The sequence below is a fragment of the Synechococcus sp. O70.1 genome (assembly GCF_047462215.1).
Lineage (GTDB): Bacteria > Cyanobacteriota > Cyanobacteriia > Thermostichales > Thermostichaceae > Thermostichus.
Genome location: NZ_JANSIT010000004.1, coordinates 1 through 55573 on the forward strand (window position 1 = coordinate 1; position 55573 = coordinate 55573).

Sequence of the window (55573 nt, forward strand, 5' to 3'; positions counted from 1 at the left end):
CAGGGCGCTCTGGGGGCGCGGGGTTGTGCTGTTATTCTCGTGTGCTTGGATGACATGGTCAAAAATAGGGCCGGGGCGAAACTCAAACTCCACTTTTTCCTTGTTGAAAAGAGTGAGGCCAAGAATGTCAGTCGGCAAGAGGTCGCTGGTAAATTGAATTCGCTGAAACTTGGCCCCCAAACTGCGGGCTATGGCCCGCGCCAACGTGGTCTTGCCCACTCCCGGCACATCCTCTAGCAGGACATGACCTTCTGCCACCAAGGCTGTCACCACCGCCTGCACCACCTGCGACTTGCCCTGGAATACCGATTCGACGTTGGCCATCAGCCTGCCGATCTGCTGCTGCAAAGTTTGCAGTCGCTCCGCCGGCATCCGGGTGCCCGCACCCACCATAGATCGATCCAAAGAGGCCTATTCCACCATACAAGCCCAATCCCAGCCCAGAGCAGGATCCCACAAAACCCCGGCGGAAAACCGGAATATCATAGATCTCATCCCTACAGCTAAGGATGGGTATTTTGGAGCTGTCCTGCAAAAGCGAGTACGCGCTCCTGGCGCTGCTGGAATTGGCCCAGCACTACAACGACGGCCGGGTGCTGCAGATTAGGGAGATTGCAGCCCATCAGTCCATTCCCGACCGCTACCTGGAGCAACTGTTGGCCACCTTGCGCCGGCAAGGGCTGGTGCGTAGCCAGCGGGGGGCCAAAGGGGGTTATTTTCTGGCTCGACCGCCCTGGCAGATTTCCCTATTAGACGTCATTCAGGCCATCGAGGGCGAGGAGCTGAGCCGCTCCCGCACCTTGCCCAGCAGCGATCTCACTCCAGAGCGCCAGGTGCTTCTGCAGGCTTGGCAAGAGGCCCAAGCAGCGGCAGTGGACATTCTCCAAAAGACAACCTTGCAAGATCTCTGTGACCGGCAGGCCCAAGGGCAACAGGCCAGGCTGATGTACTACATCTAAGCTGCAGCAAAAGTCAAGGCAGACAGGAAGGGCTGGGATCCTGACTTCGTTTTGGGTTATCCTGGAGCGCACTGCTTCACATCGCTACCCTGGCCATGAGCTTGCACTCCCCTCGCCCGCCCGCTGCCGAGATCTTTTCCGCAGAAGACTTTGCCCAGGCTCTAGCGGCCCAAAGCCTTGACTTCCGACCGGGCCAGGTAGTGCGAGGTCGCATCTTCCAGCACCAGAGCGACGGCGTTTTGGTGGATATTGGCGCCAAGTCGCCAGCCTTTTTGCCTCTCAAGGAAGCTGGGGTTGGCTCAGAGGAAGACTTAAGCCAGGTGTTTCCCCTCAAAAGCGAAGCCGAGTTTCTCATCTTGCGAGAAGACGCAGAAGGGCAGATCCTGCTCTCGGTGCGGCGGCTGCGGCTGAAGCGGCTCTGGGAAGAGCTGGCCGAAAAGCAAGCCAGAGGCGAGGTGGTCACAGCGCCAGTGATTGGCATCAACAAGGGCGGGGTGGTGGTGGATGTGCAGGGCCTGCGCGGCTTCATTCCGCGCTCCCATCTCATCCAGCGGGAAGCTCTGGAGGAGCTAGTGGGCCAATTCCTCACTGCCAGTTTGCTGGAGGTCAACCCCGCAGCCAACAAGCTGGTGCTCTCCCAGCGAGTGGCCCGACAAGTGGAGAGCTTGGGGAGCTATACCACTGGCCAAGTGGTGCGGGGCAAGGTCAGCGCCCTCAAGCCCTTTGGCGTCTTTGTAGAGCTGGAGGAAGGGGCCAGCGGGCTGTTGCCCATCAAGCAGGTCAGCCAACGCTTTGTCGCCTCCCTCTCCGACTTGTTCCAGCCAGGGCAGCCCATCAAAGCCGTGGTCATCGATGTGGATGAGGCCAAGGGGCGGGTCGCCCTCTCCTTGAGAGTGTTGGAGAAGTACCCTGGCGAGGTGTTGGAGCAACTGCCTCTTGTTCTTGAGGAAGCTGAAAAACGAGCCGGCAAACTCAAGGGGAGAATCACGTCCGAGGGCGAGGTCATTTAACCCATGCCGCCTGCCGAGGCGCTCCAAGCCGAGCTTTTTGGATCCCTCAATCTCGCCCCATTGCTACAGAAGCAGTGCTGGGGGCTGCGGCAATGTCACGCCGCCAGAGGTAGGGGTGTTGAACACCTCAGCCAGGATCTCCCGCTAGCGGCGCGGAGCTCTAGATTGCAGCAAGGTGTAGGCGATACAGCTTGTCAGTGAAGCTGGGATCCCCAACTCCCTCTGGGAGAGAGGCTGGTAGGGCGCTATCTTCGCAGCCAATCCAACAAGGTCGTTCCCCCCAGCCCCAAGCCTACCAAAATGGAAGTGGTCAGCAGCCCCGCTGCCACACAGATCAGGGATCCCAAGCTGCAGAGGATCCCATCTTCTTCCAGGAGGCCAAAGGCGGTGACGAAGACCCCCATCGCTGGCAGGGTGTTGGTGCCGGGCACGGGAATGATCATGGAAATGCCCATCAAACCCATCCAGGTGCCTAGCCAGACCTGGCCCAGGCGACTGGTGCAGACGAGGTTCCAGCGGGGGCGGGCAACTTGTTCAAGGCGCAGCAGCCAAGGGATCCCGGCCTGCACCCATTTTTGAAATTGCTTCCGTTCAATGGATGTCTGCAGCACCCATGGCGGCAGCCAGGGAGTGGCTCGCCCTGCCAGCATTTGTAGGGCTAGCAGCAGAATAACCACGCCAAAGGGAGTGGAATAGCCAGGAGCGGGCAGAGGCAAAGCCGAGGGAAAAGACAGCACTGCCAAAAACAAGCCAAAGCTGCGCTCGCGCGCCAGTTTGAGAATCTCTTCGAGGCGGATCGCCTCTGGTGGGGATCCCTCGGGCTGCTCCGAGCTGTTGGCAAGGCCGGCTAAGCGGGCTAGCTCATGGGATAGACGTGCCATAGCGGGAAAGGTTGACCAAGGCCTAGCCTACTGCAAATTCTGAGTCTGTTGGATATCCTGAGGCTTGAGGAAGAAGGTGGTCTTGGAGGGGTGAAATGAGCGGCCAGGGGCTTGGTAGGTGGTTGGACAGGGAGGTGGTCAGCCGTAGCCTTGCCCAGAGACCAAGGCGTTGGCCAGCACAGGGGATGGCTGGGCTGGTGTTGCTGCTGGGATCCCTACTGCTGGGGAGGATTGGCGCAACCTTTGCCGAAACCCCACTGTCAGTGGGCACCTCCACTACCTTGCCTCCCCGAGCAGAGCCGACCTTACCCCCTCCGCCCCAGGGAGTTCGGCAAATCTCTGAAAAAACCAATCCAGAGGAGACTGCTGACATGCCCCTTTCCCTGCTGGCAGAGCAGGTGCTGGAGGCAGTGTGCGAAGCACAAATTGATGCCGAACGAGCCTTGGCCCTCATGCCTGACCTGAGCAAGTCCCATATCCGCGCCGCCTGTCCAAATCGGCTGATCCCCAAAAGCTGAAAAGGAAAATCGCTGGTCTTCGACTCCTTCACCTCTTGCTGGATGCTGCTGGGGGCGCTTAGGGAGCTTTGTTTTGGAGTTGCGCTCCCTCCGAGCGATCTAGTTGCTTTGCAAGTCAAGCTGCACTAACTGGGCTGGCTAATTGACCCGTGTCTATCGTCCTAGCCAGCCATTACAAGTCCTGGAGCGCCCAGCTTACCTGCAGGGGGATCCTCTCCTCCCTGGCTTTGTCCTGGATCTCAGTCTAATTTGGGCATAAAAAAGCAAACTCCGCTCTCAAAATGAGCAAAACTCTGTATTGCGGAAAACGGTCAAGTATCACGCCAGCAAGCAATAATGAGGGCAAAGCCTGGGGATCCCGACGGAGGTAAGCCTATGGGGATGAGGTGTGTGGAGCAGACCCCCAGCAAGCGTGTTTATCTAAGGGGGCTTGGAGTTTTGTCGGTTAGTGCTATCTTTGCTCTCTTTTTGGTGCTGTGTCTTTGTTCCCTGACTTGGCGTTTTCTGGTAGATCGCAGCTTCACTTGCTATCGCCTTGATCAGGATATGGTCAACTGCGAAGTGGTCTTCCAGCCACTACTCTTACCAAAATGGGTCAGGTCTTAATTATAACGTAAGAGGGGCCAGAACCAAAACTGAAGTTCAAATAGACTTTGAGGGAGACAAGAGAACCTATTACTACGTCACTCTCATAACTTCTGCAGGAGAAAAGGAAGCCTGGTCAACTGCCAGCGAGAGCAAAGCCCGACAATTGGCAACAAAGATCCAATCGTTTCAGGTGAGTGCAGAGAGTCAGCTATTGGTGGACGGCAATACTCTCGACTTAGGAAGTTTGTCTGTACTTCTGATTGTGCTTTTTCTCCTAGGAATGTTATTTCTGTTAGGTCTATTGCGAACAGTTGCGCTACCGAGATGCCGGCTGACCTTTGACCGCTCCCTAGACCAGATCTTGGAGGAGTACCTCACTCCCTTTGGGATAAGGAGGAGGAGGAAAACTTACTCCTTCAGAGACGTGCAGCAAGTTGTGGTTCAGAGCACAACAGACTCTGATGGCGATACCTTTTTTCGGTGGAGGTGCAGTTGCAATCAGGAGAACCTTTGTTGTACCTGAGTTTTGGTCCTGATGATAGCAAGGCAAGGGCGGAAGCAGAACAATTGGGCCAGCTTTTGAGGTGTCCAGTAAGGCTGCCGGAGACAACGCCTTAGGCCTAGACTAGACCCCCCTTGGTTTTTGGGGAAGGTGGGGGAGGCAAGATTTGCCAAAGCTGAGATAATGGCATCTGCCCACGCGCTCAAAGCGATCCCCTGTGCTGCCGCGGGCTGTTCTGTGGATTCTGGGGTTGAGCCTGCTTTTGCGCTGTCTGGTCGCAGCTCTGTTGCCGCCAGGCTTTGACGAAGCCTACTACTACCTCTATACCCGCCATCCGGACTGGAGCTATTTTGACCATCCGCCCCTGGTGGCCTGGACGACGGGTTTGGGGCCTGTTTTGACAGGTCAGGTGTCGGCTTTTTCCATCCGACTGGGATCCCTATTGGCCTACACCGGCTCTTCACTGTTGCTTTACCTCACCGGAGCACGGCTCTTTTCAGTGCAGGCGGGGCTGATTAGCCTGGCAACCGTTAGCATCGCACCCATTTTCTGGATTGGGTTTGGGGTGCTAACCCTGCCGGACAGCCCGCTGACGTTGTTTACGGCGGCAACGCTGTGGGTGGCTGCCCAGGAGTTTTTTCCGGCTCCCAAACCGGGGGTCTACGGGTCGGCTCGCTACCGACCGGGACCGCGCCTGGCGCTGATTGGGCTGTTGGTGGGGCTGGCCTCTCTGGGCAAATACCACGGCCTGGCGTTGGGGTTTGGCCTGGTGCTCTTTTGCCTGCTCAGCCCGGCCCACCGCTGTGCCTTTAGATCCGGCTGGGCGCTCTTGGCGGCGCTGGGGTTCTTGGCAGCCTTTAGCCCAGTGTTGCTCTGGAACGCCCAGCAGGATTGGATCTCCTTTCGCTTCCAAGGGGGGCGAGCGGTGCCGGAGACAGGCTACCGCCTGCAGGATCTGGCTCTGACGGTGCTGCAGGAAGTTTTTTATCTTTTCCCAACCTTGGGGATCCCTTTGCTGGGGCTGAGCTTGGCAGAGGGCGGGCGGCTGGGGCTAGCTCTCTTCCAGAGAAGACGCCTCGCGGATCAGGAGCTGAGGCATCTTTTAATCCTGACCTGTGGGCTGCCGCTAGTGCTGGCTTTTACCTTGATGGGGGGCTACCGGCCCATCCTCCCCACCTGGCCGATGCCGGGGTTTTGGGTGCTGAGCTTGCTCTTGGGATCCCACTGGGAAGGATGGCCAGGAGCAAAGCGGCTCTTGGCGGGGACGGCGGTGGCGGTGGGTCTGTTGGTGGGGGTGGGGCTAGCCCATGTGCGCTACGGGTTGCTGCAGGCGCCCGGCGGCTTGGGCCTGTGGCCAGTGGAACGGGATCCCTCCACCCAGCTCATTGAAATTGAGCAGTTGCGCCGCCAGTTTCAGACGGATCCCCGCCTGACTCAGGCCCTGGAGGCAGTAGACTTCATCTTCACCAATACCTACTTCCTGAGCGGGCAGATCGGCATGGCCTTGGCACCGCTGACGGAGAAGCCCCTCACCTGCCTAGATGAAGATCTGCGGGGCTTTGCCTTTTGGTCTCAGCCGGAAGACTGGCTGGGAAAAGACGGGCTGCTAGTCACCTCCAAGCTGTTCCAGCCAAAAGCAGGGATCCCAGCCACCTACGGCAACTATTTTGAACACATTGAACCGGTGGCCGAGATCCCTCTGCGGCGAGCGGGTGCAGTGGCGCAGACCTTTCAGGTGTACCTGGCTCGGCAAATGCGCCAGCCCTATCCCCGTCCCTACTCCCGCCGGCGCTGAGAGCCATAGCTTTGGGCTTCGCTACCCTATAAGTCCGCCGGTTCAAATTTGCGGGGAACCCATGCAGACCATCATCATGACCGTGGGCACCTCTTTGCTCACCAACCCGGACAAAAACCTACAGCCGCCGCGGCCGTGGCTAGGGCAAAAAACCATTGGGGATCCAGAGCGGGCCTTAGCCTGGATGAGAAAGACAGACCTGGAGCTGATCAGCGCCGAAACCAACACCTACTACCGGCTGGACCCCACCCCCCAGGATGCCTTGATTTTGCTTTACTCAGAAACTCCCGAAGGCCAAGAGTGCGCCCAGATTTTGAAGCTCTTTTTTTTTGAGGAAGCCCTGGGCCAACAAGGGGTTTCCCTGGTGCCCCTCCCCGGCATCAACTACGAGCTGGAGGAATCCTCCTTGGAACGGATGGCCGAGCTGCTGAAACAGTTGGCGGAGAGCGCTAAAGGGCTCGTCACCTTCGCCGCCACTGGGGGGTTCAAAGCCCAGGCCATGGTTATGGCCGTGGTGGGCAGCCAACTGGGGATCCCGGTCTGCTACATCCACGAGCAATACAAGTCTTTGGTGTATCTGCCCTATCTGCAACCGCAAGTCCAGCCTCGGATCCCGCGGGCGAGCTTGCCAGATTCTGGCCGCAATCGCGCCGAGGTCATCCAATTGCGAAGCGAGAGTAGCCACCACCGTCCTCGCAGTTGGGTCAAGGTGGAAAAGCTCCTGCGCGACCTTCCCTGGGTGGATCTGGTTCGCTACGACCCAAACGCCTACGCTGCCCCCAAAAACGGCGTCAAAGCCGCCAACCGCAAAACTGAAGATGGCCGCCACATTCTGTGGATCCATCTGCACGAGAGCCAGGACACCCATCTTGCCGTTCGGGTAGAGACCACCGGCTATACTCCCGAGCATCTAGAGCAGGCCGCTGCCGAGCTGCGGGAGCGCCTCGGTCGCCTCATTTAGCTTTTGCTCAACTGCTGGGCCACGAGTTGCACGATGGCCTGGGCCGCACCCGGTCTGCCCCCCAGCTGTTGCAATTCCCTCTGCATCTGCTGGCGTCGTTCGGGATCGGCCAACAGGGCCCGCACCTGTTCGGCTACCTGGGCTGGTCGCAAATGGCCTCGCAGCTCCGGCACCACCTCCCGTCCTGCCCAGATGTTTGGCCAAGCCAGGTAACCCAGCCACCGCAGGGCAATTGTGTTGATGAGGCGGGCTATCCAAGTGCCCAGGCCAGGCAAGCGGGCCAACAGGCCAGGGATCCCGTCCCAGGCGCGCATCGCCTCCAGCTTGTTGGTGGGGATCGCCACCACCATGGGCACCCCCAGGTAGGCCAGCTCAGCGGTGTTGGCTCCAACTGTAGTCAGGCAGAGGTCGCAATTGGCTAGCACAGAATAGGCGGGGAAACGAGTCCACAGTTGTACCGTGGTGCCAAAGGGAGTGACGAAGTGGGATCCCAGGTTGGTTTGCTCCAGGGTGGCGGAGGTGCCGTAGATCACGGCCATATCGGGGTTGAGCTTGGGATGGGCGTAAGCCGCCAGCGACTGAGGGGTCTGGCCAGGAGCCACTGGGATCACGAAGCGGACGTTGGGCAACAACTGGCGCAACTCATCGGCCACCGCCAGCACCAGCGGCACTCCCAGGGAGAGCTTGGCCGGCTTGGAGCCGGGGAGCAGCCCCACCTGGTAGTGGGTGCGGTTGCGGTCGCCAAGACGTTGCCAGCCACGCGGCAGCAAGGCTTCGTCGGCAGAGGGGGGTTCCACCCTTTCCGGTGCCGTTTGCCCCGATTCCGGCTCCTCGATGGGATCGGGGAGGGGCTGGAGGAGGGTGGAAAAGCCTGCCGTCGCTTCAGGAGCAGCGCTAGAAGCCGGCGGGGGGAGAAAGCGGCTGCTGAGCCAGCCGGGAAGAGGGATCCCCGGCAAGGAGACAGCACTGGCCACTCCATCGGCCATCAGATCCCCGACCACCTGCATCTTGGCAGCCCAGCGGTGGCCCAAGAGGCGTCCCCCGTCGTAGCGGCGTTTGATCTCCTCCGTCCGCACCGCAAAGACGTCTACCCAGGGTCGCCAGCGAGGCCGACGCTCCGCATACACCACCAGACGGTAGCGCAGACGGCGGGCAATCCAGAGCGCAAAAAACTGATCCCCTCCTAGAAACAGCACCACCCCCCGCTTGGCCCAATCCCAGGCTTCTTCGGTCTGACCCGTGAGCAAAAAAGCTAGAAAAAAATCGGGATCCTGAACCCGATCGACCTGGATAAATTCCTCTGCTATCTTCACCTCTTGCCCAGAAGCGTGCGGACAAGGAGAGAGCACCAGGGAAAGACGCGCCTGGGGCAGTTGCTGACGCAACTCTAGGACAACTGGCCGCACCCAGGTGAGCAGCTCGCCGGGGCCGTTGGAGAGGATGAGGATGTCGTAGGGAGGCTGGCCGCCGTTCACTGAGAGCCTCAGGGGGCAAAAACTTTGCCGCTATTGTAGGGGATCCCAACAGCTCCCAGCCCTTGCCCAGGGTTCAACTCCAAGGAGGGCCACCGTTTTTGTCCAACTGACTTTGCAACCACTCCTGGATATCCCGCAAACTTTCTGGGGAAACCTCGTGGCCCATTTCGTACTCCCGATAGGTCAAGCGCAGGGGCAGCAAGGCAAAGTAGTCGCGGATCTGGCGGCCGAAAGCCACAGGCAAAACGGTATCGGCGGTGCCGTGAACCACGAGGACACTCAGGTGTTGCATCCGGGCTGGCTCCACCGCCTCGGCTAGGATCTCCGGTGAAAGGCGACCGCTTATGGCCACTACGCCAGCCAGCTTCTCCGGCCGGGTTAGAGCCAGATATAGGCTCATGATCGCCCCCTGGCTAAACCCCAGCAAATAGACCTGGGCTGGATCCAGAGAAATGTCGGCCATCCCCTGGGGCAGAACCTGCTCCAGAAAGTGGCTGACAAGCTCCCGGCTGCGGCGGGCTTGCTCGGGATCCCCCACCAGCCCTTCCGGCGTCCAGGCCATTTCAAACCAGGCAAAGCCACCCGCTCCCCAGGGAAGCGGCGCCCTTAGGCTAATCACCGCTAGGCGGGGATCCAAGTAAGGGGCCAACTGGAGGAGATCCCCCTCATGGCTGCCGATCCCGTGCAGCATCACCAACACAGGAGCAGATCCCGGCCCGGCCTGGCGGGGCGGTTGAAAGCGGTAGACCAGGGGCAGAGGGGAAGACAACGCGATCCTCAAAAATTGAGACCAGTACCGCCTAGGCCCAATCCCGAGGCTGGCGCAGCACTTCGTAGAGCTGGGCTTCCCAGCTATCGGGCGGCGGCTCGTAGCCGTATTCCCAGCGCACCAATGGCGGCAACGACATCAGGATCGACTCGGCACGACCTTGGGTCTGGAGACCAAAGACCGTGCCCCGGTCGTAGACGAGGTTAAACTCCACATAGCGCCCGCGCCGGTAGAGTTGAAACTGTCGCTCCCGTTCCCCCCATTCCATCCCCTGCCGCCGCTCCACAATCGGCACATAGGCAGGCAAGAACGCCTCGGCACAGGCTTGCACCAGCTCAAAGAGATGCTCCCAACTGCGGGATCCCACCCGCGCCTGGAGTGGCAGCGGCTCAGCCACAAGCTGTTCGGGATCCGCCTCTGCCTCACCCTCAGGGCGGTAGAGCAGCCCGGGCCGGTCGTCTTGATAGTCAAAGAAAATGCCGCCAACGCCGCGGGCCTCGCCCCGATGGGGCAAGAAGAAGTAGCGGTCGCACCAGATCTTGAAAGTTGGGTAGTAGACCGGATCCAGACGGTCGCAGGCCGCTTTGGCGGTGCGGTGAAAATGAGCCGCATCCTCCTCAAACAAGTAGTAGGGGGTGAGATCCATGCCGCCGCCAAACCACCAAACCGGCCCCGCCTCGAAATAGCGGTAGTTGAGGTGAACCGTCGGCACATAGGGGTTGCGGGGATGCAACACCATGGAGGTGCCGGTGGCGTAAAAGGGATGCCCCGCTGCCTCGGGGCGATGTTTCAAAATCGAAGGGGGCAGCTGGGAGCCAAATACCTCGGAAAAATTGACCCCTCCTTGCTCGAACACGCCTCCTTGCTGGATGACCCGCGAGCGACCGCCTCCCCCTCCAGGGCGTTCCCAGCTGTCTTCCCGAAACTTGGCTTTGCCGTCCAGCGCTTCCAGACGAGCACAGATCTCGTCCTGGAGATGCCGCATAAACTGGCCTACCCGTTGACGAGCATCCGTTGGTGGTGCTGTCGGGCTTGCGGTTAGCATCGTAGTCTTCCCAATCTCTCGAAATAAACGAACTAAGGCTTTTGCCTGCAGCAGACCTAAGTCTCAAGCCCCCAGGCGCGGAGAACCCTTTTGGCATCTAGGCCATCTCTAGATTTTAAGTGGGAACGACCTCGTGGGGGCGGAGCCTTGCCCACTTGTTCCGCTCCTCACGAAAGCTCTGGCAGGCCACCACATCCCACTCCATCTCAGTGCCGCCGTTGCGGATGTTGACGTTGATCTGGGGCCCTTGCGGCTCAAAATCTGGCGTCAGGGTGAGGTGGGGCTGTTGGTGCTGCGCTTCCACGGCGTGATAGGTGGTGCAGCGATCCACGTAGTAGCAGTGAATACAAATACACATGGCTGCTGCCTACCAGAAAGAGTCTGCGATCTCGACAATAGCATCCTGTCTTCGGGAAGACGAAGGATCCGGCTTGCTCAGCCGATTCTTGAGACATTTCTTAGGAAAGAGAGGCGTCTCCCCTTCTCTCGTCTAAAATCTCAAGATACTCATATCCACCCGTGAGGCTAAGGCTTGGTTCCCGCTCAGGATCAAGCCAGCCAGGCTATCCCGAGGAATTGCCATGAACACCCACACCCGCTACCGCTTTATCTGTACCCTCTCCTTTGGGGATATCTACGGCCAGATCATTGTTTGGCTAATCGTGATTTTTGCTGGCCTGGGCGCCGCCCTCTCTCTGATGAATAGCCCTCTCTACGCCTTCCTCACCATCGCGTTGATCTTGGTCATCTCCCTGCCTTTTCTGCTCTTTGCCTTCGTGACAACATTGCTCAACCACATCGAGTTTGTGGCTGTTCCTCCTGAGGAAGAAGAGGAAGAGCGCGCTGTGGCAGCCAAGTCGCCAGTGGCTGTCAGGTAACAGCCAGTTGGATCCTCTCCTGCTGGCCCACGGATGCTAGGGGTTGGCAAGCCGCCTTGCTGGCCGGCGGGTCTTGGTTCTCAATGCTTGTTTAATTTTTGCTACAGTTTGTTGCAGCCAGCCCTCCAAGCCCTGGCCCCCAAGGTCTGTCTCGGTGCCGATGGGTGGGCCGACCAAAAGAAAAGGCGAGCCGGCGGGGTTTAGGTCGAGAGAGGGCTGCCAGCCAGTTTGGGAAAGCAGGTGTTTGGTGGTGATGAAGGCGATGGAAAATAACCTGGCTCAGCTCGACTACCGGCTGTGCCGGCTGGCGCGGCTGCTCCTGCCTGCTGCACTGGATTCTGGCGTCAGCGACTGGGATCCCCTAGGCTAGGTAACTTGTCTCCCGTTGCCTCCCCTATGCGGATCCCTTACTGGTGGCCACAGCTCGGTTTTCAGGTCTGGCTGATCTTTATCGGTCGGCTGATTTCCCAAACCGGAACCGGTTTTACTCTGTTCTACACTACCCTCTTTTTCGTCAATCAGGTAGGGCTGACGGCCACTCAGGTAGGTTTGGGTCTGGGCATGATGGCCTTTGCTGGCGTGCTTGGCCGCCTTCTCGGGGGATCCATGGCAGACGGAGCTTGGGGCCGCCGCTCCACTTTGATCCTCTCGCTGGCCATTTCCGCTCTGGGCTCCTTTGGCTTTGCCCTTTCCCATGGCTTCTGGAGCTTTGCCCTGGCCAACCTGGCGGCAGGGTTCGGGCAGGGCCTCTATTGGCCGCCGGTGGAGGCAGTGGTAGCGGATCTAACCACGCGCGAGCAGCGCAACGAAGCCTATGCCCTAAACCGCCTGGGGGATAACTTGGGCCTGAGCCTTGGCGCCGCCATGGCCAGCGTCCTGGTAGCTCTGACGAAGAACTACCGCCTCCTGTTTGTTATCGACGGCCTCACGTACTTGGCCTTTCTAGCCCTACTCTGGCTTTGCGTTCAGGAAACTCGAGTAGCTCAGCCGGCGGCAGAGCCTCTGTTGGCAGGCTGGAAAGTTGCCCTGCGGGATCGCCCCCTATGGGTGTTTGCCCTGGCCAACATTTTCTTCACCACCTACATTGCCCAACTCAGCAGCAGCTTGCCCCTTTACTTGCGCAAGGGAGCTGGGATCCCTGAGGTGCAGATTGGGCCGTTGTTTGCCCTGCACGGGGCCATCGTTGCCCTGCTGCAGATACCGGTGGCCCGCTGGCTGAACCGCCTCACCCGCATCCAAGGTTTACAGGGATCCGCCCTGATGTGGGGCCTGGGATTTGGGTTGGTTTGGCTCAGCGGCCCAGCAGCACAGTTGGGAGCGATGCCGGCTATAGGGATGGCGGCCTTGGCCTTGGCGGTGCTCTCCTTGGCCTTGGCGAGCTACAACCCCTCAGCTTCGGCGCTGGTGGCAGATTTGGCCCCAGAGCATCTGCGGGGGGTTTATCTATCGATCAACTCCCTCTGCTGGGCAGCAGGCTTTGCCGTTGGGCCGCTCATTGGGGGAGTGGCTCTGGATCTGCCACCTCCTTGGGCGGGTGGGCTGTGGCTCTTTTGGGTGGCCAGCATCAGCCTGGTTTGGGGAATCCTTGGCTTTTTGGACAGCATCCTACCCCGCAGAGTCAATGCGGCAACGGTCTTTCCGCCAAAAGCGGCTGTTCCCCTGCACAACGCAGAGCCCTGAGGCTGGATCCCGGTCGGTTTGTTAAGCTAATGTTACCTTCAACCCTCAAAGCATGCGTCGCATTTGCATCCTTGGGGGCGGCTTTGGCGGGCTGTATACAGCCCTGGAGCTCATCCGCCGGCCTTGGCCGGAGCCGCCGCAGATTACCCTGGTGGATCGTCAGGAGCGCTTTGTTTTTGCTCCTTTGCTCTACGAGTTGCTCACCGGCGAGATGGAGGAGTGGGAGGTGGCCCCCCGTTTCCAGGATTTGCTGCCGGAAGGGGTAGCGTTTCGCCGCGGCGCGGTGCAGTCGGTTGACCTCCAAGAGCACCGCGTCTTCCTGGCAGAGGGGCAGACCTTGGAGTACGACGCCCTGGTGCTGGCGCTGGGAGGGGAAACTCCCCTGCAGGGCGTGCCGGGAGCAGCGGAGTTTGCCTTTCCCTTCCGCACCCTAGCCGATGCCCAACGGCTGCGGGCCCACTTGCAGGCCCTAGAAGCGCGGGATCCGGCTCAGGCCATTTACCTGGCTATTGTGGGGGCAGGGGCCAGCGGCGTAGAGCTAGCCTGCAAATTGGCTGACCGGCTGGGATCGCGCGGCCAGATCCGTCTTATTGAGGTGGGATCCCAGATTTTGCCGGGGTTTGCTCCCTCAAGCCGGAAGGCAGCCCAGGCGGCGCTGGCCCAACGGCGGGTGCAGGTGGAGCTGCAGACCAAGGTACTTGGGATCGAGGCTACGGGAGGCGCTCCTCCCTTTCGTCTGCAGCGGCAGCGCCTGGCAACTCAGGAGATGGCTGTTGACTTGGTCGATGCTGTGCTTTGGACAGTCGGCACCCAACCAGCGGCGGCCATTGCTAACTTGGATTTGCCCAAAAACGAGCGGGGCCGCCTGCAGGTTCTGCCCACTCTCCAAACGCCCACCTTTCCCGAAGTATTTGCCCTGGGCGACGGAGCAGCGGTGGTGGATGCCACAGGACAGCCCGTACCTGCAACTGCCCAGGCAGCTTTCCAAGAAGCGGGCTACTGCGCTTGGAACCTGTGGGCTCTGCTCACCCAGGAGCGGCCGCTGCTGCCGTTTCGCTACTTTTCGCTGGGGGAGATGCTCAGCCTAGGGGCGGATACGGCAGTAGTCTCGGCCTTGGGCGGCCTTACCCTAACCGGCCCCCTGGGCTACCTAGCGCGGCGAGTTGCCTACCTCTTCCGCCTGCCCACTCTAGAGCACCAGCTCAGGGTGGGGTGGAGCTGGATGACCCGCCCGCTGTGGCAGGCGCTAGGATCCCTGGAGCTGACGGGAGCGCTCGTAGGCCGCCCGCACCGCCTGCATTAGGGCCCCTCGCACCCCTGCCTGTTCCAGGACTTGGAGGCCGGCAATGGTAGTGCCGCCGGGGCTAGTGACCTGGTCTTTGAGCAGGGCGGGGTGCAGCTGCTCCTGCTGCAGGAGGGCAGCAGTGCCTGCCAAGGTCTGCACCGCCAGTTGGGTGGCGATGGGGCGCGGTAGACCCACTCCTACGCCGCCGTCGATGAGCGCTTCCAGGATCACTGCCAAATACCCTGGCCCCGATCCTGACAGGGCGGTTACCGCATCCATCTGGCTCTCCGGCACCGTCACCACCTGGCCTACAGCCCGAAACAACCTTTCCACCAGATCCCTTTGCTGAGGCGTCACCCCTGGCCCGTAGCAGATAGCCGTGATCCCTGCCCCCACCAGTGCCGGTGTGTTGGGCATGGTGCGCACCACCTTTTGCCGGGGAAAAGCCTGCTGCAACTGCTGCAAAGGGATCCCGGCCATAATAGAAATGACCAACTCTGTGGCCGCCGGCTGCCCTATCTCTGCCACTACCTGCGGAAAGACCTGGGGCTTGACGGCCAAAAATAAAATCTCGGCCTCCCCCGCCTCCGAGGGATCGGCCAATAGACGAATGCCAAGCTCTTGCTGGAGAGCGGTGGCCCTGTCCTTATCGACCTCCCGCAGCGCCATCTGCTTTGGAGAATAAACCCCTGCCGCCACCCAGCGGCGCAGCAGGGCAGATCCCATAGCTCCGCCCCCAATGACACTCAGCAGCGGTTGCTCCATCGCAGCTACTGCTGGCCTACCGCCTGCAGGTGCTCATAGCCGCTGGGCCAGAGAGGGGTAGGGCCTTGCAAAGGGCGCTGCAGCGGCTGCATAACTTGGCTACTGGGGGTGGAGATGGTGACGGTGCTGGGGGTGAATAAAAAAATATTCTCCCCAATACGCTCCTGATGGCCGTCAATAGCGTAGGTGCCGCCGGCAACAAAGTCCACCGAACGCTGCGCCTCGGCGGGATCCATCAGGCTTAAGTTCATGATCACCGTTTTGCGCTCGCGCAGGTATTGGATAACCTGGGCCATTTCATCAAAGCTGCGCGGCTCCAGCACCACTACTTCATTGGTCGGCTGGCTGACGCCAGGCAATCCAATCACCTTGCTCCCCATACCACTCCCTCCTGAGCGCTCCCGAGGAGGCTGACTGCGCCGATGGCCACGCGACTCTTCCCGATGGACAGGCCCTTCGCCAGCTTCTGCTGAGCGCTGCCGCCGTCCCCGCCAGGGGTGCTCTACCTCCTCCTCACTAGAGGTGGCCGATGCAGAACGGTGTCTTTCGTAGAGAAGTTGGTAGTCGTCCTGCCCCTCCATCTCCGATTCAGAGTACTCCTCCAGGTTATCCGCGGGATCATTTAAGCCCACAAAGTCCTTTACCCTGCTCCAGATTCCACTGACATTCATCCCTTGCATCCTCACTACCTACCCTACATCTACAGCAAGCTCGGCGTTTAGACCCGCGATCTTGGGCAGAGGCCCAAGCTAGGAAACGTCCTTCATATTCTCTTTCAAGAGACTGAGGAGGCCTTTGGGCAAGAAGCTGCCAACGCCAGCCAAGTAACGCAGGCCTCCCCCTCCAAAGAGCCCTGCAGAGCAATCCTGGAGGGGCACAGCTTCAGAAAAATTTAATCACAACTCAAGGGCTTCATAAAGTTTGCATCTACCGACGCTCGGCATTGGCAAACAGAGCGCGTCCCAGCCGAATCAAGTTGGAGCCTGCCGCCACTGCCAGCAGGTAGTCGTCAGACATCCCCATCGAGAGGGTGCGTAGCTGCAGGCGCTCGTAGCCGCTTTGCCGAATGGACTCAGCAAGCTCAGCTAGTTTACGAAACAGTTCCAAGGCGGCCTCTGAGCTAAGGCCGAGCGGCAGAATGGTCATCAGGCCCACAATTTCCACCTGCAGCAGCTGATTGAGCTGAGGCAGGCTCTGCAGCAGGTCGGGGACAAGCCAGCCGAATTTGTTGGGATCCGGTGCCAATTTCACTTGCAGGCAAAGCTTGGGGGTGAGGTGGAGCTCCCCCGCTTTTTGGTCAATCAGCTTGGCCAGGCGCAGGCTGTCGACGCTGTCAATCCAGGCAAATTGCTTGAGGGCTGGCTTTACTTTATTGGTCTGGAGGTGTCCAATCAGGTGCCAGACAATGTCGGTCAAATCCTGCAGCTGCGCCTGTTTGACGGCTGCCTCTTGCACCCGACTCTCGCCGAAGTGGCGGATCCCGGCTCGATAGGCGGCGCGGATGTGGTTGACGCTGTAGCCCTTGCTCACCGCCATGATCTCCACCTGCTCTGGGATCTGGGCTCGGACAGCCTGAATGCGGCTGTGGATGAGCTCCTCGTCAACTAGGGGCGGCGGCAAAGAAGGCGAGGACATGGCTGGGGGCATCTAGGAAGCTGGCAACACCGAGAGTCCAGTCCTTATTGTGTCTGGAGGCAAAACAGGAGGAGCTTAACCCAAAGCGGCGGCTAGGATCTGATAGGCCAGCTTGGCGACGGTAAAAGCGCTGCGGCGATCGGTTTCTCGCTCCCCGGTAACGGCCAGCTCCACCACGTCGGCGCCGACAATCTGCCGCTGCTGCCCCAGCGCTCGGATCAGCTCCACGGTTTCCCACCAGCTCAGCCCACCGGGCTCAGGGGTGCCGGTGGCCGGCACGACCGCGGGATCGAGGCCGTCTACATCCACCGTCAGGTAAACCTGGGCTCCCAGCGTGGCAATCACCTCTGGGATCCACTCCTGAGCTGGCTTGCTGTGCAGGCTGTGGGCAAAGAAGGTGTGCAGGCGGTACTTGCGGATGGCCTGGCGGTCTTCGGCGCAGATAGAACGGATCCCCACCTGGGTAAGGCGGCTGCCCACTTGCTCGACTACCCGGGCCATGGCCGAGGCGTGGGAGTAGCGGGATCCCTCGTAGCTATCTCTAAGGTCGCAGTGGGCGTCGATCTGCAGCACGTGCAGCTCGGGGTAATGCACCAAGTGGGCAGCAATCAAGGGGCCAGTGATGGAGTGCTCGCCGCCAATGGAGAGCAAAAACCGCCCCGGCCTAACCCACTCGGCAGCGCGGCGCTGAATTTCGGCCATGGCCAGCTCGTGGGTATCCAGCCCCTCGAACTCTACCGGCGGCGCCGTCCAGTAGCGGGAGATCTCTTCGCGGCAGTCGGGGCGGAGGGCCGGCTGGCAGTCCCTCACCTCGTCGTAGATCTCCACGTAGGCCGAAGCCTCCAGGAGCGCTTGGGGGCCCTTGGCGGTGCCTTTTCCGTAGGAGGTGGTGGCCTCGTAGGGGACAGGCAAGAGAATGGCATGGGCTACCTCTGGGTCCGACTCGGTCAGGCCCAGAAAAGGCAGGGGAGAGCGATACATAGCAAAAGTACAAGAAGGGATTCCTATTGTATTGAAGGGAAAGATCCCTTGTGAGATGGAGGCAAAACCCCTACACTGGTATTGCCGCGGCTAAACAGCGGCCCCTTGGCTTTCCCTCTCCATTCTGTCTCGTTGAATAAGCTGACCTGACACTTCTATGACCCCTGCCTCTCAAGCTGCTCTTTTTGACGCTCTTGCCCAGCGCCGTGCCCTCAAGATCATCAGCGGCCTGCAGAACTTTGACCTGGAGTCCGTGCTGAAAATTGCCCGTGCTGCCCAGCAGGGAGGGGCCACCTGGGTAGATATTGCTGCCAGTCCCGAGTTGGTGCAGGCGGTGCGGGCTCAAGTAGATCTGCCCATCTGCGTGTCGGCAGTGAATCCGCAGCAGTTGGCTGTTGCGGTGCAAGCAGGGGCTGACATGGCCGAAATTGGCAACTACGACAGCTTTTACCCCTCAGGCCGCGTCTTCTCCGCAGAAGAGGTTTTGGAGCTCACTCGCCAAACCCGCTCCCTCCTGCCGCGCACCCTCCTATCGGTAACCGTTCCCCACACGCTGCCTTTGGATCAGCAGGCGGAGCTGGCGGAGAAACTGGAAGACCTGGGGGCTGACTTCATCCAAACCGAGGGCAGCACCAGCGCTAAGCCGCGCCATAGCGGATCCCTGGGCCTCATTGAGAAAGCTGCCCCCACCCTAGCTGCCACCTATGAGATTAGCCGAGTAGTTTCCGTGCCGGTCATCTGCGCCTCCGGCCTCTCGACGGTAACGGTACCTCTAGCCATCGCTGCTGGGGCCTCGGCGGTGGGGGTGGGCAAAGCTGTCAGCCGCCTCCAGGACGAGGTAGCCATGGTGGCCCAGGTGCGGGCGCTCAAGGAGACTCTGGCTGGCGCGCGGGTGCCGGCGCTGGTTTGACATTGGCTGGGAAAGTCTTTTTCTTGGGGTGGCCATCGCCACCTCTTAATTTTGGGACAATCTAAGGGCAGGCTAGAAAGGCAGCTTATGGAAGAGCTCGGCAAGCGGCAACTGGAAGCCAGGGATCACCTCCTCCCCATCGAGGGTATCTGCGGACTTTAGCAGGCGATCTGGCTCGTGAGCAGAGCGATAGACCAACACGTAGCGCTGAGTTGGGCTGATGACCCAGACCAAGCGGGCACCGTTCTCGAAATAGTCGGCAATTTTCCCCTCGATTTCCTCTACGGTGTTGCTAGGAGATAGCACTTCAACGGCCAGATCCGGAGCCCCTTCCAAAAAGCCAGTGGGCAGCTCGGCCATCCCTTGTAAGCGTTCCCTGGCAAAGAAGGAAATATCGGGCGATCGCAGATTTCCACTCTTCATCCTGAAAGCGGTGCTGGAATCGAACAGAGCGCCTAGCTTCTTGGCCTTGACAACTGCAAAAAGAGCTGAACTTAGAGTGATAGTAAGATTTCCATGCAGTGCCCCTGCACTTCCCATGTCTACCAGTTTTCCATTGACAACCTCATAGCGGTGCCCATCTTTAGGCAGCGCCATGAGTTCCTCATCAGCCCAAATCTTTTTTTCCTGTTGGACTTCTTTTTTGGCTTCGGTTACTGCGGCCATCGAAAGACTCCTTGGGAGTGATCACTCTGGGCAACGATGTTGAATAGCCTTCCCCAGATGCCGATATGAATCTGGCCTGAAATGGCTCCGCCCTAAGTTGCAAGCCCATGTTATCAATCCTGGGGAGGAATACAGGCCGGTCAAAGCTTGACGAAATTGTAGGGAGCAGTGAAATTGTTGTAGCGGATGCGCAGCCGTCCCTGAAAAGCTTGATCCAGCTCCTCCACTTTTTGGGCAAAAGCCGGCTCATCTTCCCAGTTAATGAGAAAAGCGCTGTTGTAGGCCATGTTCTCGGTAAGCAGCTTTCCTTCCACACAATCGCTGGCAAGGGGAGCAAGGGCAGCCGTGAAGGTGTGGGCAATATGCTGGCGTCGCTGCTCCAAAAGTTGCTCCAAAGCCCGTCCCATTTCCACGACGGCCTCCAGTCCCAGCGGAGTGCCAGCCAGCTCGTCGCGGCGGGCTTTCAGGGCGGGGTTTTCTTCTAACCCCAACTGGAGCTCTCGCTCGGGATCCCAGAAGACTTTTACCCCCACCTCCCGCTTGCCCTCTAGGCGCTGCAGCAAGGCCAAGAGCTCGGCCAGGCGTGGCTTGACCAGATCCTGCTCCACCTGATCCCAACTGCTCACTACTAGGCCAAACTGTAGTGGCAGTAGGGTGCGATGGCCCTCATTCATGACGCTTTCCAAAACGGCCTCATGAGCCAGCAGGTTGGCCCGGCTAGCCAGGTAACGCTCCTGGCAGGTTTGGGAATAGAGGAAGGCCAGGGATCCGAGCACGTGAACCCGCACCGGCTGCTTGTCCAAGCCGACTACATTCAGGTGGCGCGGGCCAGGGGCAGCGACGATCCCGTAGAGGTAGAGGGCGCTAGCGGGGTTGAGACTTGCCGTTGCCATGGCTGCGAGCATCTCCAATGAGCCAGGTAAGGTTGGACTCCTCCGTGTCTATGGCATTGCCGTCTGAGGAAATGCAGTAGCGGCCCATCACCATCTGGTGGCGCAGGGTTACCCCTGCAGCAATTTGGGTGTAGTTGAAGATGAGGCTGGCATCCAGCGTACACCCCTCGTTTAAGACACAGCCGTAGCCAATGGCCGTGGGGCCGATGAGCTTTACCCCGTCTGCCAGGTAGGTGCTGGCCCCGATGTAGACTGGCGGCTCGATGTGGATGCGATCCCAGTTGGCACGGATGTTGATCCCTGTCCAGACGCCGGGCCGAATCTGGATCCCCGGTACCTTGACGCCCTTGATCTCCCCGCGCAGCACCTTTTGCACAGCCAGCCAGTAATCGTGGGTACGGCCAATGTCCACCCATTGGAAGTCAGCCTTGACGCCGTAGAAGGGAGCGCCGACTTTGACCAAAGTAGGGAAGAGATCGCCGCCAATGTCGTAGGGACGGCCAGGAGGAATATAGTCAAACACCTCTGGCTCAAAAACATAGATGCCCGTGTTGATGGTGTTGCTAAGGGCCTCTTCTCGCCTTGGCTTTTCCTGGAAAGCCGTAACCCGACCCGTTTCATCAGTAACCACCACCCCATAGCTGGAGACCTGGCTGGGATCCACCTCCCGCAGCACTACCGTGGCCAGCGCCCCCTTGGACTTGTGGAAATTGACCACCTCAGTGAGGTTGAGGTCAATCAAGGCATCGCCGCAGAGCACCACGAAGGTGCTGTCGAAAAAGCCGGAGAAATCCTGGATCTTGCGCATACCGCCAGCAGATCCCAGGGGCTCGGCCACCGGCTGGCCGTTCTCAAAATGGCCCTCGAAGGAAAAGCCAATGTGTACTCCCCACTGCTGGCCATCCCGGAAGTAGTCCTCAATTTGGTGGGCGAGGTGGCTAGTGTTAATCATGATCTGGTCAAAGCCATGTTCCCGCAGCAGCTCCACCAAAAACTCCATGACAGGCTTGTGCAAAATGGGAATCATCGGCTTCGGCATCATGTAGGTAATGGGCCGTACCCGCGTTCCCTTGCCGGCTGCCAGGATCATGGCTTTCATGCCTTTGTCCCTCCTCCGGGTTCCCGTGTTCTGACTTTACCATCCCAGGATTGGCTTTCTAGGTGAGAGGCGAGACTAGCCCTCTAGCTCCTATTCTCACAATGAGACGGCGCTCCAGCTCAAGGTTGTCAGCTCTGCCGAGCAGCCCCACTGTAGCCGCCCAGATCTTCAAAGTTAGTTGGGCAAAGGTCTACTGCTAGCTCAATCAAGAAAACACTTGGCTGCCCTGCCGCAAAAAAGGTTAACGCTGCAGAACCTTGAGAGCTTGCCAGGCCAGGAACAGAAGGGATCTGAAAAACAAACCCCCCAAAAGGGGGATCTCAGCTTCTAGAGAGGCTACTGAGGGGCAGCGGCTAGAGCTTTAGAAGACTTCCTCTCTGGTTTCTCCGCTGCAACTTTTGCTAAGAGAGAACGCAAGCTGGGAAAAAGAAAGTGATTTTCTTCAACGTACTGGGCACCAAATAGTCCTTTCTCTGCCCAAAAGAAGCGGTCAATGGTATGTTCATTTCGTCGAACCAAGATAAGCGCTGGCGGCTGAATAGAGTTTTCCTGAATGTACCTTCGAGCCGCAGTAACAGACTTTTCTTCACCACTGTCTAGCTTATATTGAGGAACAAGATCTAAAATTTTGCGACCTTCCAAGCGGCGGCGGCTCTTACGCTTTCTTTTCCTGACCAATGTAAGCCTCCCACAGAAGGATTACGAGACAGTCGCAAAGAATATATCAAGATTGCTTAAGAAAATCAATAGTCCTCGCCGTTTTTTGTCGTCATCTTTTGCAGAAGCAAAAAGCTTGCACTAAGAAGTCCTGTACAGCAACCTACCTTCATTGCTGCCCAAGAGCCCTAAGAGGAAGGCTCCTCCCAAAATTAAGCCTGACCTCAATGCAAAGAACAACCCCAGCAGAGCAAATAGCCAAGCCCCACTATGGGCAACTCCCCAGGTCAGAAGGGGAGCAGCTGACTGTAGACCGGCAAACCTAGCTTCGCCGAAAGGAGTAATCCTTGGCGGACTTCCTCACGATTCTACAACCAATCCCCTACTTTATACAAGATACTAGTCCAGGTCTCCTGCCTTGCGCTAAACCCTTAGTGCAGAGACCAAACCTCCTGCTACCCTGTCTCCAGGCAGGACTGTGCCAGTAGGGTTTCGGGCTGTCTTTAGTTACTAAGGAATTTTGGCCATGAGGAAATTGACGTTTCTAGTGGGTTTGGGACTCAGCTTTGGTGCCCTGACCGTTTGGGCCCAGGGATCCAAGGGCTCTACCCCGATCCCCAGTCCTACTGCAACAGCTACCCCGGCTAGAGGAGCGGCTCCCAGCCCGCAGGTTTCTCCCTCTTTGACTGCAGCTCAGGTCACCGACGCGCAGGTGGAGCAGTTGGCGCGCATTTTGTTGGAGCTGGATCCTCTAATTCGCGAAGCTAGCGCCCAGCTGCGAGAAACCCAAAGCGAAGCTGAGTATGAGAAGATTATGCAGCGTACTGAGGCCCAGGCCAGCCGCATTGTCGAGAAGCAGGGGCTGACGGTGGCCAAATACCGTGAGCTGATGACCTTGGCCAACGAGGATCCCACCCTAAATCAGCGAGTGCGGGTGCGCCTGCAAGAGCTCCTCCAACAAAAAAGATCCTCAGCTTCCCCCCAAGCAGCTACACCAACCCCTACACCTTAAGCTGACATGAGCCCTCCGCCTGAAAAGCCTAACTTGGGATCCCTGCGAGCTGCGTTGAACCTTGCCCTGTTTCTCTTTTTGTTGGCGCTGGTTTCCTACTTAAGCCTTAACTTCCTCCTGGCTTTGGTGAGCAAGCTCAGCTAGCAGACTCTCCAAGAGCCTTTTGTCTTGGGCACTGGGAAAGATACACTGGATTTACAAGGCTTAACACCTTTTCTCAGTGACTGTCCATGAGCCCCCCTTTTTGGTTTGCCAGTTCAGGGGGATCCGCCATGCCCTATCTGGAATCTCCCCCTAGGCTGACTTTGCCCCGCCAAGAGGCGGGCTGGAGGCGCTGGTTGCGCTACCTGTATTTGCGCCTGCTGCGGATGCAATCTTCTCCCGAAGAAATTGCCCGGGGCCTGGCGGCAGGGGTCTTTGCCGGTTGTTTTCCCATCTTCGGCTTCCAAACCCTAGCTGCCCTGCTGCTGGCAGTTCCCCTGCGGGGCAACAAGCTGGTAGCAGCTGCAGGAACCTGGGTGAGCAACCCTCTGACCTATGTGCCCATCTATGCGTTTAACTACCGGGTTGGGCAATGGCTACTGGGATCCACGACGGCCTTTGCCCCTGCGGAACTGGCGGCACCCCAAAACTGGATGCAGTGGGGCCTGGAGGTGTCGGGCACGCTTTTTGTTGGCTGCGCCTTTGTTGGGTTTTGGGGAGCTTTGGCCAGCTATTTTCTTGGGCTGTGGCTGGTACGCCGGATCCGCCAGCGGCGGAGAATAAGCCGATGGGGGCAGAGTCTGTGAGGGGCTAGAAGGCGGTCAATGCTAAGTCAGGCAGAGATCCCTGCCTGTCCCAGCCTAGGAATTGAGGGAGTGTTAGAGAAGGGAAGGGTTTGACGATGGAAGATATGCGGTCGCTGTTAACCAACCTGGGCCGCCGCTCTCAGCGCTGGAGGCAACAGTTGGGATCTGCCCTCCAGACAGGCATGAGCCAGCTTGCCCAAGCTGCACAGCCAATTGTATTGCTCTCGCCGCGGGAGCTGGAGAAGATGCGGCGGGCCTGCCGCCTGGCGGCGGATTTGCTCAAGCACCTGGAGCCGATGGTGCAGCCGGGAGTAACCACGCAAGAGCTCAACGACGAGGCCGAGCGCTGGACGCGGGCCCAGGGTGCTAGAAGCGCCCCACTGGGTTACCACGGCTTTCCCAAGTCCATCTGCACCAGTGTCAACCACGTCGTTTGCCACGGCATTCCTAGCCCCAAGCAAATCCTGCGCGAAGGGGACATTATTAATATCGATGTCACTCCCGTTTTGGATGGCTACCACGGCGATGCCTCCAAAACCTTCTTTGTGGGCAAGCCCTCCGAGCGAGCCCGGCGCCTGGTGGAGGTGGCCGAAGAATGCCTGCGGCGGGGCATTGCTGCGGTAAGACCCGGGGGCCGCGTGGGGGACATTGGAGCAGCCATCCAGGAGTACGCCGAGTCCCAGGGCTACAGCGTGGTGCGGGACTTTGTCGGCCACGGGGTGGGACGGCAGTTCCACACCGCCCCCCAGATCCCTCACTACGGCGAGCGAGGAAAGGGGGAAAAGCTCCGCCCGGGCATGGTGTTTACCATTGAGCCAATGATCAACGAGGGCACTTGGGAGGTGAGGGTGCTCTCCGACGGGTGGACAGTGGTGACGGCAGACGGCAAGCTTTCTGCCCAGTTTGAGCATACTGTTGCTGTCACTGAAACCGGCGTGGAGATCCTGACGTTGCCTTCCTCCAGTTAGGCTCCCTATGAGTGCGGATCCCCGCCTGCGCCTCTCCTCTGAGAATCTGGTGCTGCTGTTGGCAGCAGCCGTCGGCCTGGGCACGGGCCTAGGGGTGGTTGGGTTTCGCTATTTGATTGGCTGGTGTCGCCATCTCTTCCAAGAGCTTCTGCTCGGCAACCTTGCCAAGGCTGTCCAACCCTATGGCCTGGAGCAGTTGGGATTCTGGGTCCCGGCTTTGGCACCGATCTTGGGAGGCCTCTTGATTGGCGTGCTGAAGGTGGCTCTGCCTCTTCCCAACTTCAGCCTCTCCAGCTTGGTAAGTCCTAGCCGAGCCTTCCTCCCTCGGCCAAGCTGGATCCCTCTTAAGCTAGTGGCCGCTGCCATCTCCTTGGGGGCGGGAGCCTCTCTGGGTCCGGAGGCTCCTAGTGTGGAAAGCGGCGCCCTGCTGGGATCCCTGGTAGGGCAGAACCTCCGTCTTGCGCGGGAGCGGGTGCAGCTATTGATGGCTGCCGGGGCGGCAGCGGGCTTGGCGGCGGGGTTTAACGCACCGATTGCAGGGGTGTTCTTGGCTTTGGAGCTGGCCCTGGCCCGCTCCTTTACCACCTCTGCGGTCAGCGTGGTGGTCCTGGCGGCCGTGGTCTCCGCTCTAATTGCTCAAGTGGGGCTAGGGGCGCAGCCGGCCTTCCTGCTGCCAACCATTACGCAGCCGGCTTTTGTCTTGCCTGCCTACGAGCTTCACAGTCTGCTGGAGGTGCCGCTTTATTTGGGCTTGGGCTTTTTGGCCAGCTTGGTCTCCCTGGCCTTTAGCTATGCCCTGGAGGGGGGCAAGCAGCTATTTAGCCGCATGGCGGCCTGGCCAACCTGGAGCAAGCCTATTCTGGGCGGTGCCATCCTCGGCGGCGTTGGCCTCTGGATCCCGTTAGCGCTGGGGGTGGGCTACGAGACCATTGAGTCGATCTTGCAAGGGGTGCCCTTTTCCCTTGGCCAGTTGGGCTTGCTGTTGCTGGGCAAGGTATTCCTCAGCGCGGTGAGCTTGGGCAGCGGCTTTGTCGGGGGCACCTTTGCCCCGGCTCTGTTCCTGGGGGCGGTGTTGGGAGCAGGCTATGGCCAGGTGGTGGGACGGGTCTTGCCTGCTTTTGCCCTCTCTCCCCCTGCCGCCTACGCCATGGTGGGCATGGGGGCGGTACTGGCAGCCAGCGTGCGGGCTCCCCTGACGGCAATTCTGCTGCTGTTTGAGATGACGCGGGACTACCACATTGCCCTGCCGGTGATGGCGGCGGTGGGCTTGAGCATTTGGCTAACGGAGCATTTGCACCCGCCAGTTGTTTACCCTTCCGCCCGCCGCAGGCAGGAGCCCAAGGGCCTAACAGTTCAAGAGGTCATGGTGCCTCCTTCTCTGCTGCTGCAACAGGATACGCCTCTGCGAGAGGCCCTGGAGCGTTTGCTGCAGCAAAAGTGCCACAGCGCTTTGGTGGTGGACAGGCAAGATCGGCTGCGGGGCATCCTCACCCTGGAAGACCTCGAGCGGGCCTTAGCCCATAGGGGAGCCGGGGAAGTGGCCGAACTGACGGTAGAGCAGGTCAGCCAGTCGCCTGTGCTCACCACTTTCCCCGACGAGGCGGTGGTGGTGGCTGCCGAGCCGATGTACGAGTACGATCTGCGCCAGTTGCCGGTAGTCTCGCGGGAGGATCCGGAGCATGTGGTTGGCCTCCTGGATCGGGAGCGGGTGTTGCTCTCCCAAGAGATTGAATCTGTGCGGCAAGTCCTCGATCCGGAAGTTCCTGCCTCAGAGGGGAGCGAAAACGGGATCCCTTCTTCCCCTAGGCCGGCAGAGTAGGGATCAGCGCTGCCGCAGCAGGGCGGAGGGGCATTCGTGGTGCAGGGAGCAGCGACCGCAGTCGGGCAGGCGCGCCTTACAGAGGCGTTTGCCCAGCCGGATGAGGTTGACGTGTAGGGAATAAGCCTTGCCTGTCGGGATCCGCGGCAACAGTTGGGCAAAGGTGTCGTCGGGATGTCTGGTTCGCACCAAGCCAAGACGGTTGGCCACCCGATGCACATGGGTATCCACCGGGCAGAGATCTCGGCCCAGGCCAAACAACAGCACACAGGCGGCTGTCTTCAGTCCCACCCCCTTCAGGGAGAGGAGATAGGCCAGAGCGTCTGCGTCGTCGAGATCCCGCAAAAAGTCGAGGCTCAGGGATCCCTGGCGCTGGACAATGGCAGCCAGAATCTCCCGAATGCGGGCTGCTTTGAGTTGGGCCAGGCCGCCAGGACGGATCACCTGGGCCACCTCGGCCGGGTCGGCAGCCAAGACAGCTTCCCAGGAGGGAAAAGGGGCTTTGAGGGCGCGAAAGGCGCGGCTGCTGTTGTGGTCGGTGGTGTTTTGGGAGAGGATTGTGCCCACCAATTCGTCCAAGAGGTCGGGATAGAGAGGCAGGCCGTCGGGGCTGCAAGGACGTTGGGGGACGCCAAAGCACTGTTCCAGGCGCGCCAACAGCAATTCCACCGCGATGGTGTTGGGAGGACGAGGCTCCAGCCGGGCCGAGGTGTCGACGGCTGCGGCAAAAGGGTCCCGATCCCATCTCGGCTGTACCACGGCTGGCCTCCTGGGGAAGTTAACGGGCGGAAGCTCGGCAGATCTCCTGAAGCAGGCCGGCAACTGCCTTGCTGGCAGGGGGAGGAGCTGTCGCCTTCAAGTTAGCGGCCATTTGGGCAACCACCTGGGGCTGATCCAGCCAGCTTAGCGCCGTTTGCCGCAGCAAGTCCAAATTCTCTTCAGACTCTCGCAGGACCACTCCCCCACCTCGCTCCACAAAAGCCAGGGCGTTGTGATACTGATGGTCTTCGGCGGCAAACGGATAGGGGATCAAGATGGCGGGGGTGGCGGTGGCCCACAACTCTGCCAGGCTGAGGGCGCCAGCTCGGCTGATGGCAAAAGTTGCCCGCTGCAGCAGAGCGGCCACATCGGTGCGGAAAGGAAAAGCGCGGTAGCGGGGGTGGGAAGGGATCCCGACCTCACTGCCGCCGGTCAAATGCACAATCCAGGCCCCTGCCTCCAACCAGGCTGGGGCACAGGCGGCCACCAGGCGGTTCAGGCCCTGCGCTCCCTGGCTCCCCCCCATCACCACAATCAAAGGATCCCCCTCTGGAATGGGCAGATCTGCAGGCAAGGGCTGAGGCTGATAGAACTCTGGCCGCACCGGCGTGCCCACCACCCAGGTAGCTACTCCTGGCAAATGCTCCGCTGCTTCCGCCAGGCCCAAGGCTACCACCTGGCAAAGCCTTCCCAGCCAGCGGGTTACTTTGCCTGGGATACGGTTGGACTCGTGCAGCAGCACCGGCACCCCCAGCGAGCGAGCTGCCAAGATGGCCGGGGCAGCGATGTAGCCACCGGTGGTCAACACAGCGTCAAACCGTCCCTCCCGGAGGATCTGCTGCACCTGCCGCGTTGCTCGGGCCAACTGGATTAGGGATCCCAGCTTTTGCAAAGGGGATCCCTGCCAGCCCGACATGGTGACCCGATGCAGCGGGTAGCACTCTGGCACCAGTTTCTCCTCCAGCCGCTGCGGCACTCCCAGCCATTCGATCTGCCAGGTGGGCAACTGCTCAGCAACAGCTAGGGCTGGAAAGATGTGACCTCCGGTGCCACTGGCTGCCACCAGCAGCCGCGGTGGGGAAGCGGGATCCCTGCTGGTTCTCTTCACCCTTGCCCTGGGATCAGGAGCTGCCGTAGCCGACGTAGCGCAGAAGCGTGCCTCGCTGCCCCAGGATAAACCCTCGGTCGGGGCCGAAAAACTCGATGCTGTAGAAATTGGCGGGAATGCTGCTCAACTTTTTGGCCTCCTCCCAGGTTTTGCCACCATCAGGGCTGTGGATCAGCGTGCCGCCGCCCCCCACCACCCAGAGGTCGTGGTCGTTTTGGTAGGCTGCATCGAGATAGCCAAAGCTAAGGGCTCGCCCAGGTCGCAGAGGCTTAGACCATTTGCCAGAGGTAAAGTCGTCGGTAAAGGCAATCTCTGCCCCCTGATTCAGTTTCCAGGCACTGCCGTTGGGGCCAAAGCCCATGTTCTGGATGCGGCGAGAGCTCTCCCGCAGATAGGGCTTCCAAGCTTGGGTTGCAGGCGTGTACAAAAAGTAGAAGCTGCCGCGCGAGGAAACGGCTAGGTACTCCCCTCCAGGACCGCGGGCAATGTTTTTGATTGCCCCAATCGGCTCTTCCACCTGGGCGTGCCAGGTCTGCCCCCCATCTTCTGTGCGGTAGATGGCTCCCACATTGGTTACCATTTCGGCAGCGCCAGGGCCGAGGGCGTGGATCAAGAGGGGCTCTCCTGGCAGTTGCTTGCTAAGGCGAATCAACGTCCAGTCCGCTCCCTCATTCAAGGTGTGCAGCAGGATCTTCGGCTGCCCCACTACCCACCCTTCTGCCCCGGCAAAGCTAATCGATCTCAAGTAAGCCTCGGGCTCTAGAGCCGACAACTGGCGCACTTGCCAGTGCAGACCGCCATCTTGAGACTCCAGCAGGGTCGCCTTGTCGCCCACCAGCCAGCCATGAGAAGGGTTAGTGCCGGTGAAGGCAATATCCAGCAGGATGTTCTGCGTGGGCACCTCCACCTGTTCCCAGGGCACCACCTTCATCTCTGGCATTCCCGCTGCCATCAGCAGGAGCGAGAAGGCAGCCAACAGCACTAGCCTCAGGAGCTTCACCATTCTGTTACTCGACGAAATAAAAACTCATCAAAAACAGAAACCCCAGCGCCAACCCCAGGAAGATGAGGAGGTTTTTTTGCGCAGGGGTCATCACGTTAACCCCAAAACCGTAGCGCAGGTTTTCCTGAAAGCCGGAAGGCTTGCCCTTGGCGCCCACCGCTTGGAACAGGCGCTTATCGGCTCGGCACACCGGACATCTCCAGGTAGGGGGCAGCTCCTCAAAGGGCACGCCTGCCGGGATGCGATTGAGCTGATCCCCCTGGGTTGGCTCGTAGACATAGCCACAAGCGCGGCATTCGTACCGCTGCAGGCTCTGGGGATCGCCAAGCTGAGCCTCGGTTTCATCCTCCGGCAGCTCGATGAGCTTGGGTGCCTTGGTGGCTTTGGACGGGTCGACAAGAGGCGAGTGGGCACCATTCATGGAGCGATTGAGGAAGGGTCTGCGTTGCTCGATCCTATTATGAGAGGATCTGTTACAAAAATCTACTTGCTTTCTCCGCAATGCTTTTGTACACGTCTAGCCCGCTTGGGAGCTGGCGTTGCCCCCCAACCGGTCAGGGGATCCTAGCCGGGGATCCCGTGCTACGTTTCGTGTTATGCCAGTGGTTGTTCCCCCATGACTCCGTCCCCTCGTCAACTTACTCTTAATCACCTGCTCATCGTCAAAGATCGCCAAGGGCCTAAGGCTTACTGGCTGACAGCTGAGCTCTATTCCCTGGGGCGGGATCCAAGCAACAGCATTCGCATCGACTCCCAGTACGTCTCCCGCCACCACGCCCTTTTGGTGAAGACTGAATCTCCCACCTCTCCCGACGGGTTTACCTACCAAATCATCGATGGAGACATCCACGGCAACCCCAGCACCAACGGCCTCTACGTTCGGGGGGAGCGGGTAGAGTTTCGAGAGCTCGAAGATGGAGACGAAATCCAGTTGGGCAGCGACGCCACCGCCACCTATTTGCGGCAGGCTTGCGATCTGGACAGGATTCTCTCCACCTTTGAAAATACCCAGATCGTCGGCCTGTGAGATGGAACGCCTGGCAGGGCAGCAACCTCCCAATGGGTAAGTAGGGGGGCGCAAGAACCTCTTGCCCGGCGTCGTTCTGGGGTACGTTAGCATCGTGGTATCCGTCGGCTTGAGGCTGCTGGCTTTCAGGGTTTATGCCGCCCATCACCAAGATCCTGATTGCCAACCGGGGCGAGATTGCTCTGCGCATTATCCGCACCTGTCAGGAAATGGGGATCCGCACAGTGGCTGTCTACTCCACTGCGGATCAGAACTCGCTCCATGTCCAACTGGCGGATGAGGCAGTCTGTGTCGGGGAAGCCCCTGTGGCCAAAAGTTACCTCAACATCCCCAACATCATCTCGGCAGCCCTTACCCGCGGGGCCAATGCCATTCACCCGGGCTACGGCTTCTTGGCGGAGAATGCCAAGTTTGCCGAGATGTGTGCCGACCACAACCTAATTTTCATTGGCCCTTCTCCCGAGGCCATGCGCAAGATGGGTGACAAGGCTACCGCGCGGGAGACCATGCAAGCGGTGGGGGTGCCGACTGTGCCGGGCAGCCGCGGGTTGATCACCTCTGAAGAGGAGGCGCTGCGGCTAGCTGAGAAAATCGGCTACCCCGTGATTCTCAAAGCCACGGCCGGCGGTGGGGGGCGGGGTATGCGGGTGGCCCGAGATCCCCAAGAATTGCGGAAGATGATGCGCACCGCCCAGGGGGAGGCGCAGGCTGCCTTTGGCAATGGGGGCATCTATTTGGAGAAATACCTCGAGCGCCCCCGCCACGTGGAGTTTCAGATTTTGGCTGACAGCCATGGCAATGTGGTGCACCTCTACGAACGGGATTGTTCTATCCAGCGGCGGCACCAAAAGCTGTTGGAAGAGGCCCCTAGCCCTGCTCTAACCCCGAGCTTGCGTGCTCGCATGGGGGCGGCGGCTGTGAAAGCAGCCAAGGCGGTGAACTACGTGGGGGCGGGCACAGTGGAGTTTTTGCTGGACAAAAACGGCCAGTTCTACTTCATCGAGATGAACACCCGCATCCAGGTAGAGCACCCCGTAACCGAGATGGTGACGGGCCTAGATCTCATTGCCGAGCAAATTCGCATTGCCCAAGGTCAGCCCCTCACCTTTCGCCAGAAGGATGTGCAACTGCGAGGCCATGCCATTGAGTGCCGCATCAATGCCGAGGATCCCAAGCAACAGTTTCGCCCTTGCACGGGCACCATCACTGCCTACTTGCCCCCCGGTGGGCCAGGGGTGCGCATGGACTCCCACATCTACACCGACTACACCATTCCCCCTTACTACGACTCGCTATTGGGCAAGTTGATTGTCTGGGGGCCCAACCGGTCAGCGGCCATCCGCCGCATGCAGCGGGCTTTGGGAGAGTGCGCCATCACGGGCGTGCCCACCACGATCCCTTTTCACCAGCAGATCCTGCGCCACGAGGCTTTTTTGCGGGGTGAGGTGCATACGGATTTCATTGCCCAACACCTGCTAGGCAGCCAGTCTGAACGATAAACTGGGGCAGATAGCTAAACCCTAGCCACCACCACCCGCTGCGGCTGATCCTGGTACTTGCCTTGACGGTCGGCATAGGTAATTTGACAGGGATCCCCCTCAAAAAACAGCAGCTGCACCACTCCTTCGTTGGCATACACCCGGCAGTCAGCGCTAGAGGCGTTGGAAAACTCTAGCGTCAGGTAGCCGCGCCACCCCGCTTCCGCTGGAGTCAGGTTGGCAATTAGCCCCACCCGGGCGTAGGAAGACTTGCCGATGCAGAGGACAGTGATGTTGTCGGGCACCTGCAGCCGCTCGAGAGACACCCCCAACCCGTAGGAATGGGCAGGGATGATGAAGTAGTCCCCCATCTCGTCGTGGTGAAGCTCCACCGGTTCGAGGTTCTTGGGGTTAAACCGCTTGGGATCTACCACAGTACCGGGCACATGGCGAAAGATCTTAAACTCCACGGGGGAAAGACGAATGTCGTAGCCATAGGAGGAAAGCCCATAGCTCAAAACAGGCCGCATTTGTCCATTCCACTCCACGGCCCGCACCAATTCGGGGCAAAACGGCTCAATCATCCCCCGCTGCGCTTGCTCACGGATCCAGCGGTCGCTCTTTAGCATGGCTAGATGACGGCAAGACCAGAAGGTGCTAGGGACTACTGACTCGCGAGGGATCCCGGCGCCTGCCCAGAGCCCGCGAGGACTCCTGCCGGGGGCGTAGCTGGGCGATGAGATCAGCGCGTTCTAGAAGGGAAGCCGGCATTTCGGGCCCGGTGATGATCATATCCATCCAGACTGGCCGCTGATCGACCAAATCCAGCACCTGTTCTTCCGGGATCAAGCCCAGCTTGATGGCCAAGCTCAGCTCATCCAGCACCACCAAGCCATACCGGCCACTCCTAACGGCCTCCTGGGTAAATTGCCACAACTCGTCTAGAGCTACGCGCTCCTCTGGCTCCAGATGCGGCGTATCAATGCAGCGGTGTAGACGGCAGCGAACCCACTCCAGGGAACTGCCCAGCAAAACCCGGTTCTCCGGCCCTTGCTTAATCCCGCCTTTGAGGAATTGCACAATCAACACCCGCGTTCCCTGACCAGCCAAGCGCAGGGCCTGGACCATCACAGGAGTGAACATGCCCCGGCCGGGCTGGGTGTAGAGCTGCAGCGATCCCTGGGGGATGAGGTGGGCGGGGAAGGCTCCATACCCTTGGAGAAAAGACTCGCCCCCAGTAGAGCTGGCTTGGGCGGCAGGCTGTTTGACGGGGGCAACAGAAACAGCGTCCTTGGGGGAAGGCATAGGGCTAAGGGAGGCAGTGCGAACCACCGTTTTATCTTGGGAGTGGGCTAAAGGACAAGACCCTACAGCGGCGGAACTACGGGTTAGAAGCGCCATTCATAACCCGCACCAAAGCTCCGCTACCCCTTGCCGAGGTAGCAACGGCCGCTAGGCTGCAGAGCCTAGAAGTGGACCAAGTGTCGGCTACAGATTCCATGAAACACCCCCTACAGCTCTCCTTGGACGTTCTCCCCAGCTCTAGAGGATAGAGATTTTTTCACGGCTTGTAGCGGCTAGGTTTCTACTCGCTGGGGGGCTACACAGGGCCAGATATACCACGAGCCTGTGGGGGACGCCATGCCCTAATCCCCCTCGCGGCAGCGGCGCAGAGCACTTGCCATGAATGCCGGGGCTTGCGCTGCCTTTTTTTCTGGTCGGGAGCCGGGACTAGCAGCAGCCTCTTTCCCAAGCTCGGCCAGATAAGAGGGGGATCCTGCCGTCCTGGGTATAAAGGGAGCAGAGCAGGTGACAGGGTATGGCGGACTCCCTTTCCCAAGAGCTGGCTGCGCAACTGCAGGACAATGGCCGCGACCCAGGTGCTTCCATTCTGGTTTGTGGCTACAACGATTTAGCGGAGTTGACGCTCGAGATTCTGGAAGAGTTTGGACAGCGGGCAGTGGTGGTGGCTCCCTGCCTGCCGCCTTCTCGGAAAGGAGAATGGCAATACCTAGAGGGGGATCCCCGGCAGGCGGAGGTGTTGCGCCGGGCTGGGATTGAGCGGATCAAGGTGGCGCTGCTTTTGGAGGACAATGACCAAGCCAACTTCGAGCTGGCCCTCTTGATTCGAGATCTCAACCCGCAGGCGCGCATTGTCTCTCGTCTGTTTAACACTGGCCTTGCCCGCTACCTGGACTCGATTTTGCCGCAGCATTTTTCCCTGTCGGTTGCGGGCTTGGCGGCTCCGGCCTTTGCCCTCAAGGCTGTCTCGGACGAATTTGTCGGCTACTTCGAGCTGCCTCAGCTGGAGGCGCAGCCGGCCACGCTGCCGCCGGAGCTAGCGGATCCGCTTTATTTTGGCGCCCCCCAAGAGACCAACCTCTGGAACGGGGTGGAGCTGACCATTGGCGACAACTCCCGACTGCTGCACATGCCCCTCTCGGAACTGGAGGAGACCTTCCGGGCGCGGGTGCTGTTTCACTACCCGGTGGACGGGCTGTCCAACTTTTCCGAGTCTCGGATTTTTGATGACTTCGACCACGAAGCAAAGCTGCTGGAAGGGGATCGCATTTTGGTTATCTGTGACCCCCGGGCCTACCTGCAACTGTTGGAGCGCAACGGAAGGCGCGGCTCTTCGCGGGCGCAACGCTGGGCCAGTGGACAGGTGCAAGACAAACGACAACGACGGCGCGGCAAGTCGTCCGGCCGGCTCCTATCTTGGCTGCGCAGAAGCCTGCAAGGACTGCTGCAGGTCAAGCCCATCGTGCGCACCCTCGCCTTCACCTTGGGGGCCATGCTGGTGCTGGGGGTGATCAATTTCAGGGTGATCGGCAAGCCGGTCTTCGACGCTCTGTTGCTAACCATCGTGGTGTTGACGGGGGGGTATGGCGACATCGAGGCTTTTCAGCAGGCGGAGACCCCCCTAGGAGTGAAGGTAGTGGCGGTGGTCATGACCTTGGTGGGGGCTGCTCTGGTGGGGTTGATCTATGGGTTGGTGACCGACAAGTTGGTAAGCAGCCGCTTCGGCTTGGGCCGAGCTGCCCATATGCCCAAAGGGGATCATGGGGTGATCGCGGGGTTGGGACGGCTGAGCTACTTGGTGCTGCAGTTGCTGCGGCAGATGGGCTATGAGGTGGTGGCGGTGGAGCCCGACGCCGACAATCCCCTGCTGGGGGCGGCAGAACGGGAGGGGGCGGTGGTGATCCGGGGCAACTACGCTCTAGCAAGCACCCTGCAACAGGCCCGCATCCAAAGCAGCCGCTGCCTGATCTGCACGACTCCTGACGATCTCACCAACCTCGAGACTGCCCTAACTGCCCACAGCCCACACCCCGGCATCCGCACCATTTTGCGGATTACTGATGCCGAGGTGGCGGCGCGAATGCAGCGGCATCTGCAGGCCCTGGGGATCAGCTATAGCCCCACCGCCCTGGGGGCGCGCGCTTTTGCTACTGCAGCGCTGGCGGGAGCCGTTTACGGCACCTTGACTTGGGAGGGGGAAACGCGGCTGGAGGTCTCGGCCCATGACCCTTACCTGGGGCTATCCTTGCGAAAACTGGCCCAGGATTACGACCTGGCGATCCTGCTGCATTACTCCCGACCGGACCGGCCCTGTGTTTTTCCCAAGATCTGGCAGAAAGAGGGGGAGACTGTGTTGAAACGGGGGGATCGCTTGTACGTGATGGGGACGGTGGGATCCCTGATTCGCCTGGCCCAGGGGCGGCCCCTGCCGCCGGAGCTCTATCAAGTGCGGCTCTTGGAAGATCGCAACCCCTACTTTGAAGACGAGATTCTCTCCACCTTGGCGTTTTATGCGCGGCTGCCCAAAACGGCGCTGAGGCCACTGTTGCGCTGTCTGCCGGCGGTAGTGAGTCCCCCTCTCCCCCGCGACAAGGCCATTCAGTTGGCCCGCCAGCTTCGCAAAATGAGCACCGAGGTGCAGGTCTTTGCCCACGTGCAGGCCAGCGAGCGGATCCCAAGGTATCGAGGCCGGCTACATGGCTGAGCCTCAAGGTCAGGGGCATAGAAAAGGTATCGGCTAGGGGTTGGAGGAAGCGGTGGGGAAGTTGGCGATGCCCGTTTCCAGGTCGTCAAAACAGGTCAAGACCTTTTCCATTGAGGTCAGGCGGAGGACAAGGGCGACGCTTTCGGGAACGCAACAGAGGCCGAGATTGCCACCGGCAGCCCGGCACTTGCGCAAGGCTGAGATCAGCACCCCCAGGCCGGAGCTATCCATAAAAGTAACCGCTGACATGTCGATCAACAGGTTGGTGTAGCCAAAATCCAAAACCTGCTGCAGCAACTGCCGGGCTTCGGAAGTGGCCTTGGCATCAAAACGACCCTCCAGGGGCACAATGGCTAGCTTTTGCCCTTGCGGAGTTTCAGCGGTACGGATGCGCAGCTTAAAATTCATCGTTTCCCGTCAAAACCTCATGCCCCACCTTAGCACCCTCGGTTGCAGAAAATCCCGCGAAAACTCCGCTATATAGCTTACGCCAGAAACTTCTTTTGCAGCCAAAAGGGAAGACGGGAGCTAGCTAGATCTGGCTTCCCCAGTCATCCACCTCTCCAATGGGACTTTATTCAGACTTTGGCCGGATCGAGGGCGTAAGTCGAATCGAACGCGGGAAGGGACCTGGGCAAGCGAGGGCGGTGCATAGCCAGCAACTGGGCCAAGCGCTTGCGCAGCTCGGTCCGCGGCACAATTGCGTCGATAAGCCCGTGAGCCAGCAGGTATTCGGCAGTCTGGAAGCCCTCTGGAAGCTTGCCCTTGCCGATGGTTTGCTCGATAACATTGGGCCCGGCAAACCCCACCTGGGCACCGGGCTCAGCTAGGATCAAATCCCCCAACATGGCAAAGCTGGCTGTTACCCCCCCGTAGGTGGGATGGGTAAGTACCGAAATAAACAACTGCCCGGCTTCGCGGTGCCTCTGCAGGGCGGCTGCTGTCTTGGCCATCTGCATGAGGCTGAGGATCCCTTCCTGCATGCGGGCTCCCCCCGAGGCCGAGAAAATGATCAGGGGCAGGTGATCGCAGGTGGCCCGTTCGGTAAGGCGGGTGATCTTCTCGCCGACTACCGAGCCCATGCTGCCGCCCATAAAGCGGAAATCCATGACCCCAATGGCCACCCTCCTGCCTTCCAAAGTGCCCAACCCAGTCAGGACGGCATCCTTGAGCTGGGTGCGCTCTTGGTAAGAGGCCAAACGCTCGCTGTAAGGCTTTTGGTCAAAAAAGTGCAGCGGATCGGTAGGCGCCAGGTGGTCGTCGAGGGGCTGCCAGGAGCCGGGATCCAAAAGCTGTTGCAGCCGCTCTGGGGCGGTAATGCGATAGTGGTAGCCGCAGCTCGGGCAAACCTGCCAGTTCTGCTGCAGATCCTTGGTGTAGGTGAGGGCGTCGCAAGCTGGACACTTCTGCCAGAGGCCGTCGGCAATCTCCCGCACTTGCCGCTCTTTGTCAAAGGGGCTACTGCCAGTTAAGTTAAGGGAAGTCTGCTTGCGCCGCTCGGCAAACCAATCCAGTAGAGACATAGTTCCTCCCCTGGCTGAGGATAGCAAGCGCTGAGATCCTCAGGCCCTGCTGGTAAGCCTTGAAATCTATCTTAACGTCTTCAAGCCCTCAGGCAATCGCCAAACTGGATAGAGACCATGACTCCAGAGACCCAGTGGCAGGTACTGACCACAGGGGATGGTTCCCTGACTTTTTTCTCTCAGGAGTTCGGGCAGGCTTTCCACAACGTCAGCGGCGCTGCCCAGGAGGCGCTGGAGAAGTTCGTCCGCCCTTGCCGGCTGGATCGGCTGCCCCTGGAGCGGGACCCCAAGGAGCCCATCTGCCTTTTGGATATCTGCTTTGGCCTTGGCTACAACTCCGGCCTGGCCTTGGAGACCATTTGGCAGGTGCGGCCCGACTGCCGCGTGGAAATCATTGGCCTAGAGCGATCCCCAGAGGTGCCCCGCCAGGCCTGGCAGGTGGGGGTGGGATCCACTTGGAGCTTTAGCCAGGAGTGGCAACACTTTATCGAGAAGGGATCCTGGCAATCACCCCGCTGGCGCGGAACTCTGCTGTGGGGAGATGCCCGCCAAACCCTATTCCAGGTGCCGCGGGGATGGGCGGACGCGGTGTTTTTGGATCCCTTTTCTCCTGCCGTTTGCCCGGAGTTGTGGACGGTGGACTTCTTGCGGGCGGTGGCTGAGCGAATGCGCCCCAGCGGCATCTTGGCCACCTATTCCTGTGCAGCGGCAGTGCGGGCAGCTCTTCTGGAGGCGGGGCTGTTTATCGGCTCTACGCCCCCGCTGGGCCGCCCCTGGCCGGGCACGGTGGCCTCACCTCAGCCAGACTACCTACCGCCTCTCTCGCCTATGGAGTGGGAGCACCTGAAAACCCGCGCCGCTGTGCCCTACCGGGATCCCACCTTGAGGGGAGACAGAGCCCAAATCCGGCTGCAGCGCCAGCGAGAACAGCAAACTTCACCCCTTGAGCCCACTTCTGCCTGGAAACGCCGCTGGCTTGGCCAAACCTAATTCAGGAGGAAAGAGGCGGGAGTCTACTGCCTCGCTTCGTAATCTTGTCCTGATGAAGTAAAGTTACGATGAGGAGAGCGATTTCCTGAGGTAGCCGTGGCTTCCTCCCCCGCTGGCGGTACATTGGCTGATCTTTGGGCCAATCAGCACCGGGTCATCCTGCAGGCCTTTCTGAACCTGTCCCGAGCTTCTCAGTTGGATCTGGAGCAGCAGCGCCTCTTGGTCCAAAAGTTGCGGCAGCGCCTCTCCCGCCACATTCAATTGGAGCGCCACGCCCTCTACCCCCTGCTTAGGGCGGCTCTAGGGGCGGATCCTGATCGCCTCAGCCAGCTCGATGGGTTGGAGCAGCAGATGCGGGATCAGATCCCGGAGTTGACTTGCTTTTTGCACCAGGCGGAGCGTGACCCGCAGCGGTTGGATCTGGGGGCAGCCCTGCATCTGTACCAGCAATTGCGGGCTCAGTTTATGCAGGAGGAGAAAGTTGTACAGCCGCTCTTTGCCCAACATGTTTCTCTCGAGGCGGAAGAGCAGCAACTGCACCTGTTCCGCAAACGGCTGCAGGCTAGCACTACCTTCCAAAGTTCCGCCAACAGCCGTCGCACCAAAATGGAGGAGTGGGAGCGACAAGCGGTAACCCGCCCTGTCTTGTCCCCTGAACGCTGCTAGCCCTCCCAAGACGCAGCGCTGGCCGCTACTCTCTAGCCGACGAGGGCTGCTTCAGTCTTCATCTTGCAGTGGTTGCCGGCTGGGGAGGATTTCTGACCCAGGCAGATTCCTAGGGCCTAAACCCATGTCAGCCTGGAATCCAAAGCTGGCCCGAAGGCAGTGCCATGGAGTTTATCCCGGTGAAGACCGAGGCGAAAACGTTAAAGCAAGATTAATCCCAAGGTGTTTGTAGCAAACAATGCTTTTAAAAAAGGATCGATAAAATAGAGGCAATGCCCCACTTGGAGCCCCCACCATGGATTACTCTCCTTCTCTGGCCCAGCGCTATATGAAACTATGCGAGGCCTACCTTTCCCTTAACGAAGCTTTCGACAAACTGGATCAATCCCACAGCCGCCTGCAGGAGAGCTTCAGGAAACTTCTTGGCACGGCCCAGAAGGCTTTGGTTAAACTGCCCATCCTACAACAGCGCATCGAACAGTTACAGCAGTGTGTCGAACAGAGGGATCGCTTGATTCGTTCCCTGCAAGGAGACCTGCAGGAGAAAGAAGCTCGGCTGGGCGAGCTGATTGCCAGACATGACCAAGTCTGTCACGAGCTGGAGTCCACCAAAGCAGATCTGGTGAGCGCTCAGGCGTTGACTGAGAAACTGAAAGCGGAGAATGCCCGACTTTTGGAACAGGTGAGTGGCCTCACCAACTTGGAGGGTGAACTAGCAAGCTTGACAGAACGGCTGAACCACCTAGAGGCAGCCCGCCAAGGGTTGGAGGCCCGCAACCGTGAGCTAGAAGCAGCCCTGGGAGAGCGGGATCAGCAAATTGATAGCCTGCAGGAGCGGCTGGCTCAATTGGAGCAAGAGAATGCCTTGCTGAAGGCGCAGCTGTCTCAGGTGGCTGACCTGCTTACCGAGGACTCAGTAAACCTCCTGCAAGAAACAGAGAAGGCCGTTGAGGCCGATAGGGAGGTGCTGCCGCTGGTGCTGGCCTCGCTGCAAGAGAATGAGCGCCTTGTGCCAGAGGCCGAGCAACTCCTCTCCTCTTGCTCAGAGCTGGCCCAGATGGAGCCGCAGGCGGCTTGATTCAGAGTTAGCCTTCTAGCCAGGGTTGACAACTGCACACTAGGTGGCGATCCCCGTAGGCGTTGTCGATGCGGCTGACACTGGGCCAAAACTTTCGGCTTTTCACCCACGGAAGGGGGTAGGCAGCCAGGGAGCGGGGGTAGGGGCGATCCCAGTAGTCAGCGGCCACCACCTCGGCGGTGTGGGGGGCAAGTTTAAGGGGATTGCGCACGGGATCCATCTCCCCCCGCTCAATGGCAGCAATCTCTTGGCGAATGGCAATCATCGCCTCGCAGAAGCGATCCAGTTCCTCCAGGGATTCGCTCTCGGTGGGCTCCACCATCATTGTCCCCGGCACCGGCCAAGAGATGGTGGGGGCATGGAAGCCGTAGTCCATCAGCCGCTTGGCTACATCTTCTACCTCGATGCCGGCGCTTTTCTTGAGGGGGCGCAAGTCCAAGATGCACTCGTGGGCCACCCACCCCCCCGGCCCTTTGTAGAGCACTGGGTAGTAGGGATCCAGCCGCCTGGCAATGTAATTGGCGCTGAGGATGGCCACTTGGGTGGCCAGGGTGAGGCCAGCGGATCCCATGAGGCGGATGTAGGCCCAGGCAATGGGCAGGATGCTGGCACTACCCCAAGGGGCGGCGCTGACCGGGCCATTGCAGCCGGGCAAAAAGGGATGGCCAGGCAAATAGGGCAGTAGATGATGGGCAACCGCAATCGGCCCCACCCCCGGCCCGCCCCCGCCGTGGGGGATGCAGAAGGTCTTGTGCAGGTTGAGGTGGCAGACATCGGCTCCCAGCTCCGCAGGACGGCAGAGGCCCACCTGGGCATTGAGGTTGGCCCCATCCATGTACACCTGCCCCCCCGCCTCGTGGATCATCTGGCAAATCTCGCGGATCCCCTCCTCAAATACCCCATGGGTGGAAGGGTAGGTGATCATCAAAGCTGCCAGGCGTTCCCGATGCTGCTCCACCTTGGCCCGCAGGTCTTCGAGGTCAATGTTGCCGGCCCTGTCGCAGGCCACGCTCACTACCTGCATCCCAGCCATGACGGCGCTGGCAGGGTTAGTGCCATGGGCAGAGGTGGGGATCAGGCACACCTGGCGCTGGCTTTCCCCGCGGGCCTGGTGATAGCGGCGAATGGCCAGCAAGCCGGCATATTCCCCCTGGGAGCCGGCGTTGGGCTGCAGGGAGACGCCGGCAAAGCCCGTGATCTCCGCCAGCATCCGCTCCAGCTGGGCAAAGAGGGTTTGATAGCCCCGCGCCTGCTCCAGGGGCACAAAGGGGTGGAGCTGGGCAAACTTCGGCCAGGTTATGGGCAGCATCTCTGCCGCGGCATTGAGCTTCATGGTGCAGGATCCGAGGGGGATCATTGCGTGGACAAGGGAGAGATCCCGGCTCTGCAGACGGTGGATATAGCGCTGCAGCTCCGTTTCCGAGTGGTAGCGGTTGAACACCGGATGGGTGAGGTAGGGAGTGGAGCGCAAGAGCTGAGGCGGCAGGCTTTGGTTGGGATCCAAACCCAGGCCCTCGGGATCCCAGCCTAGCTCTTCAGAACCGGCAAAGATCTGCCAGAGATCGCGCAGGTCCTGAGCGGTGGTGGCCTCGTCCAAGCTGATCCCCAGGGTGACGTCGTTAATCCGCCGCAGGTTAATGCGCTTCTGGGCGGCCCGCTCCTGGAGCTGCTGCACCTGCTCTGGGGAGGCTGCCCTTACCCAGAAAGTGTCAAAGAAATACTCTGGCCCCACCTTGTAGCCCAACTGGCGGATTGCGGCGGCTAGCTGATGGGCCTGGCGGTGGATGCGTTCGGCAATTTGCCGCAGGCCGCGCGGGCCGTGGTAGACGGCATACATGGAGGCCACCACGGCCAAGAGCACCTGGGCGGTGCAGATGTTGCTGGTGGCCTTGTCGCGACGGATGTGCTGCTCTCGGGTTTGCAGGGCCAGGCGCAGGGCCGGCCTTCCCTGGGCATCTTGGGAGATCCCCACCAGGCGCCCCGGCAGCAGCCGTTTGTGGGCCTCGCGGGTGGCAAAGTAAGCCGCATGGGGGCCGCCGTAGCCCAGGGGCACCCCGAAGCGCTGGGTGGTTCCCACTACAACGTCCGCCCCCCACTCTCCTGGCGGTTGCAAGAGAGTTAGGCTGAGCAAGTCGGCGGCTACCGTTACCACCATCTCTCTTTGGTGGGCCCGCTCCACCAGGTCGCGGTAATCCCGGATCTCCCCATAGGTGTTGGGATACTGTAAGAGCAGGCCAAAGCCGTGCTCAAGCTCAAACTGCAAAGGATCCGCCACGCGCACCTGGATCCCCAAGGGCTCTGCCCGTGTCTGCACTACGGCAATGGTCTGGGGATGGCAGCCACAGTCCACCCAAAAAACTGGAGATCGCTTGCCCGCCAAGGTGTAGGCCAGGCTCATGGCTTCGGCAGCCGCAGTCGCCTCGTCCAGTAGAGAGGCGTTGGCGATCTCCATTCCCGTTAGATCCACAACCATTGTCTGGAAGTTGAGCAGGGCTTCTAGCCGCCCCTGGGCAATCTCCGCCTGGTAGGGAGTGTAGGGCGTGTACCAGGCAGGGTTTTCCAGGATGTTGCGCTGAATTACCGGCGGCGTCAGGCAGTTGGAATAGCCCATGCCCAAAAAAGAGCGCCACACCTGGTTCTGGGCCGCCATTGCCCTCAGCTCCGCCAACACCTCCTGCTCGCTGCAGGGAGATCCCAACTGCAAGGGCCGATTGCTGCGAAGGGTTGCTGGCACTGCCTTTTCCACTAGCTCTCGGAGGGAGCTCAGCCCCAGGGCCTGCAGCATCTGGCGGATCTGCCCGGCATCCGGCCCGAGGTGCCGCCAGACGAAGAGTTCCCGCTGCTCTAGCAGCTCTAGCTCGGGATCGGGGGCAAGGGGAGGTTGAAGAGCGTGCTGCCCAGAGGAGCCAAGGGGATGGGGGTGGAGCTGTGTGGAGTTGGACATAGGACAAGCCAAGGGCAAGAGGAGGTCAGCCAGCTGCAAGCGGGCTGTTTCCTGATCATAGTTGTTAAAAATTATTTCCGCCGGTATACAAATCCGAGTTTGAGGCTCGATGCAAGGTAGCGAGGATGAGACACTAAAATCTATCCCGTGAGCGTTGGTATGGCTGCTTTCAACCCTGTCTGGAGAGGTGGTGCTATGCGCCGGCTGCTGTCGACTTGGTTGCCCTTCCTCTTGCTGCTTTGCCTGGGCTTGGCCTCCTTGGGGAGCCCTGCTGTGGCGGCGGAGCTGCCGCCGGTAAGACACCTTGACACTCCCATTGACGTCAACAACACCATCCTGCGCAACTACCGCCAGTTGCCTGGTTTCTACCCCACTCTGGCTCGCATCCTGGTGAAAAACGCTCCCTATAAGAGCCTAGAGGACATGCTGAAGATCCCGGAGCTGACAGAGCAGCAAAAGGCGCTGATTAGGGCCAATGCGGAGAACTTTGTGTTTGGAGAGTACCGCGAAGGGGCTAGCCAGCTGGAAAACCGCATCAACCAAGGCTACTACGGCTGATTCTCCCAAGAAGTGCAATTCCCCTAGTACGACACGTCTAGCGGGTAGAGGGGCTTCCCGAGTCCCTTGCCTGCTGGCGCTGGGATCCCCAGAGCTCTCCAGCAAACCCTGAGGATTCCGTCTGGGGCAAAGGCGCGATGAAACGGCCACAGGTTTTGATCTGTGGCTACTACGGCTACGGCAATGCCGGCGACGAGGCCTTGTTGTTGGCTCTGCTGCAGCAGCTCCGGCAGTTGCCCAACCCTGTACAGCCGGTGGTGCTTTCTCCCTCCCCTGCAGCAACCGCTGCCACCTATGGGGTGCTGGCCTGTCCACGCTTTGATGCCTGGGCTTTGCAGCGCTGTTTGGCCCAGGCTCAGGCTTTCATCTGGGGCGGGGGTAGCCTGCTGCAGGATCGCACCAGTTGGCGCAGCCCCCTCTACTACCTGGGACTGATGCTCTGGGCCCAGCGGCGGGGGCTGAAAACCTTGGCTTGGGCGCAGGGGATCGGCCCCTTAGAGCGGCTCTGGCTCCGCAAGCTGGCCCGCCACTCTCTAGCAGGTTGTACAGCCATCAGCGTGCGTGATGGAGTGGCCTCCCGCTACCTCCAGGAGTGGGGGATCCCCCACCAAGTAGCCCCGGATCCGGTTTGGGGCCTGCCCGCCAAAACTCTGTCGGAGTGGGAAAGATGGCCTCAGCCCCGCATTGCTGTGGTCCTGCGGCAGCATCCCCAGCTCACTCCAGCGGGACTGGAAACTTTAGCGGAAGCCTTGAGACGTCTCCAGGCTGCCACGGGGGCCTATCTTCTTTTCGTGCCCTTTCAGCTAGCTCCTCCCGGCTCCCTTGACCTAGGGCCAGACTACCACTTGGCCCAGCAGCTTTACCATCGCCTGCCCCACCACAGCCAGGTGGTGGAAATCCGGGATCCCTATCTTTTAAAGGGGGTCTTTCGGGGGGTGAGATTGGCCATTGTTATGCGCTACCACGGCTTGGTGATGGCGGCAGCCGAGGGCTGTGCCTGCTTTGGCCTCAGCTACGATCCCAAAGTGAAAACGCTGCTTGAGGAATTGGGCATGCCCGGCTGGGATCTAGAGGAGATCCCGGAAGATCCCGAGGCGCTGCACCAGGCTTGGCTAGCCTGCTATGCCGACGGGCCGGCTCTCAGCCCTGACCAGGTGGCCGTTTGGGTAGAGCGATCGGCCCAGCACGCCCAGTTGCTAAGGCAGCACTTGTCTTGAAAAAAGGGGGAATCCCAAGCTCCGCCCTCGAGGGCTGGAGAAAGCATAGCCGTTCTCGTCGGGATTCGCTCTACGCTGGGAATAGGGTGCCCGAGCGACCCTTCCCATGAGTGCCGAGATTCAGCCCTGCACGCGCCAACAGATCTTGATAGGGATGAGCCTGACCAGCCTGCTCCTGGCGCTCATCGCTGGCCTCTGGATCTGGCTGGGATCCCTATCGGTACCCTTTCGCTGGGATCCCCTGGCTTTGGCCTGGGGGGCAGCCCTGGGTCTGGGGGTGGCGCTGCTTAGCGGCGGGGCTTACTGGCTTTGGCCAGCCTATCGCCGGGCAGCCTCTAGCTACTTGCACCTCGTGGCGGATCCCTTGCAGTGGCGGGATATCTTCTGGGTGGGGGTGCTGCCGGGCTGGAGCGAGGAATGGCTATTTCGCGGCGTGCTGATGGCAGCCCTGGCGGCCAGCCCCTTGGGGTGGACGGGTGGAATCCTCTTGAGCGGCTTCTTGTTTGGGGTTTTGCATTGGCTAGAGTGGCAGGGTTGGCCCTATGCCCTCTGGGCCAGCGCCGTGGGCATTCTGCTGGGGATGGGAGTGTGGCTGTCGGGAAACTTGTTGGTAACCATCGTCGCCCACACCCTGGTCAACTGGATTGGGGTTTGCCTCTGGAAATGTTCTGCCCTGCCAGCCGAATCCTGAAGTGCCCGACATCGCCGCTGCCGGCACGCCACCCGTCCCCCCTCTCCCGTAGAGTCTGGGGATGAGGGAAATGGTCGGGAGGCCAAGTCGAGCGATGGGCAAGCCTTTGAGTTTCGGGTTCTTCCCGTGGCTGCGGCTGGGGCGATCCCTGCTGCTTGTTGGCCTAGGGGTGTACGGCTACCTGCTCTGGCTGGGCTGGTTTCAATCGGAGCGGCTGATCTTTCTGCCCCGCCCCGCCAGCTACCAGGATGGGGATGCCATTCTCAAGCTCACCACCTCTGATGGCCTGCAGATTTCGGCGGTGTACCTGCCCAATCCCCAAGCCACCTATACCCTTCTCTACAGCCACGGCAACGCCGAGGACTTGGGAGATATCTTGCCTCGCCTAGTGGGCCTGCAGCAGGGAGGATTTGCCGTCCTAGCCTACGACTACCGGGGCTACGGCACCAGCGAAGGGATCCCTTCCGAGGCCGGCGCCTACAGGGACATTGAGGCGGCCTACACCTATCTCATTGCCCGAGGGATCCTGCCGGAGCGAATTTTGGTCTACGGGCGCTCGGTGGGAGGCGGACCCTCGGTTTACTTAGCAACCCAAAAGCCGGTGGGGGGCCTGATCCTGGAATCGACCTTTGTAAGCGCCTTTCGCGTCTTGACCCGCCTCCCGCTGCTGCCCTTTGATCGCTTCGACAACCTCAGCCGCATTGCCCACATCAACTGTCCGCTGCTGATTTTGCACGGCACCCAGGATCGCCTGATCCCCTTCTGGCATGCCGAAGCTCTTTACCAAGCGGCACGGGATCCCAAGCGCTTAGTGGCCATTAAGGGAGCAGATCACAACAACCTGCTACAGGTGGCCGGAGATCGCTACCTGCCCCTTTTGCACCAATTTGTGGCCGAGCTGGTGGAGCCTAGCCGCTTCTCGGGGAAGTAGGGAATACTCAGCCGGCCTTTTGATTCAGAAGTTCTTGCAAGAGCTGCCGCGCCGGCTTCAGAAAGCGCACCACGTCGGGGTGATAGCTCCAGATGGGGTCGTTTTCAGGGAAAACCTCCAGCGAGAACATGCCCTGCACAGCTTTCAGGTAAGGCAACAAGACGGCATAGCTAGCCGGGGTCAGACGAGATTGCAGAGACTTGTCCAGCAGCTCCAACATCTGCCGCACCAGCTCCCAGCCCACCTTCAGAGGGGGATAAAGCATTACGCAAAGGGGAAACAGCTCCTGCTGCACAGAGGCGAGGCTGCCTTCTAGAGCACAGAGGCCCAGGTAAACCTGAAACATCTCCACATCACGGATGCTGGAAGCCCGCACTCCAAGATCCGTCAGGGAGCCACTCTCGCAGCAGTAGCCGCTGAAACGTTCTGCCACCTCGGCACAGATGAACTCAGCTACGCTGGTGACAATGGGTAACAGTTCCTGAATGGCCACCGGAGAAACAGAAGGACTGTCCCCCGCCTGGTCGGCAGCAGCCTGGTACATCTTCTGCAGCGGCATGTACAGGTGGTCGTCCATCACCTTCAAGTAGGGGTAGAAGAGGCTGCGCTCCTCAGGCAACAGGGCCTGCAGCAGCATTTGTCCGGTGTAGTGGAACTGCATGCTCAAGAAGCCGAGCACTCGCGGATCCCGCTCGCTGTAACGAGCCCGCAGTTGACCGTAGAGGGGCGCGATCTTCACCGAAAAGCGGGAGGGAGGGATGCCCTCCTCGCAGCTCTGGGCTGCCTGCTCAAAGAGACTTTGAGAGTCCTCCGCAATTTTCCAGGGATCGATTAAGTCCGGATCCAGTCCCTGCCGTGGTATTTCGGAAGCCAAGAGCTTTTCCGTTTTCGCCCAGGCCTGGGAGCTGGCAAAGCGCAGGGATCCCTTCACCTTGTCGGCTAGTTGCAGGCCTAGCGGCCCACCCCCAGCCGCCTGCGCCCTCAGCTTGTCTACATTTGGGCCCACAGAGTGGCCAAGCTATAGATTGTGACTGTCTCCGCGTTTTCCATTAGTTCTCCTGCTGGGGGGAACTAGGTTATCCGGCATACTCCTGGAATGCCACTGCTTTACTTGTTTAGAGTGCTACCCCTTCTCGTTGCAGCCCGCGAAGAACTTAAAAGAACTTAAGGGGACGTCAAGATCCGCGCGTTCTGTTTGCAACGCAACCTAGCAGCCAAGAGCCCTTCCTGCTGCCGGCAAGGTGACGATGATCTTAAAATTACCTAAATCCGCTCGGAAAAGTGGGGTTTGTGTGGCAAGATCAAAAGAAACGGGATTGAAGGGTTTCGGATCCCTGTCTTACCGCACTGCATCTTAGGGAGGATAGAGCGTATGTCTCTCCGACTTGGGGACACTGCCCCTAACTTTACGCAAAAGTCCACCCATGGCGACATCGACTTCTATTCCTGGGCTGGGGATAGCTGGGTAGTGTTGTTCTCGCACCCTGCCGACTACACGCCGGTCTGCACCACCGAACTGGGCAGGGTTGCCAAGCTAATGCCTGAATTTGAGAAGCGGGGCGTGAAAGTGCTGGGCCTCAGTGTGGACGACGTGGACTCCCACGTTGGCTGGGTGAAAGACATTGAGGAAACCCAGAATGCCCAGGTGACCTATCCCATTTTGGCGGATGCCGACCGCAAGGTCTCCCAGCTCTACGGCATGCTGGATCAGACCAACCTCAACCAAGAGGGGCTGCCCCTAACCGTCCGGTCGGTATTTATCATCGATCCCAACAAGAAGATACGCTTGATCATCACCTACCCAGCCAGCACAGGCCGCAATTTCGATGAGATCTTGCGGGTCATTGATGCTCTGCAGTTGTCGGATAAGTACAACGTCGTTACGCCTGCTGACTGGAAAGATGGCGACGACGTCATCATCCCGCCTTCCCTGCAAGATCCAGAGGTGCTGAAAGAAAAGTTCCCGAAGGGCTACAAGGAGCTCAAACCCTACTTGCGGGTCACCCCTCAGCCCAATAAGTAAGTCCAACCCACTTGGCAGGAAGGGATCCCTTCTTTGCTGGAGGCTGTGATCTCTTCCCCAGCTAGGATCCCCGGCCAGGGGATCCTTTTAGTGTGGGCAGCGCTGCCCCAGCCTAAATTCCAACCCCAGCAAGTACCCCCATCACCACCACCGCCGCGAAGATGATCAGGGCATAGAACTGGGCCTTACCATTCTCCAGGTATTTCATCACCTCGCCGCCGACCATCGCCACCAGTCCCGTCAGGTTGACCACCCCGTCCACAATGCGGCTGTCCACTTCCAGCGCCTCCCGTGCCACAAAGCGGGTGCCCCGCACAAAGATGCGCTCGTAGAGGTCGTCGAGGTACCACTTGTTGAGGGAGAAGTAGTACAGCGGCTGCAGGCTGCGGGGGAAAGTGCTGGGATCAAGGCGCTTCTGCCAGTAGATGAGACCGGCCAGGGCGATGCCGATTAGCCCAATGCCCACCGAGCTGCCCGCCATGATGGCAAACTCCGTCCAGTTGAAGTGACCGCCGAGCACCCCCTGCCACTCGGCTGCCACCTGGGCCCAGGGGGAGCTGACCTCTGTTGCCGACTCGCTGGGCGGATGGATGAACGCCTCGAAGAAGTTGGCAAAGGGAGTACCCACCAAGCCAATCAGCACCGAGGGAACAGCCAGCGCCACCAGCGGAATCGTCATCGACAGAGGAGACTCATGCGGCTTGGTGGCGTGATCGTGTCCGTCTTCCACAGCTTCAGGGTGGCTGCTCGGCTGGGGCTTTTCGTGGATGTTCATGGCTCCAGGCCCAAAGGCTGCCTCCTTCCCGGCAAACGCATAGGCAAAAGCTGGCACCGGTCGACCTTGGCTGACGGCTACCTCCTGCCGCAGTCTCAGGTTGGTGCCGCGGAACTCCCCTTCAAAGGTGAGGAAGTAGATGCGGAACATGTAGAAGGCAGTGATCCCTGCCGTGAGGAAGCCCACCCCCCAGAGGGCCGGGTTGTGCTCAAAAACTGAAGCCAAGATCTCATCCTTAGACCAAAAGCCGGCAAAGGGCGGGATCCCACAGATGGCCAGCGTGCCAATTAAGAACGTAATGGCCGTAACCGGCATGTATTTGCGCAGGCCCCCCATCAAACGCATGTCCTGGGCCAAAACCGGGTCGTGGCCCACCACTGCCTCCATGCCGTGGATGACCGAGCCAGAGCACAGAAAGAGCAGCGCCTTGAAGTAGGCGTGGGTCATTAGGTGAAACAAGCTAGCCCCGTAGGCACCGGATCCCATGGCCATGACCATGTAGCCCAGCTGGGAAATGGTGGAGTAGGCCAAGCCTTTTTTGATGTCGTTTTGGGTGATGGCAATGCTGGCCCCCAAAAAGGCCGTGCCCGCCCCTGTCCAGGCGATGATGTCCATGGCCAGCGGGATCCCTTCCAGCACCGGGAACATGCGGGCCAAGAGGAATACCCCAGCCGCCACCATTGTGGCCGCGTGGATGAGGGCGGAAATGGGCGTGGGACCTTCCATGGCATCCGGCAGCCACACGTGTAGCGGAAACTGAGCCGACTTGGCCACCGGCCCCAAGAACACCAACACGGCAAAGAGGGCCACTAGGCTGCTGCTTACCGCCCCACTGGCCACCCTCTGTTCTAGATTGTGGGCCAGCTCCTCAAACCCAAAAGTGCCGGAGACCCAGTAAAAGCCCAAAATGCCTAGCAGCAGTCCAAAGTCCCCCACCCGGTTGACGACAAATGCCTTCTGGGCTGCCTCCGCTGCCGTCTGCCGGTCGTACCAAAACCCAATCAGCAGGTAGGAGCACATCCCCACCAGCTCCCAGAAAATGTAGATCTGCACCAGGTTGGGGCTAAGAACCAGACCCAGCATCGAGGAAGCAAATAGGCTCAGGTAGGCGTAGAAACGCACATAGCCGGGATCGTGGGCCATGTAGCCATGGGAGTAGATCTGCACCAAGAAGGCCACCGTGGTCACCACCACCAGCATCATGGCGCTCAGGTGATCCACGACAAAGCCCATGTCCACCGAGAAGGAGCCCGCCTGAGCCCAGCTAATGGTCTTGAGGACGGTTTCGTGCCCTTGCACCTGGCTGACCAAAAGGGCAAAGGCATGAACCATCGCCGTCCCGGTCGCGAACACACTCAAAAAGGCAGCCAGATCCCGGTTGGCCCTTGTCCAGGCGTTGAACACCAAAATGCCCAAGCCAAGTAGAAAAGCTGCCACCAAGGGATAGACAGGGATCAACCAGGCGTATGTGTAGATAAATTCCATAGCCAACGGTGCTGAACGCGTCCTCTTGCCGGAGTAAACCCTCCCTGCTGGCCGGTGAGCATCTGCCTACGGGATAGAGGCTGGCAGTTGCTCTGGGGCTTCTGACATTGTAAATCTTTGCAACACCATCAACGCCTCTCCTGCAACAAGATGCCCTGGCAGGCGCTACAACTAGAGCCAAAGGCGGTCAGTGGTCTGGAGAAAAGCCCATGAGCCTAAACCTGGTGACCCTAGTGGGCCGGGCGGGTATGGATCCGGAAGTGCGCTACTTCGAGTCGGGCAAGGTGGTGTGTACCTTTAGCCTGGCGGTAAACCGCTTCCGCAAAGGTGAAGACAAGCCCGATTGGTTTAACCTGGAGCTGTGGGGGCGCACCGCTGAAGTGGCCGGAGAATATGTGCGTAAAGGCAGTCTCGTCGGGGTGACGGGCAGTCTTAAGTTTGAGCGCTGGAAAGATAGATCCACAGGTGAGGAGCGCCAGCGGCCCGTTATTGCCGTAGAGCGGCTGGAGCTGCTGGGATCCCGTCAAGATCGCGAGCCTGAGCTACCGGTAGAGGAGCCGTTCTAAGTCCTCTCCAGCCGACGCTTGCACTCCCGCACCACCTCAGCCAAATCCTGGCTACACCAGGGGTAGCTTAAGGAAGGCCGCTGGATCACCAAGAGGGGGATCTCCAGGGTTTTGGCCACGGCCTGCTTAATGAGAAGACCGCCGGCTTCTCCAGAGTTCTTACTGATAACCACTTGGGGCTCTAGCTTCCGCCAAAGCTGCAGTTCCTCTTCAAAGCTAAGGGGCAAACGCCTGCCAATCACCCGCTCAGCAGCAATCCCAGCCTGCACTGCCTGGGAAACTGACTCCGGCAGCACCCGCGCGTACAACTGGCAGCGATTCTGCCAGGGGACAAACAAGGGCAACGGCTTCACTCCCACCGTCAAGAGCACCCGCCGTCCCGCCAGCACGCTCTCGGCTAGGACTGCCTGCCAGTCCGGCACTACCTGCACCCAGGGCTCTAGATTTTCCGAAGGGCGTTCGTAGCGCAGGTAGGGGATCCCAACTTGGGCTGTTACCTGAATGGCCAGTTGCGAGATCTGCTGGGCAAAGGGATGAGAGGCATCCACCAGCACGCCAATCCGGTACTCTCGCAGGAATTGTTCCAAAGATACAGCCGAGAAGCAAGTGACCATCACCTGACCCGGCAAACCCTGGTAGAGCCGGCTGCCCCTTTCCGTGGTAACCGTGGCTATCCAGGGGATCCCTTCTTGGCTAAGGGCCAGGGCTATGCAGCGGCTTTCACGGGTGCCGCCAAGGAGAGCTACCGCCCTTGATTTCCCGATTAAGCTCATGCCGTGTTGCCAAAGTTTTCTGCCCGTAGATACGATCGAGATCCAAAGGCTGGAGGCAGTTGACCATGATTGAGATGGAGGTGGCTGGGATTGCGGTTGATGCCGTTAACCAGAGCCCCATTGTCATCCTGCGCGATACCCATGGGCGTCGTGCTCTGCCTATCTGGGTAGGAAAAGCAGAAGCCAATGCCATTTTGCAAGCGTTGGATGATCAGAAGCCGCTCCGTCCCATGACCCACGATCTTATCCTCAACTCCTGGAAGGCCTGGGGAATCAAGCTGGAGCGGGTCATTATCCACGCCTTGCTGGACAACACTTTTTATGCGGTGCTGGTTACTGTTAGCGGTGACAAAAAGCAGGAGATCGACTGCCGTCCCAGCGATGGTATTGCCCTGGCTCTGCGAGCCCACGCCCCCATCTGGACGGTAGAGGAGGTCATTGCCGAAGCCTCGATCCCCATGAATCAGGATGCCGATGAAGCGGAGCGGGAGGCCTTCCGCAAGTTTGTGGAAAACGTAACGCCCAGAGACTTTATTCGCAACCGACCCCTTCCAGACTACCCGACGGATTCCCCCACAGAGGCAGACAGCTAAGTCACTGTCTTTTTTCCCCGTCTGCTGGAGTTGAGCTGGGTAGGGCAGGCGGTGGGCTGCCTGGAAAGCCTTTCTAAGGGTAGCCGCTAGGGGGACGTTTCCGCCTACAATCAAGCTAGAGCAGCCCTTTTGAGCAAGCTATGCCAACTCTGGAGCGGCCCAACCCCCAGCAGCCCTACCCAGAACCGGTCTACTCCCGTCGCCCCACCCGCACGGTGGCAGTTGGCGAGGTGTTGATCGGCAGCCAGCACCCAGTGGTGGTGCAGTCGATGATCAACGAAGACGTGCTCAATATTGACGCGGCGGTGGCTGCAATTCGCCGGCTGCACGAAGCGGGCTCGGAAATCGTGCGGGTTGCCGTTCCCAGCCTGGCCCACGCCAAGGCCATGGAGGTCATTCGGGAGAGGCTGATTCAAACCTACAAGCCAGTGCCGCTGGTGGCTGACGTCCACCACAACGGTCTCAAGGTGGCCCTGGAAGTGGCCAAGTACGTCGACAAAGTGCGCATCAATCCTGGCTTGTTCGTTGTAGAGAAGCCGCAGCCGGGGCGCACGGAGTACACAAAAGCTGAACTAGAGGCCATCCGCAGCGAGATCCGCGAGGCTTTTGTCCCCCTTGTACAGGCCCTCAAAGCCCAGAACAAAGCCCTACGCATTGGCGTCAACCACGGATCCCTCGCGGAGCGGATGCTCTTTCTCTACGGTGACACGCCTGAGGGGATGGTGGAGTCGGCTCTGGAGTATGCCGAGATCTGCGCTGAGCAAGACTTCCACAATGTAGTTCTCTCGTTCAAGGCTTCCCGTCCCCAGGTGATGTTGGCCGCCTACCGCTTGGCAGCTCGCCGCTTCGACGCCCTAGGGCTAAACTATCCCTTCCATCTGGGTGTAACCGAGGCTGGAGACGGAGAGTACGGCCGCATCAAGTCAGCGGTAGGGATCGGGACGCTCTTGGCTGAAGGGATTGGCGACACCATCCGCGTCTCTCTCACGGAAGCGCCGGAAAAGGAGATCCCGGTGGCCTACGGTATTTTGCAGGCTCTCAACCTGCGCAAGACCATGGTGGAATACGTGGCCTGTCCTTCCTGTGGGCGTACCCTCTTCAACCTGGAGGAAGTGCTGCAGAAGGTGCGGGCGGCAACCCAGCATCTGGTGGGCCTCGACATTGCCGTCATGGGCTGCATTGTCAACGGGCCTGGGGAAATGGCCGACGCCGACTACGGCTATGTGGGCAGGACGCCAGGAGTAATTTCCCTCTACCGCGGCAAAGAAGAAGTGAAAAGAGTACCGGAATCGGAGGCTGTCCAGGCTTTGATCGAGCTCATCAAAGCCGATGGTCGCTGGGTGGATCCGCCTGGAAGTCCCAACAATTAGCCAGCTCCCCTTCCTGTTAGCCTAGGAAGTACCTCGAGTAGCCGCCCTACTATGACCAGCACTCTTCGTCCCACTTTTAATACCGCCCGCTCCAGAGAGATCTTCGCCCGCGCCCAGCAGTTGATGCCCGGCGGGGTTAGCTCACCGGTGCGCGCCTTCAAGTCCGTGGGCGGGGATCCCGTCGTGTTTGACCGAGTCTCAGGGGCCTACGCCTGGGATGTGGACGGCAACCAGTACATTGACTACATCGGCAGTTGGGGGCCAGCCATTGTGGGCCACGCTCACCCTGAAGTCATCGAGGCATTGCGGCAGGCTCTGGAGAAAGGCACCAGCTTTGGCGCCCCTTCTGTTCTGGAAAACGAGCTGGCGGAGCGGGTGATCGAAGCGGTGCCCAGCGTGGAGATGGTGCGCTTTGTGAACTCCGGCACCGAAGCCTGTATGGCAGCGCTGCGCCTGATGCGGGCCTACACGGGCCGGGAAAAGGTGATCAAGTTCGAGGGCTGCTACCACGGCCATGCGGACATGTTCTTGGTCAAGGCTGGCTCGGGAGTGGCTACTCTGGGCCTACCGGACTCGCCAGGAGTGCCCAAGGCGGCTACTAGCGCTACGCTGACGGCTCCCTACAACGACCTAGAGGCGGTCAAGGCGCTGTTTGAGCAGTATCCTGATTCGATTGCCGGCGTGATCCTCGAGCCGGTGGTGGGCAACGCTGGCTTTATTCCACCGCAGCCAGGCTTTTTGGAAGGCTTGCGCGAGCTCACCCGAAAGTATGGCGCTCTGCTGGTGTTTGACGAGGTGATGACCGGCTTTCGCATCAGCTACGGTGGCGCCCAGGGCAAGTTTGGCGTCATCCCTGACCTGACCACTCTGGGTAAGGTCATTGGCGGTGGCCTGCCGGTAGGCGCCTATGGCGGTCGGCGGGAAATCATGGAGATGGTAGCGCCCGCGGGGCCAATGTACCAGGCGGGTACGCTGTCCGGCAACCCTCTAGCCATGACTGCCGGCATCAAGACGCTTGAGATTTTGCGCCGCCCAGGCACCTATGAGTATCTGGAGCGCATTACTGAGAAGCTGCTGACAGGGCTGCTGGAGATTGCCCGGGAGACTGGGCACGAAATGTGCGGAGGTTATCTGCCGGGCATGTTCGGCTTCTTTTTCACTGCCGGCCCAGTGCGCAACTACGAGGAAGCCAGGCAGTCAGACTTGCAAAAGTTTGCCCGTTTTCACCGCGGCATGCTGGAGCGGGGGGTGTATCTGGCGCCCTCGCAGTTTGAGGCGGGCTTTACTTCCCTGGCCCACACGGAGGCTGATGTGGAAAGAACCCTGGAGGCAGCGCGGGAGGTGCTGCGGGCCCTCTAGGCTCCTGCACTCGCTCTGGGCAGCGTTGGATTGGGGAGACCAGAGCCAGGTTCTTCCCTGGAGGCGGCTTAACGCTCTTCCCAGCCTTGGAGGGTAGGGGTTCTTCCTCTT

General features: G+C 59.9%; 55 protein-coding genes. 29 read left to right on the plus strand and 26 right to left on the minus strand.

Annotated features, from left to right (window positions below):
• The coding region (locus NW833_RS03090; RefSeq protein ID WP_414411515.1) for an AAA family ATPase at positions 1-390 on the minus strand (390 nt) is incomplete at its 3' end.
• 128 nt (positions 391-518) lie between these two features.
• Between NW833_RS03090 and NW833_RS03095 the strand changes: the two genes are divergently transcribed.
• Together NW833_RS03095 and NW833_RS03100 are read left to right on the plus strand one after the other, a co-directional pair.
• Positions 519-959 (plus strand): RrF2 family transcriptional regulator, encoded by a 441-nt coding sequence (locus NW833_RS03095; protein ID WP_414395560.1) that lies wholly within the window; start codon positions 519-521, stop codon positions 957-959.
• 95 nt (positions 960-1054) lie between these two features.
• Positions 1055-1969 (plus strand): S1 RNA-binding domain-containing protein, encoded by a 915-nt coding sequence (locus NW833_RS03100; RefSeq protein WP_414411516.1) that lies wholly within the window; start codon positions 1055-1057, stop codon positions 1967-1969.
• A gap of 245 nt (positions 1970-2214) precedes the next feature.
• Here the strand turns inward: NW833_RS03100 and NW833_RS03105 are convergent, their stop codons facing one another.
• Positions 2215-2850 (minus strand): exopolysaccharide biosynthesis protein, encoded by a 636-nt coding sequence (locus NW833_RS03105; RefSeq protein ID WP_414411517.1) that lies wholly within the window; start codon positions 2848-2850, stop codon positions 2215-2217.
• Between the two features lie 185 nt (positions 2851-3035).
• Here NW833_RS03105 and NW833_RS03110 point away from each other — a divergent pair, with 185 nt between their 5' ends.
• The 3 genes from NW833_RS03110 (at position 3036) to NW833_RS03120 (ending at position 7214) form a co-directional block, all read left to right on the plus strand.
• Positions 3036-3368, plus strand: coding sequence for a hypothetical protein (locus NW833_RS03110; protein WP_414411518.1), 333 nt, complete (start codon positions 3036-3038; stop codon positions 3366-3368).
• 1307 nt (positions 3369-4675) lie between these two features.
• Positions 4676-6253, plus strand: coding sequence for an ArnT family glycosyltransferase (locus tag NW833_RS03115; RefSeq protein ID WP_414411519.1), 1578 nt, complete (start codon positions 4676-4678; stop codon positions 6251-6253).
• 61 nt (positions 6254-6314) lie between these two features.
• Positions 6315-7214: a putative CRISPR-associated protein gene (locus NW833_RS03120; protein ID WP_414411520.1), complete on the plus strand. Its 900-nt coding sequence runs from the start codon at positions 6315-6317 to the stop codon at positions 7212-7214.
• Here NW833_RS03120 and NW833_RS03125 read toward each other — a convergent pair.
• The 4 genes from NW833_RS03125 to NW833_RS03140 all read right to left on the minus strand — a co-directional run bounded on the left by NW833_RS03125 (position 7211) and on the right by NW833_RS03140 (position 10861).
• Complete coding sequence (locus NW833_RS03125) at positions 7211-8689, minus strand: hypothetical protein (RefSeq protein WP_414411521.1); 1479 nt, start codon at positions 8687-8689, stop codon at positions 7211-7213. The genes NW833_RS03120 and NW833_RS03125 overlap by 4 nt on opposite strands.
• A gap of 73 nt (positions 8690-8762) precedes the next feature.
• A complete protein-coding gene (locus tag NW833_RS03130; protein WP_414411522.1) occupies positions 8763-9458 on the minus strand; it encodes an alpha/beta hydrolase in 696 nt (231 codons plus the stop codon).
• A 31-nt stretch (positions 9459-9489) separates the two neighbouring features.
• Positions 9490-10503 carry an oxygen-dependent coproporphyrinogen oxidase gene (gene hemF, locus NW833_RS03135; protein ID WP_414405752.1) on the minus strand — a complete coding sequence of 338 codons (1014 nt, stop codon included), beginning with the start codon at positions 10501-10503 and terminating at the stop codon, positions 9490-9492.
• 115 nt (positions 10504-10618) lie between these two features.
• A complete protein-coding gene (locus NW833_RS03140; RefSeq protein WP_414395204.1) occupies positions 10619-10861 on the minus strand; it encodes a Ycf34 family protein in 243 nt (80 codons plus the stop codon).
• A gap of 223 nt (positions 10862-11084) precedes the next feature.
• Between NW833_RS03140 and NW833_RS03145 the strand changes: the two genes are divergently transcribed.
• From NW833_RS03145 to NW833_RS03155, 3 genes are all read left to right on the plus strand, one after another.
• The gene (locus tag NW833_RS03145; protein ID WP_414395562.1) at positions 11085-11381 is read left to right on the plus strand and encodes a hypothetical protein; all 297 of its coding nucleotides are present in this window, start codon (positions 11085-11087) and stop codon (positions 11379-11381) included.
• A 396-nt stretch (positions 11382-11777) separates the two neighbouring features.
• A complete protein-coding gene (locus NW833_RS03150; RefSeq protein ID WP_414411523.1) occupies positions 11778-13061 on the plus strand; it encodes an MDR family MFS transporter in 1284 nt (427 codons plus the stop codon).
• A gap of 52 nt (positions 13062-13113) precedes the next feature.
• Positions 13114-14364 (plus strand): NAD(P)/FAD-dependent oxidoreductase, encoded by a 1251-nt coding sequence (locus NW833_RS03155; RefSeq protein WP_414411524.1) that lies wholly within the window; start codon positions 13114-13116, stop codon positions 14362-14364.
• Here the strand turns inward: NW833_RS03155 and proC are convergent.
• The 4 genes from proC to speB form a co-directional block, all read right to left on the minus strand.
• A complete protein-coding gene (gene proC / locus NW833_RS03160) occupies positions 14308-15111 on the minus strand; it encodes a pyrroline-5-carboxylate reductase (RefSeq protein WP_414411525.1) in 804 nt (267 codons plus the stop codon). The genes NW833_RS03155 and proC overlap by 57 nt on opposite strands.
• A gap of 5 nt (positions 15112-15116) precedes the next feature.
• A complete protein-coding gene (locus tag NW833_RS03165; RefSeq protein WP_414411621.1) occupies positions 15117-15692 on the minus strand; it encodes a cell division protein SepF in 576 nt (191 codons plus the stop codon).
• Positions 15693-16038: 346 nt separating this feature from the next.
• The gene (locus NW833_RS03170) at positions 16039-16746 is read right to left on the minus strand and encodes a YggS family pyridoxal phosphate-dependent enzyme (protein WP_414405757.1); all 708 of its coding nucleotides are present in this window, start codon (positions 16744-16746) and stop codon (positions 16039-16041) included.
• 75 nt (positions 16747-16821) lie between these two features.
• Positions 16822-17727 (minus strand): agmatinase, encoded by a 906-nt coding sequence (gene speB, locus NW833_RS03175; RefSeq protein ID WP_414405758.1) that lies wholly within the window; start codon positions 17725-17727, stop codon positions 16822-16824.
• 157 nt (positions 17728-17884) lie between these two features.
• Between speB and NW833_RS03180 the strand changes: the two genes are divergently transcribed.
• Positions 17885-18637 carry a DUF561 domain-containing protein gene (locus NW833_RS03180; RefSeq protein WP_414411526.1) on the plus strand — a complete coding sequence of 251 codons (753 nt, stop codon included), beginning with the start codon at positions 17885-17887 and terminating at the stop codon, positions 18635-18637.
• 72 nt (positions 18638-18709) lie between these two features.
• On the opposite strand, the gene NW833_RS03185 is transcribed toward NW833_RS03180, so the two are convergent.
• From NW833_RS03185 to NW833_RS03200, 4 genes are all read right to left on the minus strand, one after another.
• Entirely contained in the window at positions 18710-19303 is a 594-nt protein-coding gene (locus NW833_RS03185; protein WP_414411527.1) for a Uma2 family endonuclease, read from the minus strand.
• A gap of 140 nt (positions 19304-19443) precedes the next feature.
• Positions 19444-20196, minus strand: coding sequence for a GvpL/GvpF family gas vesicle protein (locus tag NW833_RS03190; protein WP_414411528.1), 753 nt, complete (start codon positions 20194-20196; stop codon positions 19444-19446).
• Positions 20168-21295 (minus strand): sugar phosphate nucleotidyltransferase, encoded by a 1128-nt coding sequence (locus tag NW833_RS03195; RefSeq protein ID WP_414395220.1) that lies wholly within the window; start codon positions 21293-21295, stop codon positions 20168-20170. The genes NW833_RS03190 and NW833_RS03195 overlap by 29 nt, the downstream gene beginning before the upstream one ends.
• 336 nt (positions 21296-21631) lie before the next feature.
• Positions 21632-21973 carry a DUF3155 domain-containing protein gene (locus tag NW833_RS03200; RefSeq protein WP_414395221.1) on the minus strand — a complete coding sequence of 114 codons (342 nt, stop codon included), beginning with the start codon at positions 21971-21973 and terminating at the stop codon, positions 21632-21634.
• A gap of 505 nt (positions 21974-22478) precedes the next feature.
• Between NW833_RS03200 and NW833_RS03205 the strand changes: the two genes are divergently transcribed.
• The 5 genes from NW833_RS03205 to NW833_RS03225 all read left to right on the plus strand — a co-directional run bounded on the left by NW833_RS03205 (position 22479) and on the right by NW833_RS03225 (position 26539).
• Positions 22479-22964, plus strand: coding sequence for a DUF4168 domain-containing protein (locus tag NW833_RS03205; protein ID WP_414411529.1), 486 nt, complete (start codon positions 22479-22481; stop codon positions 22962-22964).
• Between the two features lie 6 nt (positions 22965-22970).
• The gene (locus NW833_RS03210) at positions 22971-23108 is read left to right on the plus strand and encodes a hypothetical protein (protein ID WP_414411530.1); all 138 of its coding nucleotides are present in this window, start codon (positions 22971-22973) and stop codon (positions 23106-23108) included.
• 128 nt (positions 23109-23236) lie between these two features.
• Positions 23237-23752 carry a DUF2062 domain-containing protein gene (locus NW833_RS03215; protein WP_414405764.1) on the plus strand — a complete coding sequence of 172 codons (516 nt, stop codon included), beginning with the start codon at positions 23237-23239 and terminating at the stop codon, positions 23750-23752.
• Positions 23753-23934: 182 nt separating this feature from the next.
• Positions 23935-24720, plus strand: a complete 786-nt coding sequence (gene map / locus NW833_RS03220) for a type I methionyl aminopeptidase (protein WP_414395566.1) — start codon at positions 23935-23937, stop codon at positions 24718-24720.
• 7 nt (positions 24721-24727) lie between these two features.
• The gene (locus NW833_RS03225; protein WP_414411531.1) at positions 24728-26539 is read left to right on the plus strand and encodes a chloride channel protein; all 1812 of its coding nucleotides are present in this window, start codon (positions 24728-24730) and stop codon (positions 26537-26539) included.
• 3 nt (positions 26540-26542) lie between these two features.
• On the opposite strand, the gene NW833_RS03230 is transcribed toward NW833_RS03225, so the two are convergent.
• Genes NW833_RS03230 through NW833_RS03245 form a run of 4 tightly spaced genes read right to left on the minus strand, consistent with a single transcriptional unit; the run spans position 26543 to position 29830 of the window.
• A complete protein-coding gene (locus NW833_RS03230) occupies positions 26543-27298 on the minus strand; it encodes an endonuclease III domain-containing protein (protein WP_414395228.1) in 756 nt (251 codons plus the stop codon).
• Positions 27299-27317: 19 nt separating this feature from the next.
• Entirely contained in the window at positions 27318-28406 is a 1089-nt protein-coding gene (gene murG, locus NW833_RS03235) for an undecaprenyldiphospho-muramoylpentapeptide beta-N-acetylglucosaminyltransferase (RefSeq protein WP_414395230.1), read from the minus strand.
• A gap of 13 nt (positions 28407-28419) precedes the next feature.
• Positions 28420-29409 carry a photosynthesis system II assembly factor Ycf48 gene (locus tag NW833_RS03240; RefSeq protein WP_414395231.1) on the minus strand — a complete coding sequence of 330 codons (990 nt, stop codon included), beginning with the start codon at positions 29407-29409 and terminating at the stop codon, positions 28420-28422.
• 4 nt (positions 29410-29413) lie between these two features.
• Positions 29414-29830 (minus strand): rubredoxin, encoded by a 417-nt coding sequence (locus NW833_RS03245; protein WP_414395233.1) that lies wholly within the window; start codon positions 29828-29830, stop codon positions 29414-29416.
• Between the two features lie 195 nt (positions 29831-30025).
• Here NW833_RS03245 and NW833_RS03250 point away from each other — a divergent pair, with 195 nt between their 5' ends.
• Together NW833_RS03250 and accC are read left to right on the plus strand one after the other, a co-directional pair.
• The gene (locus NW833_RS03250) at positions 30026-30436 is read left to right on the plus strand and encodes an FHA domain-containing protein (RefSeq protein WP_414395235.1); all 411 of its coding nucleotides are present in this window, start codon (positions 30026-30028) and stop codon (positions 30434-30436) included.
• A 134-nt stretch (positions 30437-30570) separates the two neighbouring features.
• Positions 30571-31935 (plus strand): acetyl-CoA carboxylase biotin carboxylase subunit, encoded by a 1365-nt coding sequence (accC, locus tag NW833_RS03255; protein WP_414395237.1) that lies wholly within the window; start codon positions 30571-30573, stop codon positions 31933-31935.
• Positions 31936-31949: 14 nt separating this feature from the next.
• On the opposite strand, the gene dcd is transcribed toward accC, so the two are convergent.
• On the minus strand, positions 31950-32543 hold the full coding sequence (dcd, locus tag NW833_RS03260) for a dCTP deaminase (RefSeq protein WP_414395239.1): 594 nt from the start codon (positions 32541-32543) through the stop codon (positions 31950-31952).
• Between the two features lie 28 nt (positions 32544-32571).
• Complete coding sequence (locus NW833_RS03265) at positions 32572-33219, minus strand: cob(I)yrinic acid a,c-diamide adenosyltransferase (RefSeq protein WP_414411532.1); 648 nt, start codon at positions 33217-33219, stop codon at positions 32572-32574.
• A 514-nt stretch (positions 33220-33733) separates the two neighbouring features.
• Here NW833_RS03265 and NW833_RS03270 point away from each other — a divergent pair.
• A complete protein-coding gene (locus NW833_RS03270) occupies positions 33734-35920 on the plus strand; it encodes an NAD-binding protein (protein ID WP_414411533.1) in 2187 nt (728 codons plus the stop codon).
• A 33-nt stretch (positions 35921-35953) separates the two neighbouring features.
• On the opposite strand, the gene NW833_RS03275 is transcribed toward NW833_RS03270, so the two are convergent.
• Together NW833_RS03275 and accD are read right to left on the minus strand one after the other, a co-directional pair.
• Positions 35954-36328 carry an STAS domain-containing protein gene (locus NW833_RS03275; RefSeq protein ID WP_414395247.1) on the minus strand — a complete coding sequence of 125 codons (375 nt, stop codon included), beginning with the start codon at positions 36326-36328 and terminating at the stop codon, positions 35954-35956.
• A gap of 170 nt (positions 36329-36498) precedes the next feature.
• The gene (gene accD / locus NW833_RS03280) at positions 36499-37443 is read right to left on the minus strand and encodes an acetyl-CoA carboxylase, carboxyltransferase subunit beta (protein WP_414395249.1); all 945 of its coding nucleotides are present in this window, start codon (positions 37441-37443) and stop codon (positions 36499-36501) included.
• A 117-nt stretch (positions 37444-37560) separates the two neighbouring features.
• Here accD and NW833_RS03285 point away from each other — a divergent pair, with 117 nt between their 5' ends.
• From NW833_RS03285 to NW833_RS03295, 3 genes are all read left to right on the plus strand, one after another.
• Positions 37561-38433: a tRNA (5-methylaminomethyl-2-thiouridine)(34)-methyltransferase MnmD gene (locus NW833_RS03285; RefSeq protein ID WP_414395252.1), complete on the plus strand. Its 873-nt coding sequence runs from the start codon at positions 37561-37563 to the stop codon at positions 38431-38433.
• Positions 38434-38529: 96 nt separating this feature from the next.
• Positions 38530-39099, plus strand: coding sequence for a hemerythrin domain-containing protein (locus NW833_RS03290; RefSeq protein WP_414411534.1), 570 nt, complete (start codon positions 38530-38532; stop codon positions 39097-39099).
• A 295-nt stretch (positions 39100-39394) separates the two neighbouring features.
• Complete coding sequence (locus NW833_RS03295) at positions 39395-40177, plus strand: hypothetical protein (protein ID WP_414411535.1); 783 nt, start codon at positions 39395-39397, stop codon at positions 40175-40177.
• Between the two features lie 7 nt (positions 40178-40184).
• Here the strand turns inward: NW833_RS03295 and gcvP are convergent, their stop codons facing one another.
• Complete coding sequence (gene gcvP / locus NW833_RS03300) at positions 40185-43121, minus strand: aminomethyl-transferring glycine dehydrogenase (protein ID WP_414411536.1); 2937 nt, start codon at positions 43119-43121, stop codon at positions 40185-40187.
• Between the two features lie 195 nt (positions 43122-43316).
• On the opposite strand from gcvP, the gene psbU reads away from it, so the two are divergent.
• The 4 genes from psbU (at position 43317) to NW833_RS03320 (ending at position 46518) form a co-directional block, all read left to right on the plus strand.
• Positions 43317-43679: a photosystem II complex extrinsic protein PsbU gene (psbU, locus tag NW833_RS03305; RefSeq protein WP_414411537.1), complete on the plus strand. Its 363-nt coding sequence runs from the start codon at positions 43317-43319 to the stop codon at positions 43677-43679.
• Between the two features lie 137 nt (positions 43680-43816).
• Positions 43817-44896, plus strand: a complete 1080-nt coding sequence (gene csaB / locus NW833_RS03310; protein WP_414411538.1) for a polysaccharide pyruvyl transferase CsaB — start codon at positions 43817-43819, stop codon at positions 44894-44896.
• Positions 44897-45002: 106 nt separating this feature from the next.
• Positions 45003-45587 (plus strand): type II CAAX prenyl endopeptidase Rce1 family protein, encoded by a 585-nt coding sequence (locus NW833_RS03315; protein ID WP_414411539.1) that lies wholly within the window; start codon positions 45003-45005, stop codon positions 45585-45587.
• Between the two features lie 94 nt (positions 45588-45681).
• Positions 45682-46518: an alpha/beta hydrolase gene (locus NW833_RS03320; RefSeq protein ID WP_414411540.1), complete on the plus strand. Its 837-nt coding sequence runs from the start codon at positions 45682-45684 to the stop codon at positions 46516-46518.
• Positions 46519-46525: 7 nt separating this feature from the next.
• Here NW833_RS03320 and NW833_RS03325 read toward each other — a convergent pair whose 3' ends face one another.
• Positions 46526-47524, minus strand: coding sequence for a hypothetical protein (locus tag NW833_RS03325; RefSeq protein ID WP_414411541.1), 999 nt, complete (start codon positions 47522-47524; stop codon positions 46526-46528).
• Between the two features lie 366 nt (positions 47525-47890).
• Between NW833_RS03325 and NW833_RS03330 the strand changes: the two genes are divergently transcribed.
• On the plus strand, positions 47891-48541 hold the full coding sequence (locus tag NW833_RS03330) for a peroxiredoxin (RefSeq protein ID WP_414395276.1): 651 nt from the start codon (positions 47891-47893) through the stop codon (positions 48539-48541).
• A gap of 112 nt (positions 48542-48653) precedes the next feature.
• Here NW833_RS03330 and NW833_RS03335 read toward each other — a convergent pair whose 3' ends face one another.
• A complete protein-coding gene (locus tag NW833_RS03335; protein WP_414411542.1) occupies positions 48654-50801 on the minus strand; it encodes an NAD(P)H-quinone oxidoreductase subunit 5 in 2148 nt (715 codons plus the stop codon).
• Between the two features lie 209 nt (positions 50802-51010).
• Between NW833_RS03335 and NW833_RS03340 the strand changes: the two genes are divergently transcribed.
• Complete coding sequence (locus NW833_RS03340) at positions 51011-51367, plus strand: single-stranded DNA-binding protein (protein WP_414395280.1); 357 nt, start codon at positions 51011-51013, stop codon at positions 51365-51367.
• Here the strand turns inward: NW833_RS03340 and NW833_RS03345 are convergent.
• Positions 51364-52140, minus strand: coding sequence for a cobalt-precorrin-6A reductase (locus NW833_RS03345; protein WP_414411543.1), 777 nt, complete (start codon positions 52138-52140; stop codon positions 51364-51366). The genes NW833_RS03340 and NW833_RS03345 overlap by 4 nt on opposite strands.
• 65 nt (positions 52141-52205) lie before the next feature.
• Between NW833_RS03345 and NW833_RS03350 the strand changes: the two genes are divergently transcribed.
• The 3 genes from NW833_RS03350 to hemL all read left to right on the plus strand — a co-directional run bounded on the left by NW833_RS03350 (position 52206) and on the right by hemL (position 55462).
• A complete protein-coding gene (locus NW833_RS03350; protein ID WP_414395286.1) occupies positions 52206-52733 on the plus strand; it encodes a bifunctional nuclease family protein in 528 nt (175 codons plus the stop codon).
• 140 nt (positions 52734-52873) lie between these two features.
• On the plus strand, positions 52874-54103 hold the full coding sequence (gene ispG, locus NW833_RS03355; protein ID WP_414411544.1) for a (E)-4-hydroxy-3-methylbut-2-enyl-diphosphate synthase: 1230 nt from the start codon (positions 52874-52876) through the stop codon (positions 54101-54103).
• Positions 54104-54154: 51 nt separating this feature from the next.
• On the plus strand, positions 54155-55462 hold the full coding sequence (hemL, locus tag NW833_RS03360) for a glutamate-1-semialdehyde 2,1-aminomutase (protein WP_414395291.1): 1308 nt from the start codon (positions 54155-54157) through the stop codon (positions 55460-55462).
• The last annotated feature ends 111 nt before the right edge of the window (positions 55463-55573 follow it).

Excerpts from the sequence above, each read along its gene's own strand:
- NW833_RS03100 (WP_414411516.1), top strand. The coding sequence starts at position 1,055 with ATGAGCTTGCACTCCCCTCGCCCGCCCGCTGCCGAGATCTTTTCCGCA.
- NW833_RS03105 (WP_414411517.1), bottom strand. The coding sequence starts at position 2,850 with ATGGCACGTCTATCCCATGAGCTAGCCCGCTTAGCCGGCCTTGCCAAC.
- NW833_RS03110 (WP_414411518.1), top strand. The coding sequence starts at position 3,036 with ATGGCTGGGCTGGTGTTGCTGCTGGGATCCCTACTGCTGGGGAGGATT.
- NW833_RS03120 (WP_414411520.1), top strand. The coding sequence starts at position 6,315 with ATGCAGACCATCATCATGACCGTGGGCACCTCTTTGCTCACCAACCCG.
- hemF (WP_414405752.1), bottom strand. The coding sequence starts at position 10,503 with ATGCTAACCGCAAGCCCGACAGCACCACCAACGGATGCTCGTCAACGG.
- NW833_RS03140 (WP_414395204.1), bottom strand. The coding sequence starts at position 10,861 with ATGTGTATTTGTATTCACTGCTACTACGTGGATCGCTGCACCACCTAT.
- NW833_RS03145 (WP_414395562.1), top strand. The coding sequence starts at position 11,085 with ATGAACACCCACACCCGCTACCGCTTTATCTGTACCCTCTCCTTTGGG.
- NW833_RS03150 (WP_414411523.1), top strand. The coding sequence starts at position 11,778 with ATGCGGATCCCTTACTGGTGGCCACAGCTCGGTTTTCAGGTCTGGCTG.
- NW833_RS03155 (WP_414411524.1), top strand. The coding sequence starts at position 13,114 with ATGCGTCGCATTTGCATCCTTGGGGGCGGCTTTGGCGGGCTGTATACA.
- proC (WP_414411525.1), bottom strand. The coding sequence starts at position 15,111 with ATGGAGCAACCGCTGCTGAGTGTCATTGGGGGCGGAGCTATGGGATCT.
- NW833_RS03165 (WP_414411621.1), bottom strand. The coding sequence starts at position 15,692 with ATGGAGGGGCAGGACGACTACCAACTTCTCTACGAAAGACACCGTTCT.
- NW833_RS03170 (WP_414405757.1), bottom strand. The coding sequence starts at position 16,746 with ATGTCCTCGCCTTCTTTGCCGCCGCCCCTAGTTGACGAGGAGCTCATC.
- speB (WP_414405758.1), bottom strand. The coding sequence starts at position 17,727 with ATGTATCGCTCTCCCCTGCCTTTTCTGGGCCTGACCGAGTCGGACCCA.
- NW833_RS03180 (WP_414411526.1), top strand. The coding sequence starts at position 17,885 with ATGACCCCTGCCTCTCAAGCTGCTCTTTTTGACGCTCTTGCCCAGCGC.
- NW833_RS03185 (WP_414411527.1), bottom strand. The coding sequence starts at position 19,303 with ATGGCCGCAGTAACCGAAGCCAAAAAAGAAGTCCAACAGGAAAAAAAG.
- NW833_RS03190 (WP_414411528.1), bottom strand. The coding sequence starts at position 20,196 with ATGGCAACGGCAAGTCTCAACCCCGCTAGCGCCCTCTACCTCTACGGG.
- NW833_RS03195 (WP_414395220.1), bottom strand. The coding sequence starts at position 21,295 with ATGAAAGCCATGATCCTGGCAGCCGGCAAGGGAACGCGGGTACGGCCC.
- NW833_RS03205 (WP_414411529.1), top strand. The coding sequence starts at position 22,479 with ATGAGGAAATTGACGTTTCTAGTGGGTTTGGGACTCAGCTTTGGTGCC.
- NW833_RS03210 (WP_414411530.1), top strand. The coding sequence starts at position 22,971 with ATGAGCCCTCCGCCTGAAAAGCCTAACTTGGGATCCCTGCGAGCTGCG.
- NW833_RS03215 (WP_414405764.1), top strand. The coding sequence starts at position 23,237 with ATGCCCTATCTGGAATCTCCCCCTAGGCTGACTTTGCCCCGCCAAGAG.
- map (WP_414395566.1), top strand. The coding sequence starts at position 23,935 with ATGAGCCAGCTTGCCCAAGCTGCACAGCCAATTGTATTGCTCTCGCCG.
- NW833_RS03225 (WP_414411531.1), top strand. The coding sequence starts at position 24,728 with ATGAGTGCGGATCCCCGCCTGCGCCTCTCCTCTGAGAATCTGGTGCTG.
- NW833_RS03240 (WP_414395231.1), bottom strand. The coding sequence starts at position 29,409 with ATGGTGAAGCTCCTGAGGCTAGTGCTGTTGGCTGCCTTCTCGCTCCTG.
- NW833_RS03245 (WP_414395233.1), bottom strand. The coding sequence starts at position 29,830 with ATGAATGGTGCCCACTCGCCTCTTGTCGACCCGTCCAAAGCCACCAAG.
- NW833_RS03250 (WP_414395235.1), top strand. The coding sequence starts at position 30,026 with ATGACTCCGTCCCCTCGTCAACTTACTCTTAATCACCTGCTCATCGTC.
- accC (WP_414395237.1), top strand. The coding sequence starts at position 30,571 with ATGCCGCCCATCACCAAGATCCTGATTGCCAACCGGGGCGAGATTGCT.
- dcd (WP_414395239.1), bottom strand. The coding sequence starts at position 32,543 with ATGCTAAAGAGCGACCGCTGGATCCGTGAGCAAGCGCAGCGGGGGATG.
- NW833_RS03265 (WP_414411532.1), bottom strand. The coding sequence starts at position 33,219 with ATGCCTTCCCCCAAGGACGCTGTTTCTGTTGCCCCCGTCAAACAGCCT.
- NW833_RS03270 (WP_414411533.1), top strand. The coding sequence starts at position 33,734 with ATGGCGGACTCCCTTTCCCAAGAGCTGGCTGCGCAACTGCAGGACAAT.
- NW833_RS03275 (WP_414395247.1), bottom strand. The coding sequence starts at position 36,328 with ATGAATTTTAAGCTGCGCATCCGTACCGCTGAAACTCCGCAAGGGCAA.
- accD (WP_414395249.1), bottom strand. The coding sequence starts at position 37,443 with ATGTCTCTACTGGATTGGTTTGCCGAGCGGCGCAAGCAGACTTCCCTT.
- NW833_RS03285 (WP_414395252.1), top strand. The coding sequence starts at position 37,561 with ATGACTCCAGAGACCCAGTGGCAGGTACTGACCACAGGGGATGGTTCC.
- NW833_RS03295 (WP_414411535.1), top strand. The coding sequence starts at position 39,395 with ATGGATTACTCTCCTTCTCTGGCCCAGCGCTATATGAAACTATGCGAG.
- gcvP (WP_414411536.1), bottom strand. The coding sequence starts at position 43,121 with ATGTCCAACTCCACACAGCTCCACCCCCATCCCCTTGGCTCCTCTGGG.
- psbU (WP_414411537.1), top strand. The coding sequence starts at position 43,317 with ATGCGCCGGCTGCTGTCGACTTGGTTGCCCTTCCTCTTGCTGCTTTGC.
- csaB (WP_414411538.1), top strand. The coding sequence starts at position 43,817 with ATGAAACGGCCACAGGTTTTGATCTGTGGCTACTACGGCTACGGCAAT.
- NW833_RS03315 (WP_414411539.1), top strand. The coding sequence starts at position 45,003 with ATGAGTGCCGAGATTCAGCCCTGCACGCGCCAACAGATCTTGATAGGG.
- NW833_RS03320 (WP_414411540.1), top strand. The coding sequence starts at position 45,682 with ATGGGCAAGCCTTTGAGTTTCGGGTTCTTCCCGTGGCTGCGGCTGGGG.
- NW833_RS03330 (WP_414395276.1), top strand. The coding sequence starts at position 47,891 with ATGTCTCTCCGACTTGGGGACACTGCCCCTAACTTTACGCAAAAGTCC.
- NW833_RS03335 (WP_414411542.1), bottom strand. The coding sequence starts at position 50,801 with ATGGAATTTATCTACACATACGCCTGGTTGATCCCTGTCTATCCCTTG.
- NW833_RS03340 (WP_414395280.1), top strand. The coding sequence starts at position 51,011 with ATGAGCCTAAACCTGGTGACCCTAGTGGGCCGGGCGGGTATGGATCCG.
- NW833_RS03345 (WP_414411543.1), bottom strand. The coding sequence starts at position 52,140 with ATGAGCTTAATCGGGAAATCAAGGGCGGTAGCTCTCCTTGGCGGCACC.
- NW833_RS03350 (WP_414395286.1), top strand. The coding sequence starts at position 52,206 with ATGATTGAGATGGAGGTGGCTGGGATTGCGGTTGATGCCGTTAACCAG.
- ispG (WP_414411544.1), top strand. The coding sequence starts at position 52,874 with ATGCCAACTCTGGAGCGGCCCAACCCCCAGCAGCCCTACCCAGAACCG.
- hemL (WP_414395291.1), top strand. The coding sequence starts at position 54,155 with ATGACCAGCACTCTTCGTCCCACTTTTAATACCGCCCGCTCCAGAGAG.